The organism is Serratia sp. 2723 (genome assembly GCF_050434425.1).
Lineage (GTDB): Bacteria > Pseudomonadota > Gammaproteobacteria > Enterobacterales > Enterobacteriaceae > Chania.
The window spans coordinates 1-57,059 of sequence record NZ_JBNDIN010000014.1 but is presented as its reverse complement, the minus strand read 5'-3'; the positions used below and the strand labels follow the sequence as shown (position 1 = coordinate 57,059).

Annotated in this window: 53 protein-coding genes, 7 tRNA genes and 6 pseudogenes (1 of these 66 running past the window's edge); 28 read left to right on the top strand and 38 right to left on the bottom strand. The window is 51.4% G+C overall.

Features of this window, described 5'->3' with window-relative positions; genetic code table 11:
* From mlaA to ccmA, 10 genes are all read right to left on the bottom strand, one after another.
* Positions 1–411, bottom strand: the 5' portion of a protein-coding gene (gene mlaA / locus ABIE29_RS19040; protein WP_429620290.1) for a phospholipid-binding lipoprotein MlaA. Its footprint begins 351 nt before the window's first position; the window shows 411 of its 762 coding nt (coding positions 1–411); its start codon is at positions 409–411; the stop codon falls past the left edge of the window.
* Positions 412–445: 34 nt separating this feature from the next.
* Positions 446–1,666, bottom strand: coding sequence for a c-type cytochrome biogenesis protein CcmI (gene ccmI, locus ABIE29_RS19035; RefSeq protein WP_429620288.1), 1,221 nt, complete (start codon positions 1,664–1,666; stop codon positions 446–448).
* Complete coding sequence (locus tag ABIE29_RS19030) at positions 1,666–2,133, bottom strand: cytochrome c-type biogenesis protein (protein ID WP_429620286.1); 468 nt, start codon at positions 2,131–2,133, stop codon at positions 1,666–1,668. Before ABIE29_RS19030 ends, ccmI begins: the two co-directional genes overlap by 1 nt.
* Entirely contained in the window at positions 2,130–2,681 is a 552-nt protein-coding gene (locus ABIE29_RS19025; protein ID WP_429620284.1) for a DsbE family thiol:disulfide interchange protein, read from the bottom strand. The genes ABIE29_RS19030 and ABIE29_RS19025 overlap by 4 nt, the downstream gene beginning before the upstream one ends.
* The gene (locus ABIE29_RS19020) at positions 2,678–4,648 is read right to left on the bottom strand and encodes a heme lyase CcmF/NrfE family subunit (RefSeq protein WP_429620282.1); all 1,971 of its coding nucleotides are present in this window, start codon (positions 4,646–4,648) and stop codon (positions 2,678–2,680) included. The genes ABIE29_RS19025 and ABIE29_RS19020 overlap by 4 nt, the downstream gene beginning before the upstream one ends.
* A complete protein-coding gene (gene ccmE, locus ABIE29_RS19015) occupies positions 4,645–5,139 on the bottom strand; it encodes a cytochrome c maturation protein CcmE (RefSeq protein WP_429620280.1) in 495 nt (164 codons plus the stop codon). Before ccmE ends, ABIE29_RS19020 begins: the two co-directional genes overlap by 4 nt.
* Positions 5,136–5,387, bottom strand: coding sequence for a heme exporter protein CcmD (gene ccmD, locus ABIE29_RS19010; RefSeq protein WP_429620278.1), 252 nt, complete (start codon positions 5,385–5,387; stop codon positions 5,136–5,138). The genes ccmE and ccmD overlap by 4 nt, the downstream gene beginning before the upstream one ends.
* Positions 5,384–6,121, bottom strand: coding sequence for a heme ABC transporter permease (locus ABIE29_RS19005; RefSeq protein ID WP_024485095.1), 738 nt, complete (start codon positions 6,119–6,121; stop codon positions 5,384–5,386). The genes ccmD and ABIE29_RS19005 overlap by 4 nt, the downstream gene beginning before the upstream one ends.
* 116 nt (positions 6,122–6,237) lie before the next feature.
* Complete coding sequence (gene ccmB / locus ABIE29_RS19000; protein WP_021806074.1) at positions 6,238–6,897, bottom strand: heme exporter protein CcmB; 660 nt, start codon at positions 6,895–6,897, stop codon at positions 6,238–6,240.
* Entirely contained in the window at positions 6,897–7,529 is a 633-nt protein-coding gene (gene ccmA, locus ABIE29_RS18995) for a cytochrome c biogenesis heme-transporting ATPase CcmA (RefSeq protein ID WP_429620434.1), read from the bottom strand. The genes ccmB and ccmA overlap by 1 nt, the downstream gene beginning before the upstream one ends.
* 236 nt (positions 7,530–7,765) lie before the next feature.
* Here ccmA and ABIE29_RS18990 point away from each other — a divergent pair, with 236 nt between their 5' ends.
* From ABIE29_RS18990 to ABIE29_RS18965, 6 genes are all read left to right on the top strand, one after another.
* A complete protein-coding gene (locus ABIE29_RS18990; RefSeq protein WP_429620275.1) occupies positions 7,766–8,716 on the top strand; it encodes a formate/nitrite transporter family protein in 951 nt (316 codons plus the stop codon).
* Positions 8,717–8,861: 145 nt separating this feature from the next.
* Positions 8,862–8,936, top strand: a tRNA-Arg gene (locus ABIE29_RS18985).
* A 177-nt stretch (positions 8,937–9,113) separates the two neighbouring features.
* Positions 9,114–10,304, top strand: a complete 1,191-nt coding sequence (locus ABIE29_RS18980; RefSeq protein WP_429620273.1) for a tyrosine-type recombinase/integrase — start codon at positions 9,114–9,116, stop codon at positions 10,302–10,304.
* A gap of 527 nt (positions 10,305–10,831) precedes the next feature.
* Positions 10,832–12,328 (top strand): recombinase family protein, encoded by a 1,497-nt coding sequence (locus ABIE29_RS18975; protein ID WP_429620432.1) that lies wholly within the window; start codon positions 10,832–10,834, stop codon positions 12,326–12,328.
* Between the two features lies 1 nt (position 12,329).
* Entirely contained in the window at positions 12,330–13,196 is an 867-nt protein-coding gene (locus ABIE29_RS18970; RefSeq protein ID WP_429620271.1) for a ParB/RepB/Spo0J family partition protein, read from the top strand.
* 15 nt (positions 13,197–13,211) lie between these two features.
* Positions 13,212–14,105: a plasmid partitioning protein RepB C-terminal domain-containing protein gene (locus tag ABIE29_RS18965; protein WP_185922735.1), complete on the top strand. Its 894-nt coding sequence runs from the start codon at positions 13,212–13,214 to the stop codon at positions 14,103–14,105.
* A gap of 268 nt (positions 14,106–14,373) precedes the next feature.
* Here the strand turns inward: ABIE29_RS18965 and ABIE29_RS18960 are convergent, their stop codons facing one another.
* From ABIE29_RS18960 to ABIE29_RS18900, 13 genes and pseudogenes are all read right to left on the bottom strand, one after another.
* Positions 14,374–15,285 (bottom strand): Kiwa anti-phage protein KwaB-like domain-containing protein, encoded by a 912-nt coding sequence (locus ABIE29_RS18960; RefSeq protein ID WP_185922734.1) that lies wholly within the window; start codon positions 15,283–15,285, stop codon positions 14,374–14,376.
* Positions 15,278–15,880, bottom strand: coding sequence for a hypothetical protein (locus ABIE29_RS18955; RefSeq protein ID WP_185922733.1), 603 nt, complete (start codon positions 15,878–15,880; stop codon positions 15,278–15,280). The genes ABIE29_RS18960 and ABIE29_RS18955 overlap by 8 nt, the downstream gene beginning before the upstream one ends.
* Positions 15,877–16,518 carry a hypothetical protein gene (locus ABIE29_RS18950; RefSeq protein ID WP_429620268.1) on the bottom strand — a complete coding sequence of 214 codons (642 nt, stop codon included), beginning with the start codon at positions 16,516–16,518 and terminating at the stop codon, positions 15,877–15,879. The genes ABIE29_RS18955 and ABIE29_RS18950 overlap by 4 nt, the downstream gene beginning before the upstream one ends.
* Before the next feature lie 17 nt (positions 16,519–16,535).
* A complete protein-coding gene (locus tag ABIE29_RS18945) occupies positions 16,536–17,915 on the bottom strand; it encodes a VasL domain-containing protein (protein WP_429620266.1) in 1,380 nt (459 codons plus the stop codon).
* A complete protein-coding gene (locus tag ABIE29_RS18940; RefSeq protein WP_429620264.1) occupies positions 17,902–19,728 on the bottom strand; it encodes a DEAD/DEAH box helicase in 1,827 nt (608 codons plus the stop codon). The genes ABIE29_RS18945 and ABIE29_RS18940 overlap by 14 nt, the downstream gene beginning before the upstream one ends.
* 60 nt (positions 19,729–19,788) lie before the next feature.
* Positions 19,789–21,033, bottom strand: coding sequence for a GIY-YIG nuclease family protein (locus tag ABIE29_RS18935; RefSeq protein ID WP_429620262.1), 1,245 nt, complete (start codon positions 21,031–21,033; stop codon positions 19,789–19,791).
* A gap of 78 nt (positions 21,034–21,111) precedes the next feature.
* On the bottom strand, positions 21,112–21,510 hold the full coding sequence (locus tag ABIE29_RS18930) for a hypothetical protein (protein ID WP_429620430.1): 399 nt from the start codon (positions 21,508–21,510) through the stop codon (positions 21,112–21,114).
* 299 nt (positions 21,511–21,809) lie between these two features.
* Positions 21,810–22,285 (bottom strand): annotated as a pseudogene (gene tssJ, locus ABIE29_RS18925) (type VI secretion system lipoprotein TssJ); the annotation flags it as partial.
* Positions 22,263–22,895: pseudogene (locus ABIE29_RS18920) on the bottom strand (type VI secretion system baseplate subunit TssG); the annotation flags it as partial. The pseudogenes tssJ and ABIE29_RS18920, both read right to left, overlap by 23 nt.
* 32 nt (positions 22,896–22,927) lie before the next feature.
* Positions 22,928–23,353, bottom strand: a pseudogene (locus tag ABIE29_RS18915) (DUF6708 domain-containing protein); the annotation flags it as partial.
* A gap of 213 nt (positions 23,354–23,566) precedes the next feature.
* Entirely contained in the window at positions 23,567–23,776 is a 210-nt protein-coding gene (locus tag ABIE29_RS18910) for a hypothetical protein (protein WP_429620260.1), read from the bottom strand.
* Between the two features lie 17 nt (positions 23,777–23,793).
* The gene (locus ABIE29_RS18905) at positions 23,794–24,588 is read right to left on the bottom strand and encodes a DUF6708 domain-containing protein (protein ID WP_429620258.1); all 795 of its coding nucleotides are present in this window, start codon (positions 24,586–24,588) and stop codon (positions 23,794–23,796) included.
* Position 24,589: 1 nt separating this feature from the next.
* Positions 24,590–25,180, bottom strand: a complete 591-nt coding sequence (locus ABIE29_RS18900; RefSeq protein ID WP_429620256.1) for a hypothetical protein — start codon at positions 25,178–25,180, stop codon at positions 24,590–24,592.
* Positions 25,181–25,664: 484 nt separating this feature from the next.
* Between ABIE29_RS18900 and ABIE29_RS18895 the strand changes: the two are divergent.
* The 4 genes and pseudogenes from ABIE29_RS18895 to ABIE29_RS18880 form a co-directional block, all read left to right on the top strand.
* Positions 25,665–26,042 (top strand): annotated as a pseudogene (locus tag ABIE29_RS18895) (DUF3304 domain-containing protein); the annotation flags it as partial.
* Positions 26,043–26,110: 68 nt separating this feature from the next.
* Positions 26,111–26,638 carry a DUF3304 domain-containing protein gene (locus tag ABIE29_RS18890; protein ID WP_429620254.1) on the top strand — a complete coding sequence of 176 codons (528 nt, stop codon included), beginning with the start codon at positions 26,111–26,113 and terminating at the stop codon, positions 26,636–26,638.
* 68 nt (positions 26,639–26,706) lie between these two features.
* Entirely contained in the window at positions 26,707–27,237 is a 531-nt protein-coding gene (gene tli1, locus ABIE29_RS18885) for a T6SS immunity phospholipase A1-binding lipoprotein Tli1-KP (RefSeq protein ID WP_429620252.1), read from the top strand.
* A 299-nt stretch (positions 27,238–27,536) separates the two neighbouring features.
* Positions 27,537–27,758, top strand: a complete 222-nt coding sequence (locus ABIE29_RS18880) for a DUF7079 family protein (RefSeq protein ID WP_429620250.1) — start codon at positions 27,537–27,539, stop codon at positions 27,756–27,758.
* Between the two features lie 153 nt (positions 27,759–27,911).
* Here ABIE29_RS18880 and ABIE29_RS18875 read toward each other — a convergent pair whose 3' ends face one another.
* Positions 27,912–28,541 carry a hypothetical protein gene (locus ABIE29_RS18875; protein ID WP_429620248.1) on the bottom strand — a complete coding sequence of 210 codons (630 nt, stop codon included), beginning with the start codon at positions 28,539–28,541 and terminating at the stop codon, positions 27,912–27,914.
* 209 nt (positions 28,542–28,750) lie between these two features.
* Here ABIE29_RS18875 and ABIE29_RS18870 point away from each other — a divergent pair.
* From ABIE29_RS18870 to ABIE29_RS18860, 3 genes and pseudogenes are all read left to right on the top strand, one after another.
* A pseudogene (locus ABIE29_RS18870) lies at positions 28,751–29,134 on the top strand (transposase); the annotation flags it as partial.
* A gap of 278 nt (positions 29,135–29,412) precedes the next feature.
* Entirely contained in the window at positions 29,413–29,952 is a 540-nt protein-coding gene (locus tag ABIE29_RS18865) for a DUF2058 domain-containing protein (RefSeq protein ID WP_202672939.1), read from the top strand.
* Positions 29,953–30,514: 562 nt separating this feature from the next.
* The gene (locus tag ABIE29_RS18860) at positions 30,515–31,435 is read left to right on the top strand and encodes an endonuclease/exonuclease/phosphatase family protein (protein ID WP_429620246.1); all 921 of its coding nucleotides are present in this window, start codon (positions 30,515–30,517) and stop codon (positions 31,433–31,435) included.
* Between the two features lie 76 nt (positions 31,436–31,511).
* Here ABIE29_RS18860 and ABIE29_RS18855 read toward each other — a convergent pair whose 3' ends face one another.
* On the bottom strand, positions 31,512–31,652 hold the full coding sequence (locus ABIE29_RS18855) for a hypothetical protein (RefSeq protein WP_429620244.1): 141 nt from the start codon (positions 31,650–31,652) through the stop codon (positions 31,512–31,514).
* Positions 31,653–31,782: 130 nt separating this feature from the next.
* Positions 31,783–32,691: a winged helix-turn-helix domain-containing protein gene (locus ABIE29_RS18850; RefSeq protein WP_429620242.1), complete on the bottom strand. Its 909-nt coding sequence runs from the start codon at positions 32,689–32,691 to the stop codon at positions 31,783–31,785.
* A 211-nt stretch (positions 32,692–32,902) separates the two neighbouring features.
* On the opposite strand from ABIE29_RS18850, the gene ABIE29_RS18845 reads away from it, so the two are divergent.
* Both ABIE29_RS18845 and ypdK read left to right on the top strand, forming a co-directional pair.
* Entirely contained in the window at positions 32,903–33,349 is a 447-nt protein-coding gene (locus ABIE29_RS18845; protein WP_429620428.1) for a hypothetical protein, read from the top strand.
* A gap of 486 nt (positions 33,350–33,835) precedes the next feature.
* On the top strand, positions 33,836–33,910 hold the full coding sequence (ypdK, locus tag ABIE29_RS18840; protein WP_099782600.1) for a membrane protein YpdK: 75 nt from the start codon (positions 33,836–33,838) through the stop codon (positions 33,908–33,910).
* 68 nt (positions 33,911–33,978) lie between these two features.
* Here ypdK and ABIE29_RS18835 read toward each other — a convergent pair whose 3' ends face one another.
* The 3 genes from ABIE29_RS18835 to ABIE29_RS18825 all read right to left on the bottom strand — a co-directional run bounded on the left by ABIE29_RS18835 (position 33,979) and on the right by ABIE29_RS18825 (position 36,749).
* Positions 33,979–34,503, bottom strand: coding sequence for a cytochrome b (locus ABIE29_RS18835; RefSeq protein WP_429620240.1), 525 nt, complete (start codon positions 34,501–34,503; stop codon positions 33,979–33,981).
* Positions 34,504–34,872: 369 nt separating this feature from the next.
* The gene (alaC, locus tag ABIE29_RS18830; RefSeq protein ID WP_429620238.1) at positions 34,873–36,087 is read right to left on the bottom strand and encodes an alanine transaminase; all 1,215 of its coding nucleotides are present in this window, start codon (positions 36,085–36,087) and stop codon (positions 34,873–34,875) included.
* A gap of 119 nt (positions 36,088–36,206) precedes the next feature.
* Positions 36,207–36,749 (bottom strand): GNAT family N-acetyltransferase, encoded by a 543-nt coding sequence (locus ABIE29_RS18825; RefSeq protein WP_429620236.1) that lies wholly within the window; start codon positions 36,747–36,749, stop codon positions 36,207–36,209.
* Between the two features lie 169 nt (positions 36,750–36,918).
* Here ABIE29_RS18825 and ABIE29_RS18820 point away from each other — a divergent pair, with 169 nt between their 5' ends.
* The 3 genes from ABIE29_RS18820 (at position 36,919) to ABIE29_RS18810 (ending at position 40,694) form a co-directional block, all read left to right on the top strand.
* Positions 36,919–38,163, top strand: coding sequence for a DUF1479 domain-containing protein (locus ABIE29_RS18820; RefSeq protein ID WP_429620234.1), 1,245 nt, complete (start codon positions 36,919–36,921; stop codon positions 38,161–38,163).
* Between the two features lie 108 nt (positions 38,164–38,271).
* Complete coding sequence (locus ABIE29_RS18815) at positions 38,272–39,963, top strand: LytS/YhcK type 5TM receptor domain-containing protein (RefSeq protein WP_429620425.1); 1,692 nt, start codon at positions 38,272–38,274, stop codon at positions 39,961–39,963.
* Positions 39,960–40,694, top strand: a complete 735-nt coding sequence (locus ABIE29_RS18810) for a LytR/AlgR family response regulator transcription factor (RefSeq protein ID WP_429620232.1) — start codon at positions 39,960–39,962, stop codon at positions 40,692–40,694. Before ABIE29_RS18815 ends, ABIE29_RS18810 begins: the two co-directional genes overlap by 4 nt.
* Here ABIE29_RS18810 and ABIE29_RS18805 read toward each other — a convergent pair whose 3' ends face one another.
* Entirely contained in the window at positions 40,695–41,045 is a 351-nt protein-coding gene (locus ABIE29_RS18805; protein WP_429620230.1) for a DUF2502 domain-containing protein, read from the bottom strand.
* Positions 41,046–41,428: 383 nt separating this feature from the next.
* Between ABIE29_RS18805 and ABIE29_RS18800 the strand changes: the two genes are divergently transcribed.
* On the top strand, positions 41,429–42,655 hold the full coding sequence (locus ABIE29_RS18800; RefSeq protein WP_429620228.1) for an L-lactate MFS transporter: 1,227 nt from the start codon (positions 41,429–41,431) through the stop codon (positions 42,653–42,655).
* A gap of 187 nt (positions 42,656–42,842) precedes the next feature.
* On the opposite strand, the pseudogene glk reads toward ABIE29_RS18800, so the two are convergent.
* Positions 42,843–43,793, bottom strand: a pseudogene (gene glk / locus ABIE29_RS18795) (glucokinase); the annotation flags it as partial.
* Positions 43,794–44,126: 333 nt separating this feature from the next.
* On the opposite strand from glk, the gene ABIE29_RS18790 reads away from it, so the two are divergent.
* Positions 44,127–45,374, top strand: coding sequence for an ion channel protein (locus tag ABIE29_RS18790; RefSeq protein ID WP_429620226.1), 1,248 nt, complete (start codon positions 44,127–44,129; stop codon positions 45,372–45,374).
* Here the strand turns inward: ABIE29_RS18790 and ABIE29_RS18785 are convergent.
* The gene (locus ABIE29_RS18785; protein ID WP_429620224.1) at positions 45,371–46,063 is read right to left on the bottom strand and encodes an aspartate/glutamate racemase family protein; all 693 of its coding nucleotides are present in this window, start codon (positions 46,061–46,063) and stop codon (positions 45,371–45,373) included. The genes ABIE29_RS18790 and ABIE29_RS18785 overlap by 4 nt on opposite strands.
* A gap of 69 nt (positions 46,064–46,132) precedes the next feature.
* Complete coding sequence (locus ABIE29_RS18780; protein ID WP_429620222.1) at positions 46,133–46,591, bottom strand: multidrug/biocide efflux PACE transporter; 459 nt, start codon at positions 46,589–46,591, stop codon at positions 46,133–46,135.
* A gap of 99 nt (positions 46,592–46,690) precedes the next feature.
* Between ABIE29_RS18780 and ABIE29_RS18775 the strand changes: the two genes are divergently transcribed.
* Positions 46,691–47,581 carry a LysR family transcriptional regulator gene (locus tag ABIE29_RS18775; protein WP_429620220.1) on the top strand — a complete coding sequence of 297 codons (891 nt, stop codon included), beginning with the start codon at positions 46,691–46,693 and terminating at the stop codon, positions 47,579–47,581.
* Here ABIE29_RS18775 and ABIE29_RS18770 read toward each other — a convergent pair.
* Positions 47,557–49,218, bottom strand: coding sequence for an alpha-keto acid decarboxylase family protein (locus tag ABIE29_RS18770; RefSeq protein ID WP_429620217.1), 1,662 nt, complete (start codon positions 49,216–49,218; stop codon positions 47,557–47,559). The two genes, ABIE29_RS18775 and ABIE29_RS18770, sit on opposite strands and share 25 nt — an antisense overlap.
* A gap of 244 nt (positions 49,219–49,462) precedes the next feature.
* Between ABIE29_RS18770 and mgrA the strand changes: the two genes are divergently transcribed.
* Both mgrA and ABIE29_RS18760 read left to right on the top strand, forming a co-directional pair.
* Positions 49,463–50,452 carry an L-glyceraldehyde 3-phosphate reductase gene (gene mgrA / locus ABIE29_RS18765; protein WP_429620215.1) on the top strand — a complete coding sequence of 330 codons (990 nt, stop codon included), beginning with the start codon at positions 49,463–49,465 and terminating at the stop codon, positions 50,450–50,452.
* 255 nt (positions 50,453–50,707) lie between these two features.
* The gene (locus ABIE29_RS18760) at positions 50,708–51,103 is read left to right on the top strand and encodes a DUF2502 domain-containing protein (RefSeq protein WP_429620213.1); all 396 of its coding nucleotides are present in this window, start codon (positions 50,708–50,710) and stop codon (positions 51,101–51,103) included.
* A gap of 114 nt (positions 51,104–51,217) precedes the next feature.
* Here ABIE29_RS18760 and ABIE29_RS18755 read toward each other — a convergent pair whose 3' ends face one another.
* Positions 51,218–52,456 carry an Nramp family divalent metal transporter gene (locus tag ABIE29_RS18755; RefSeq protein ID WP_429620212.1) on the bottom strand — a complete coding sequence of 413 codons (1,239 nt, stop codon included), beginning with the start codon at positions 52,454–52,456 and terminating at the stop codon, positions 51,218–51,220.
* A 377-nt stretch (positions 52,457–52,833) separates the two neighbouring features.
* Between ABIE29_RS18755 and ABIE29_RS18750 the strand changes: the two genes are divergently transcribed.
* Complete coding sequence (locus tag ABIE29_RS18750; protein WP_429620210.1) at positions 52,834–54,021, top strand: NupC/NupG family nucleoside CNT transporter; 1,188 nt, start codon at positions 52,834–52,836, stop codon at positions 54,019–54,021.
* 180 nt (positions 54,022–54,201) lie between these two features.
* Here ABIE29_RS18750 and ABIE29_RS18745 read toward each other — a convergent pair.
* The 3 genes from ABIE29_RS18745 to gltX all read right to left on the bottom strand — a co-directional run bounded on the left by ABIE29_RS18745 (position 54,202) and on the right by gltX (position 56,051).
* Positions 54,202–54,277, bottom strand: a tRNA-Ala gene (locus ABIE29_RS18745).
* Positions 54,278–54,339: 62 nt separating this feature from the next.
* Positions 54,340–54,415, bottom strand: a tRNA-Ala gene (locus ABIE29_RS18740).
* A gap of 220 nt (positions 54,416–54,635) precedes the next feature.
* Positions 54,636–56,051 carry a glutamate--tRNA ligase gene (gene gltX, locus ABIE29_RS18735; protein WP_024485217.1) on the bottom strand — a complete coding sequence of 472 codons (1,416 nt, stop codon included), beginning with the start codon at positions 56,049–56,051 and terminating at the stop codon, positions 54,636–54,638.
* Between the two features lie 283 nt (positions 56,052–56,334).
* On the opposite strand from gltX, the gene ABIE29_RS18730 reads away from it, so the two are divergent.
* The 4 genes from ABIE29_RS18730 (at position 56,335) to ABIE29_RS18715 (ending at position 56,742) form a co-directional block, all read left to right on the top strand.
* Positions 56,335–56,410 (top strand) — tRNA-Val (locus tag ABIE29_RS18730).
* A gap of 33 nt (positions 56,411–56,443) precedes the next feature.
* Positions 56,444–56,519 (top strand) — tRNA-Val (locus ABIE29_RS18725).
* A 38-nt stretch (positions 56,520–56,557) separates the two neighbouring features.
* Positions 56,558–56,633 (top strand) — tRNA-Val (locus ABIE29_RS18720).
* A 33-nt stretch (positions 56,634–56,666) separates the two neighbouring features.
* Positions 56,667–56,742: transfer RNA gene (locus ABIE29_RS18715), tRNA-Lys, on the top strand.
* Positions 56,743–57,059 lie beyond the last annotated feature (317 nt).

Genomic DNA, 57,059 nt, shown 5'->3' with positions numbered 1-57,059 from the left:
GGTACCACCGAAGCGGCGTGGTTCTTCACGCGCCAGCTTCGGGTTGGCCATACCGGCCACGTCGATCAACCCGCCCATCCCCAACAGGGTGTTGAGGAAGAAACGGTTGAAGTGCTTCATACCCTGATAAGGGTTGCCACGCAGAAATTCGTTCACCATGCTGGCTGGCTCTTCCAGGTTGGAAGTGAAGTTGCTCAAGCCATTACGCGCAGGCATCGGGACGTAATCGCGCCATGCCACCGCGACCGGGCGCAGCACGTAGGGATCCATCACGTTATAGTTGAAGTTAAACATCGCCCGGTTAAACCCTTCAAGAGGGTCGGAACGCCCTTGCGGATCGTCACCAGGCGAGCTGGCACAGCCTACCAATAACACCGTGGCGATTGCCAGCCCAGTCAGGCGAAAATTCATATGTTTCTCCATGAAAACCCTTGGATTCTTTTTATCAGGGAACCTGTTTATCTATCTGAACGCTGACCTGTTCCTTGCCGCTAAAGGCTTGCAGCGTACTATCGCCAAACCAGTCGCCCGCCCGTGGCGTTGCCAGACCATCCTGTGACAGCCTGACATGCACCTTCACCTTCTGCTGAGCCGAAAGCAGACGCTCAGGCATCATGGCGTTGCTGTCATCCAATGTGAATGATAGCGGGAAACGACTAAGTGGCAATTGCTTCACCGCTACCGGCACCGGGTTGGTCCCATCGGTAACCGAAACGATCAGCGTTCCTTGTTGTGGTAATGCTTTTGCCGCCTCTGGCGACAGCGTGACATTGACGGAGAGTTTAACAGTTTCTGCGCCCACCTGAACTTTTGCTTGCTCAATACTGCGCTTTATCACTGCTACACGCTGGTCGTCGGCTGGCAACAGTTTCAACATCACCTGCCAGGCACCGATCGCCTGCTGGTAATCGCCCTGCTCAAAGGAGTTGAACGCCAGCAGGCTTAGTACGCGCACGTTGGTGTGATCTTCTGCCACCATGGTACGCAACATTGCTGTCGCCTGCTTGTTGTCTTCCGGATCGCCAGAACGCGTCAGCACCTCAGCATAGCCCAGGCGCACTTCCATATTACTCGGATCCAGGCTGTAAGCATGAGCAAAAGCCTGGGTAGCGGTGGTGGCATTATTCAACGCCATCCCGACACGGCCAAGCATCATCCAGTCGTTCAGGTTCCTGTCATCGTCCTGCAACGAGGTGCGTAGGCCCAAGCCAAGACGGGCGATCTCTTCCATGCTCAGCGGTTGGGCACGTTCATTGGCCACCCGCGCACGCAGCTCCGGCATCTGGGATTCTACCTGATGCCAGGCCATAACCTGAGCCAAACCGCCGGTTTTCAGATAAAAGCCAACCGACACTACCACCAGCACCATCACGCCAGGCACCAAAGCCCAACGATTGATGGGCCGTGCAGGCTGAGGCTGCTCATCCGGTTGCCCAGGGATATCGTTCAGCAGGTTCTGTTGCAGTTCTTTGACCAGTTCAGGGCGTTCCGCAACCACCCCTTGATCTTCATCTTGTGCCAGCTCGTCAAGGCGATCCTGGTAGAACGCCTTGTTGAGCGTATCGCGGCTGGCCGCCGTACTTTCTTTGCCTTGGCGCATAACGGGCACGACCAGCAACGCGCTCGCACCGACCAACAGCACTATAATTATCAGCCAAAAAGCCATTAGGGTTTCTTCCTGTCAGTCTCTTTCAACAACGCCGCCAGACGCTGCTGCTCCTGCTCGGAGAATTCCTCGTTGACTGCGCCCGCCCGACGTTGACGGGTACGCAGTATCACCACCGCCCCGCCAATCAGCACAAACAGCAGCGGCCCGACCCACAAGATCAAGGTTGCTGGCGTCACCGGGGGTTCATAGGTCACAAAATTGCCGTAGCGCGCCACCATATAGTCGATGACCTGCTGCTTGTCTTGCCCCTGCATCATCAGCTCATATACCTTGGTGCGCATATCCGCCGCGATGATGGCGTTGGAATCGGCGATGCTGTTGTTCTGGCATTTAGGGCAGCGCAGCTGTTCGGTCAACTCGCGGTATTGCTGTTCCTGCTCCACCGAATTGAATTTGTAGGTATCGATGGCCGCAGCAGCACTCCAGCTTAGCAATGCCACCAGCAGTAAGGTTATCAGCCTCATGCGTCGCCCCCATATTGACGATACAGCGGTAACACTTCCTGCTGCCAGACACGCTCGTTCATGTCCCCGGCGTGGCGGTAGCGGATAATGCCTTCACCGTCGATCAGGAAGGTCTCTGGTGCGCCATACACGCCAAGATCCAGCCCCAACATACCGTCGCCGTCGTACAGGCTCAGCGCATAAGGGTTACCCAACTGATTGAGCCACACCACCGCCTTCTGGCGATCGTCTTTATAGTTTAGGCCCACGACACGGATGCCCTTGGCCGCCAGAGTATTGAGATACTCATGCTCTGCCCGACAGGTGGGGCACCAGGTTGCCCACACGTTCAGCAATATCGGTTTGCCAGTACGCAGCACCGCCTGATCGAAGGTTTTACCCGGATGCTCCAGGGATTCCAGCTTGAAGGTCGGCACCGGTTTACCGATCAGCGCAGACTCCAGCATGGTGGGATCCTCCCCGCCGGCATTACGCGTCAGTTGCACCAACAATGCCACCACTAACAGCAGGAACAGGATTAACGGAATAAATAACAGTTTGCGGTTCATGCCTGCTCCCCTTGTTTGGCTGCACGTTTGAGTTTTTTGCTCATGCGATAGCGCGGATCGAGAATACACAATACGCCACCGATCGCCATAAACACCCCACCGAACCAGATCCAGCGGACAAAAGGTTTGTAGTAAAGCCGCACAGCCCAGGAGCCATCGTCCAGCTCTTCACCCAACGCGGCGTACAAATCGCGCGTCAGGCCACCGTCGATGGCGGCTTCCGTCATCATGCTGCGCGCCACGCTGTAATAGCGTTTTTCCGCATGCAAGGTGGCTTCTGCCTTACCGTTGCGGGTGACATCGATAATCCCGACGCCGCCGGTATAGTTTGAACCACGGATATCGTGAACGTCGCGGAAAACAAAGCGATAGTCGTGAATTTCCACGCTATCACCGGCTTTCATGCGGACATCACGCTCAACGCTGTAGTTTTGGCTGAAGGCGATCCCGATCACCGTGACCGCCACGCCCAGATGGCCTAACACCATGCCCCAATGGCTACGGGAAAGGTGCTTGAGCCCCTGCCAGAAGCCGTGACGATGGGTGGCTCGCTCGTGCAACTCCATCAGGGTCAGCAGGATCACCCAGATGGCCATAATCAGCCCGACCACCGTCATGCCGACGATGCTGTCTTGCAGCAGCCAAGGCAACAGGATTGACAGCACCAGCGTGATCACCAGCGCCACGCCCAGGCGACGCCAGAGTTTGGTGGGTTCGTCACGACGCCAGCGCACCAACGGCCCGATGCCCAGCAGCAACGCCAGCGGTGCCATCAGCCAGGTAAACATGGTGTTGAAGAAAGGCTCGCCGATGGAAATACTGCCCAGCCCCAACTGTTTATGCACCAACGGCAACAAGGTCCCCAGCAACACCACCAGCATGGCGGCGATCAGCAAGACGTTGTTGCCCAGCAGGAAGGTTTCCCGCGAGAAGGTTTCATGCTGCACCCGGCTACGCACCTGCCCGCCCTTCACGGCATACAGCAACAGCGAGCCGCCAATCACGATCACCAGATAGGCGAGGATAAACATCCCGCGCGCCGGATCGGAGGCAAAGGAGTGGACGGAAACCAACACGCCGGAACGCACCAGGAAGGTACCCAACAGACACAAGGAGAAGGCCGTGATCGCCAGCAGCACCGTCCAGGCTTTGAAGGTCCCGCGTTTTTCGGTGACCGCCAGCGAGTGCATCAAGGCCGTTCCGGCCAGCCAAGGCATAAAGGAGGCATTTTCTACCGGATCCCAGAACCACCAGCCGCCCCAGCCCAGCTCATAGTAAGCCCACGCCGAGCCTAGCACTATGCCCATGGTCAGGAAGACCCAGGCCGCCGTGGTCCAAGGACGCGACCAACGAGCCCAGGCAGTGTCGAGCCGACCGGCCATCAGTGAAGCAATGGCGAAGGCAAAGGCCACCGAGAAACCCACGTAGCCCATATACAGCAACGGCGGGTGGAAGATCAGCCCGATATCCTGCAACAGCGGGTTAAGATCGCCCCCGTCGATCGGGAAACTCGGCAAGGTGCGGGTAAACGGGTTGGAGGTCATAATGATGAACAGCAAGAACCCGGCAGTGATCATCCCCATCACCGACAACACACGAGCCACGGCATCCTGCGGCATAGCACGGCTGCATAGGGCAACCGCCAGTGACCAGCAGCTCAGCAGCAGCACCCACAGCAGCAGGGAACCTTCGTGCGCTCCCCACGTCGCCGCAATGCGGTAATATACCGGTAGCTTGGTATTGGAGTTGGCTGCCACATAGGAGACCGTAAAGTCATTGGTAATAAACGCGTACACCAGGCAGGCAAATGCCAGGGCGATAGCGGCAAACATGCCATAGGTTAACGGGCGGGCTACCGCCATCATGCGCGTATCCTGGCGCGCCGCTCCCCATTGCGGATAAATGCTCAGCAGCAACGAAATCGCCAACGCCAGGCACAGCAGAAAACCCCCAAGTTCCGGCATCATGACTTGTTGCCCCCGTCCGGCGAATTGCTATAGGTAGCAGCCGGGCTTTTATGATTCTCTTTCATGGCATCCGCGACTTCTGGTGGCGTATATTTTTCATCGTGTTTGGCCAACACCTCGCGCGCATTGACCACATTACCATCCCCCAGCACGCCCTGTGCCACTACCCCCTGCCCCTCACGGAACAGATCCGGCAGAATCCCGTTGTAGGTCACTTCGATGGCCCCGTGGGCGTCATACACCTTGAAGCTTACCTGCAGGCTTTGCTGATCGCGCTTGACCGAGCCAGGCATCACCATGCCACCGATACGCAGGCGCTGGCCTACCTCCGGCTTTTCATGCTTTTCCCCCTTGCCTTGCAGGATCTCGCTCGGGGTATAAAACAGGTCGATATTGGAGCGCAAGGCATACAGCATCAGCGTGGCGGTAAGCGCGACGCCAATCAGTACGACAATGACCAGATAGAGGCGGCTTTTACGACGTGGGTTCAATGTGATTTCTCCCGCAAAATTTCAGACTGCGGTGTGGCCGCGGATTGCTTTGACTGCTGTGACTGACGGATACGCCGTTCACGTGACGCTTGACGTCTGACTTCGGCCAGTAGCTGCTTGCGCTGCCACAGGGTGTGGACCAGCAGCCCCAGCAGGGAAAGCAGGGTTACAGCCACGGCCAACCAAACGTAAAACGCGTAACCGCCCATGGCGAAGAACGCCTGCCAGGAACTGAATGCAGCATTCATGACTGACGCTCCTTGTTAACCAATTCGGCGACCCAAGGGCGCTGACGTTCCTGGAATAGGATCAGGTTGCGCAGGCGCATCAAGGTCAGCGTAATAAAGAACAATAGATAACCGAAGATTGCCCAACGCAGCGGGTAACGCATACTTGGCGCAATGCTCTGCTGCATATTGGTTGAGCCCTGGTGGAGGGTATTCCACCATTCGACCGAGAAGTGAATAATCGGAATGTTGATCACCCCCACCAGCACCAGAATACCGGCGGCTCGCCCGGCCAGGCGGCGATCGTCGAAAGCGTTATACAGCGCGATGATGCCCATATAAAGGAACAGCAATACCAGCTCCGAGGTTAGGCGTGCGTCCCACACCCACCAGGTGCCCCACATCGGTTTACCCCAGGCAGAGCCGGTGACCAACGCAATAAAGGTGAACACCGCGCCGACCGGAGCCATTGCCGCTACCACGGTGTCGGACATTTTCATTTGCCAGACCAGGCCGATAAACGCCGCTATCGCCATCGAACCATAAATGCCCATCGACCAGATGGCCGCCGGAACATGAATGTACATAATACGGAAGCTGTCACCCTGTTGATAATCTTTAGGTGCGAAACCAAAGCCCCACACCCAGCCGACCAGCAGACAGATGGCACCCGCTATCCCCAACCAGGGGACAAAGCGGCCACAGACATGGTACAGCCGTTCCGGCCTGGCAAATTGATGTAACCATTTCCACATTGTCGTCATTGCTCACGGTAAGAAATCATTCGGTAGCCGCTCCCTGATGGCAGAGCGGCGAAAGTGTTGCGCGCGGTAAAACTCTTACTGGCATTCATCCGCGGTTACATTTCCAGCTAGTGTACGCTTACACGCAACGCAGCTGCGGTGGCAAAAGGCGCCAGCGTGATGCTGCCCGCCAGCATCGCGCCCAGGATGGCCAGGTAACCGTCGATCGGCATCCCCATCGAGGCGGCATCTATCGCCGCGGTAGCGAAAATCAGTACTGGAATATACAGCGGCAGCACCAGCAAACTCAGCAGCACGCCGCCTTTGCGTAACCCCACCGTCAACGCCACCCCGATAGCGCCAATCAAACTCAGCGTTGGGGTGCCCAGCAGCAGGGTCAGTGCCATCGCCATCCAGGTATTCACGTCCAGCGACAGCAATAGCGCCACCAGCGGCGACAGGATCAACAACGGCAATCCGGTCACGACCCAGTGAGCACACACTTTGCCTAACACCGTCATTGGTAGCTGCGTTGGCAATAACAATAACTGTTCCAATGAGCCATCCAGGTAATCATCACGGAACAATCGCTCCAGCGAAAGCAACGAGGCTAACAGCGCCGCTACCCAGATAATCCCCGGCGCAATACGCGCCAGCAATTGCGGTTCTGGCCCAACGCCCAACGGAAACAGCGTGATCACGATCAGGAAGAACCACAGCGGGTTGACGATCTCGGAGCCTTTACGAAAGGCAATTTTCAGTTCCCGCCGCAGTATGATGAAGAACATCAGGCGACCTCCGCGCTGGTCTGTGTCAGGCGAATTTTCCTTACCACCTGCTGTGTTCCGGTTAAATCTTGATGCGTAGTGAGCAACACCATACCGCCCTGTTGCGCATGTTGCTCAAATAGCGCGGTCAGTTCCACCACGCCCTGTTTGTCTATGGCCGTCAAAGGCTCATCCAGGATCCACAGCGGACATTTGCTGAGCCAGAGCCGTGCCAACGCCACGCGCCGCTGTTGCCCGGCGGAAAGTTGCGCCACCGGAACATCCTCATAACCGACCAGGCCTACCTGCTCCAGCGCCTGCCAGATGGACTGACGATCGGATGACTGGTTAACGGCCTGGTAAAACTGCAAGTTCTCAAACGGGGTCAGCATGGATTTAATCCCCGGCTGGTGCCCCAGAAACAGCAGGTCAAGATGATATTGCTCACGGCGATGGCGCGTATTTTCACCCTGCCACAACACTTCACCCGCGTCTGGCTGCGCCAGCCCAGCCAAAATGCGCAGCAAGCTGGTTTTGCCAGCCCCATTAGGGCCTTCCACCTGAATAATGTCCCCCGGGCTTACCAAAAAACTCAACCTGTCAAACAGAGTACGTTCATCTCGTACACAACTAAGATTTCTGGCTGCCAGCATGGAGGACTCATATTTTTCTTTGGGATAGCGAATCATAGCATAAGCCACAGTGCGCTCGAAGTCCGCAGCCTGGCTTGAATGTAATCCATTAGGGGTAATATTGCGCATCAGATCAAAATTGCGTAGAAAAAAACAGCAGCGTTAAAATTTCGTTACTTTTTTCTCATTTTGTTGGCGCACTTTCTATCGCCCCATCACCAACTACGCTTAAATATCAACCGAAAGGAGAATGACCATTGAGCGCGAAACCCGAACCCCCAACCAACAACGATGAAAGCAGCGTTAAAGTCGAAAGCGAAGAGCACGATCGGGGCAAATCCACCATTGAGGTCGATGAGGAAAAACTGCCCTCGCGCGCCGCTGCCGTGCATGAACAAATCCGCATGGAGGGGGAGAAAGAACTGGAGCGTGACTGGCTGGCGTTATTGCTGTCAGCCTTGGCGGCAGGCTTGTCGATGGGAGCGTCCCTGGCAGCGAAAGGGATTTTTCACGCACGACTACCGGACGACCCAAGCCGGTTTTTTATCGAGAACATCGGTTATACCTTCGGCTTTATCATTGTCATCATGGCGCGCCAGCAGCTGTTTACGGAAAACACCGTCACTGCGGTATTGCCCATCATGCATAAACCGACGCCAAAGAACTTCGTCATTCTGTTCCGCTTATGGGGGATAGTGCTGTTGGGGAATCTGCTCGGCACCGGCCTGGCCGCGCTGGCGTTTATCCATATGCCTATTTTTGATGAGAATACCCGCGCCGCCTTTACCAACCTGTCTGAGGAGATCATGCATAACACCCCGGGAGAAATGTTTGCCAACGGCATCCTGGCGGGTTGGATCATCGCCACGATGGTGTGGATGTTCCCTTCCGCCGGGGCCGCCAAGATCTGGGTGATCGTGCTGATGACCTACCTGGTGGCGATTTGCGATCTTACCCATATCGTGGTCGGTTCCGTCGAGATCCTGTACCTGGTGTTTAGCGGCGCACTCCCCTGGCAGGACTTTTTCTACCCGTTCGCCATCCCGACGTTGGCGGGCAATATCATCGGCGGCAGTTTTATCTTCGCCTTGATCAGCCATGCGCAGATCCGCAACGATATGAGTGACCAGACCAAGGCCGAACGGCTGGAGGCTCAACGGGAGAATCAATCCGGGGAGGAACACACGGATAAATCAGACCGCGAATAAAACTTCGCCAACCCGTTCGCGGCACAGTAACAGGTGAATAATCGGGAAAATGGGGCATAACGGAAGAAAACCGATTATATTTCAGGCAATCAGACCAATAACCCCTTAAATCCAAGCGCAAAAATAGGTATACTGCGCCCGCCGTGTCCCCTTAGTTAAATGGATATAACGAGCCCCTCCTAAGGGCTAGTTGCAGGTTCGATTCCTGCAGGGGACACCATATACACATCTCCTGAAGTCTACCAAAATCAATAAAACCCCCTTATAATCAGTGATACACCCTCTACTCTGGCTACACGATATCAACCGATATCTACCCATTTCAACGTGAATCAATAAGTATTTGGGGGCCTTAGTGGGGGCTTATTCTGTTCAATGAAAAGCGAGGCCCCCAAAAATGTCCTTAAATGCGCGTCAGGTCGAGACTGCAAAGCCCAGAGACAAAGCCTATAAGCTCGCTGACGGCGGAGGACTCTATCTCATGGTCAATACTAACGGTTCAAAGTACTGGCGCATGAAATATCGATTTGCCGGGAAAGAGAAAAAGCTGTCATTTGGGATCTATCCAGACATATCACTTGCGGAAGCCCGCACTAAACGAGATGAAGCCAGAAAGGTATTAGCGAATGATAAGGATCCCGGTGAAGTCAAAAAAGCTGAGCAGCTAGCCAAAAGACTCTCGGTGACCAATACATTTGAAGCAATAGCTCTCGAATGGTACAGCGCAAAAGTATCTGGCTGGTCGAATAATTATGCTGATTACGTCAAGCGAGCGTTTAAAAATAATGTCTTCCCCTACCTAGGCTCTCGACCAGTGAATGAAATAAAGCCACTGGAGCTTTTATCTGTATTGCAACGAATGGAGAAACGTGGAGCGCCTGAGCTCGCTAGCAAAGTGCGCCAACGTTGTAGTGAGGTTTTTCGCTACGCGATTGTGACAGGTCGTGCCGAATACAACCCAGCGGCTGATCTTGGTAGCGCTTTACAAGTCCATGAGAAACAGCACTATCCCTTTCTTACCGCCGCAGAGTTGCCTGAGTTTTTGCAAAAGCTATCAAGTTACTCTGGAAGTCTTATTACCCTTCTCGCAACCCGATTGCTCATGCTGACAGGATTGAGAACAGTAGAATTACGTCTGGCTGAATGGAGTGAAATAGACTTCGATAATCGTATCTGGGAAATCCCCAAAACTAGAATGAAAATGAAACGTCCTCACGTTGTCCCGTTATCTGCTCAATCCTTAAGCGCTCTTCGTCAATTGGAAGAACTAACAGGAACCTGCCAGCTTATTTTTGCAGGACGAAACGATGTTAACAAAGCGATGAGTGAAGCTAGCGTCAATATGGTTATAAAAAGGGTTGGCTACGATAAGAGAGCGACTGGGCATGGTTTTCGCCACACCATGAGTACCATTCTGCATGAGCAGGGGTTTAATACAGCCTGGATCGAGATGCAGCTCGCTCACGTGGATAAGAACTCAATTCGCGGAACCTACAACCATGCACAGTATTTGGATAGCAGGCGGAAAATGATGCAATGGTACGCTGATTATATTGGTGAACTGGAAGGTACAAATACAACAGCATAAAAGCTCAGCCCGGAATGGGCTGAGCTTCAACACTTTATTTTTTTGTTGATGACACCAGTTGTTTGTATACCAGAGCCATTTTATTAAAATCAAAAACACATTTCAGGAGAATGATGTCACACAGCAATATTGTTTTTTATATTCCCAAATATGAAGAAACCATACCGCTCGTCCCTAAAAGCATCCTCGCCATATTCTGAAGATTACGTATCAGTTCAGTTCTACACTCCCATTCTTACCTGAATCATAAAATCAATAATCAAATACCAATCCAATTCATAAGCCACCTTATATTTACAATAAAAAATAGCGAAAACAGCAGCAATATAGACAACGTTTTCAATATTCAGTTTTAAAAAAAGAAAAGCTATAGGATCTTTAATTGACAAAACGCATCAAACGCCCCATTTTGATAAAAAAAATTTGAAATTAGTAAAAATCAAAATGATTATTACCGGGATGTTTTATTTTTCTGGAGTGATGAATTGTCGATAAAAACAAACAATACTATATACGCAGCCGAATATATGCGAATGTCAACTGACCACCAAAAATACTCACTAGATAATCAGTCTGGATACATAAGGGAGTATGCAAAAAAACACAATATTACGATAATCAGGTCATACAGTGATGCAGGCAAAAGTGGTTTGAATCTTTCTGGCAGACCCGGCTTGAAGGCGTTAATTGATGACGTTTTAGAACATCGTATCGCTATATCATCAATTCTTGTTTACGATGTCAGTCGCTTTGGGCGATTCCAGGACACTGACGAAGCAGGCCATTATTCCCATCTGCTTAAATTAAGCGGAGTCAAAATCATTTATTGTGCTGAGCATTTCTCTGAAGCTCAGCCTGAAATGTTCACGCTGGGCCTAGCGTTATCACGGCATGGTGCAGCCAGTTTCAGTCGAAACCAGTCTGAAAAAGTTTTCCTGGGCCAGGCAAACCTCATTAAAAAAGGTTACCACCAGGGAGGGCTGGCGGGTTATGGGCTCAGGCGCCTGTTAATCGATGAAAACCATACCCCTAAGGGGGAGCTGGAACACGAACAACGCAAAAGTATTCAGACCGATCGGGTCATTCTGACACCCGGTCCCAGGGAAGAGATCAACATCATTAATCGCATCTTCGATATGTTCAATGATGAAGGTAAACCAGAATTAGTCATCGCCTCTGAGTTGAATCGCCGGCAGGTTCTTGCCGAAAATGGAAGCTGCTGGAGCAGAGCAAAAGTACATCAGATCCTAACCAGTGAAAAATATATAGGGAACAGCGTTTATAACAAAACATCTTTCAAGCTAAAACAACAGTACGTTGTCAATCCAGAAGATGAATGGATACGTTACGATGGAGCCTACACACCTATTGTTGCGGTTGAAAAATTTAATCGGGCTAACGAAATTATCAGAGCGCGTGCTGCACGGCTATCAGAGGATGAACTGCTCGATAAATTACGAACACTGTTGAGAAGAAAAGGGAGATTATCAGGTATTATCATTGATGAAGAAGAACTTCTTCCATCCAGCAGTATTTATCGCTCCCGTTTTGGTAGTCTCTTACGTGTGTACCAATTAATCGGCTACACCCCAGATACTGATTACTCATGGTTAAAAACCAGGCAGCTGGTTAACGAGTTCAACGACAGGTCAACCAAAAAAATAATCGATAACATCAGTCATGAAGGGGGGTGGATAAGCGATACGCCAGCACCAGGTATACTTCACATCAATGATGAATTTACTCTTGCTATACAGTCCGCACGCTGTCAGCGCATCAGCCCCAAAAGGTTACGGTGGAAAATAAAATTCAGCACAATTTTCTCTCCTGATATCAGCATCGCCGTGAGAATGGATAGCTCAAATCAATCTGCTGTTGATTATTATATATTTCCCGCGATAGACATTCTCTCCGAGAAAATTTCATTAGAGGAAAGCAATCCTTATCAACTTGATCTGTATCGCTTTGATAACTTAACCCCCTTTTACCGACTAATAAGAAGAATTAAATTAAAGGCCTCATAACATGTCTGATGAAAAAATTGTACTTATAGAAACAAACAAAATACTGGTCGTTAACCCTCGTCAGCGGGATGAATTCACTCATAAAGAGATTAAAGAGAACATTCGCCAAATTGGTCTAAAACGCCCTGTCACCGTTCGTAGAATCGTTCACGATGAATATGAATTTGCTTTAATCTGTGGTCAGGGGAGACTTGAAGCCTACATTCATTATCAGGAAGCATACATCCCCGCGATAGTAAAAAACGTCAATGAAGAAACAGGCCACCTGATGAGCCTCACTGAAAATATTGCCAGAAGGAAGCCCCGGGCAACCGAGCTCCTGGACAGTGTAAGGCAGTTAAAGAAGCAGGGGTTGACTGATAAAGAAATCGGTGAGCGACTGGGGTACGTAATTAGCTGGGTGCAGGGTGTAAGTAGCCTGCTGGAGAAAGGTGAGAAAAAACTATTGTCTGCCTTTGAGGCCGGTAATATTCCTTTATACCTTGCAGTAGAGATATCCCGGGCGACCGATGAGTCGATTCAGGATTCCCTGACAGAAGCATTGTTGAACGGCACAATCAAAGGTAAACAGATTAACATCATTAAGAGAATTATTGAAAATCGCAAAAATGGAAATAAAGGTTCAACGAATAAAACATTCTCCACCAATCGGATTCAAAAGAAATATTCTTCAGAAGAACTCGCTAAAATGTATCAAAAAAACTCAGATGAACACAAAGAAATCCAGGCTAAAGCGCGATATTCTCGCGAAACACTAATGCTGGTAAAAGAAATACTCAGACAACTTACTCAGGATAATAGTTTTTGTGAATTGTTAAGTAAGAACAACATTACTGATATGCCTGAAATATTATCCCCCGTACGATAAAAAGAGCAAAATGAAATGATTAAACAATGCTTTAACAACCATTTTCATCAGTATCCTATCGCGAGTTTGTCACCATCGAGATCGATTCCGGTTAATGTCAGATCCAGTAATAAGTATAAACAAATACTGACATCAATAGCCGAAATAGGTTTAATTGAACCTATTATGATTTTTATTACGGATAATGGAGAACATAAAATCCTCGACGGTCATTTACGTATCGAAGCGTTAAAAGACCTGGCAATCATACATGCACATTGCCTCATATCCCCGGTTGAAGACACATACTCTTATAACAAACGGGTAAATCACTTGACCATACTTCAGGAGCAAAGGATGCTCCAAAAAGCTGTTGAATCTGGTGTATCTGTCGAAAAATTGTGTGCCGTTCTTGGATTATCCGAGGGAATAATTAACACCAGACTCCGTATTTCCGAAGGGATATCGAAGGAAGCGCTCGCGTTACTGGCTGATAAAAACGTATCGCAGAACGTCTTCGATATACTTAGAAAAATAAAACCCCACAAACAGATGGATTTTGTGGCAACAATGGTAGCATTGAATAATGTTACTAAAAAATTCGCTCTATCTATGCTACATGCCTTACCTACTGAACATTTGGTCAGAAAGCCGGATAATGCTACTGAAGATAAAAATATGGTCAAAACGCTTGCGCGACTTGAAAAAGAAATGGCTGCACTTCAGGTTGAAACGCAAGATATCCAGAATGAATTTGCAGAAAACAATCTCAACCTGATGGTTGTGAGATCATACATTGCAAAACTTCTCAGTAAAAATGAGATTATTCACTGGCTATATGATAACAAAAGTGAGTATCTGGACGTCCTGAAGAAAGTTCTGGGGGTTAAACATCTGAGCGAGGTTCCGCCCGGACAACATTCTGCCTGACAGAAAACCAGTGACATATCCATCCATAGTCCATCCTACAGGCACATACCTATTCTGGATATAAGAAGGTAGACACACGCAATACCTTGAGAACTGCCACGAGATGATGCAGTGGTATGCGGGTCATATCAGCAGCATGACTGATTAAATGTCTTATCCACTATATGGGCCTCATCATGCTTCGTGATCAGTGGCCCCTTTTTTTCCTTAATCCCGGAGGGATACCTCATTTTCTCCAGTAATCTTGTATTTACCTCCGGAATTATATTTATGGAACCATTGATGCATTAGGTACATCATAAATATGAGCTGCAAAGTGGGATTGTAGCCGGTGATCAAGTAGGGCCTGGAATATATCCGCGCAGCACTCATCACTGGCAATGATTTTACCTTGCGCATCAAACTGCAGATTCAGTCGAAATCTTAAAGCATTGGCTCGCAGACTGTCCATAAATGCTGGTAATTTATAGTATCCTTTTTCTTTAATTGCCGAAGCCCTTCTTAGCTGCATCGCATTATTCCCGACATACCGCTTTAATGGCTCCGCATCGGTAAGCAACTGACTGAATTCCGGCTCATCCACCAATACGTTAAAATTGGCAATATGCGCAGTTTTGTAACTCAAAACTGATTCGAACACTTTTTTATTTTTAATATAGACACTATTTTCAAGAATGAAAAAATCAAAATCTTTTGCGATATTAAAACGAGGAGAGTTGTCAATTTTCAATTTGTTATTTTTAAACACCACAGACTTTAGCCCAGCCTGCTTTTTAGTTGCCCAGGACGCATCGGTTTTTTTAACACAATGCAATACTGTATCACCCGCAACTAACTTCACAGAGTAAAAGTCACAGTTAGACAGTTCTTTTATTTCCTTAACCTTCTTTGCTGGTATCTGGTTTGCGGATACAGATGTAACATCTACGGCTGAAGTTTCACCTGAGCCAATTAGCATCAGACTATTTTCGTTGTTCTGTGCTAACAATGAATATTCCATAGTTTCTGTATAGCTAGCTCTTTCTATTCGAATAAACCCCAATAATTCAGCTTTGAGCTCAGGATCAACAGGGATCCACTTTCCTTTAAAAGATGCCAGCCCATTAAGTACTTTCTTTTTGAATACCCAGATAGATAACTCGGCCGTTTGAAGATCAAAATCCTGTAAACTCTCAAGCATTATCACTCTCTCCACAAATGACTATAACAGATTGTATTGTTTCGTACTCATAATCCGAATTCGGATTAACATCTGCGTTGGCTAATACAACTCCAGAAAATATATCATTACTCCCTGGAAAACGATAAGATATCTCATACATCTTCCAGTTAAAAACTATAAGCATAGGGTTTAATATTATTTGACCTGACTTATATGAGAGCCAAAAAAGCCATAACAAAAACACAACAAACCCCAGAAATTTATTTGTTTCCATATAACTTATACTCATAAATGAAACGATATAAGGAAGCACATAATTCATTAAATCTGATGGAGTATATTTTGATTCAATTATTTTTATTTTTTGCCCATCAGGTTTAGCCAGATGCAAAGCAAACCATGAGAAAACAAAACAGGCTAAGCAAACCAGAAACAAACTCACTGAAAGGAATGGTTTTTGAAGGGGGAGATGACATGTTCCTGAAGTCAAGAAATTAAAACAGATATTTTCTTTAAGTTTTTTATCGTCCAGATCCTGCATTAGCAGAATCATACTTAACGGCAAATATGATCCTAAAAAAATTGCAAGAGCAAAGAATAGTCTTGGTGTCACTCTAATCCCCTATTTATTCTTATGTTCTTAATCAATCGACTTCGCGCTTTTTCTACCGCTCTTTTGGTCCTGTCCGGAAATAACATAGCCTGCTGCTCAGCCACGCTCAGATGCATATTCTTTTCTAGTAATGCCCATTCCTCATCGCTCCAGGGACGAAAACCAACCTCGCTACTATAGGATTTTTTCAGACCCAGCCTTCCCGCCATTATTTTAACTGACATTGCATTCCTTCCTGGCAGACGCTCAGTTACCGAGATCCCCATCCGGGGATAGTCCGCTTTAAGAATACAGAGTTCCTCCTCCCGCCAGAAACGACCACTTTGCCCCCCCAACGTCTCCGCCATCGAAAAGATCGCATTGATGCTTCTGCCTGGAAGTAACTGTGTAAGGGCTTTGGCTTCAGTACCCCGGGCGTAGTGTTCACGAATAATATCCATTTCAGCCTCACTCCACGGCGCACTTTTCATTTTGCGGCACCCGAGGTTATCAGCCATCAACCCGACTGCACCTGGAGTCCGCCCCAGCCGATCAGCAATTTCAGCAACTGACATGGAAGAATAATTATTTTCCAGAAAGGTTAAATCCCTGATGGTCCATCTGGCACGATTATTACGATAACGAACTGAATCACCCATAATTTTTAGCACCATTTCTACTCTGATGCATTCTGTTGTATTTCAGCATAACGGGCTATCAATTGCTTCAGATGCATCTCTAGTTGAGCCCTGACAGCAGCAGGTAAAGGTTCTCTCTCAGGATTTTGTGACAAGGCCCGTATTTGCTCTTCAGCCGGTATCGATTTGTTAAATGACTGTATGGTGGAAAATACCACAGATTTCAGCTCACTGACCGTCATGTATTTTCCCTTTTGTTCATCCAGCCCGTTCAGCCGGTCACTCAGTTTTTGTAGTGTTGTCATCCCCTGATGCCAGCCATTCAGTTGTTCCGTTGGCATTGCGGCAGCACTAAGCTGTTGTTGCCACTGCTGCATCAGGGGTTTAGCCTGTTCCGGCCACAGAGTCTGAGCCTGTTCTACAAGTTGTCGACTGTAAGCAAGATTCCAGTCAGGCGGCAACTTATCCAGCAGGGCAAGCTGCTGCTGTGTTTGTGCAATTACTGTATGTGATGACAGAGATTGCTGACGCAATATATCCAGCTCTTCAGGCGCGAGAGGTGCAGGGAACGGAGCCAGTGAAGCAGCAAGCTGAGTCTGTAGAGGGTCTGGCCGGTGAAGATATTGCAAGCTCCACACTGCTATGACGCTTATTACCAGCATGGTACACATTCCGGCGGCAAAAGATTTCCACTTTTTGTCCGGAGCGGGCATTGCCGCCAGCACCTCCACGTTCGGTTGATGTTCCGGTTGCGCAACGTAAACCCACTTCACTGCACTATCTAGCGTATCGTCAGAAGGACTACCAGTAAGCTCTCTCGCGGATACTGTCGCATAATTCAGCACGGAGGCAGGCAACACGATATCTGGTTGAATGTTCGCCCCGGTGCTGGTTATGCCTTCGCTGTTTTCCAGCCTGACAGCACTGTTGTGCATCAGGGTACGCAGGGTGTCAAGCTGGCTCAGATGTTTAAGCTCCAGACGCTGCAGCACCTCTCCCAGACCAGTAAGCAGCTGCTCTGCCCGGTACAACTGGCTGAGGTCACTGTAATTCAGCGGGAGCGAACGCATCCGTTGCTGTATCCGCTGACTCAGACCGCTGAGGATTTCCATTCGCGCATGTATTGGTTGCGGCCACAGTGTGCCCCACTGATGGCTTATTAGGGCTTCCAGAATGGCCAAACCTTCACTCAGACCGAACAATCCTGCTAATTGCATACGGGTCAGCGTATACCACGCCGCCGTCTGCAGCTCCATACCATTCTGCTCAAACAGTGAAAGACAGAGTTTTTCGGCATAACGCCAGTTCACATCCGGGCGCGCCGGATGCGTTAGTTTACTGAGTTCTTCGCGCAGGGCGGCATAATCCGGCAATGTGCGCGGGTCGCCACCGGTCTTTAACGTTTTATGATGGGTCATCCTGTAGCTCCTGAAGGTCCATGCCGGCAAATTTCGTCAGGTGGCGACTGATACTGTTTTCTTTGTAACAGGTCACCAGCAATGAACGTGTCGCACGGGTAAAGGCCACATACAGAGGCGGGATGGCTTCCGCCTCATCCTCTGCCGCCTTGTGCACAAACGAGGCATTGATGACCGCAACGAAAGGAAATTCAAGCCCTTTGCTGCTCTGATAGGTCAGCAGATGCACGACATTATCCCTATGTGAGTAGCTCTTTTTATCCGCATGGGTAAAGCTAACGCCCGCAGGTATCTCCTGCTGTGCCAGCAGTTCCGTGAGCTGGGTTGCCGAGAACTGGGTTGGGCACAGCACCGCCATATTCCCCCATCGGCCGGTAAGGGCGTAGTTTTCCTTTAGCCAGCCAATGACATGACGGGCTTCATCGAGTGCAGAACGGCATTGCATAATATCAGGAATATTTCCGTCTTCACCGCACGCTTCCGGCAGCACCAGGGGAACCTCATGATTGTGATGCTTATCGAAATAATCGCGCGAAAAGGCATACGCAAAATTGAGAATTCGTCGGGGATTACGATAGTTTATTTTTAGGACTGAAGTGCGTCCCTGCGCCTGAATACCCACGCTCGCCAGCGAGAAGTTTAGCGCTCTTTCCCGGCGATAGAGCGACTGGGCATCATCATACATTAGCAGCAACGAACGGCTGGCGTTATCAAACAGATGGGCTATCAGCGACAGCCACCGACGGTCAAAATCATGCCCTTCATCAATCAGCACGGCGTCATATCCGGTATCTATGATCAGCCCCTTCTCTACTGCGCTTTCAAGCGCCGCAAAACGCATATCAAATAACGCCCCTTCACCGCTGACGGGCAGGCGGAACTTACGCACAGTGACCCCGCACCAATCATGGAAGTGCCAGACGTGTACTTTTTGCGATAGTCCTCTCTCTGCAATGCATTCGCGGATATAGTTTGCCAGGGTAATGTTGAAGCAGAGAACTAAAACGGGACGCGCCGTCGTTTCTGCAAGGTACAGACAGCGGTATAGCAAAATCAACGTCTTACCTGACCCAGCCACACCATGGATAACGCGGTGACCTTCCCCCAGATTGCGGGCCAGCACCTCCTGCTGAATATCCATGACCCGCTGAACGTGGCTGTTCTTTTTTTTAGCCGGTATCGCAATTTCTGGAAAAAGATGCCGCCGCAAGATATCCCTCATGACTGGCGTGATCGAAGGTCTGAAGCGGGTGGTAAACAGCGCAGCGATTTTTTGCCGAAATGCAGAAGGCATAACCGACTCTGTCATTTCATCCTGACAAATCGACAGCGCCTGCGGAAAGATAGACTCAACGGTGCCATCGGCAGACAGGGCTGTTAGTTGCTGACGTGTGATATTGGTAAACACCACGCCATAGGCCCATGCAACGTTAAGTTTACCCTTATACAAACCTATTTTCTGCTGCAGGCCAGGGTCCTGGGACAACATGTCGGCGGTCGCACAGGCATACTCCCTGACCTGCACCAGCGGATTTCGCTCCTGTTTTTGCCCCTGTTCTGTCTCCAGAATGACCGTCTGCGGATCGGCATGGCGAAGGGTACTCAGCCGCCAGTCCTTAACTTCCAGAAAGATAAGCCCAAGAGAGGGATCGATAATAACAAAGTCCGGGTGTCGGTATTGTCGTCCGACCGGAATGTCATACCAGACCAGACAATCATCACCAAGGTGTGACTCCAGGCGCTGGGCAACGCGTCTTTCCCCGTGTGTCATTCGTTCCCCACACAGCGAAAGAGAGGTCATTAGCTTTGCCATAATTCTATTCCAGACGGTTATACGTGAGAGCAATGACCGATGTGGCTGGCTCTAAATGATTCATGCTGCGTCGCTTTCAGCATATTCGAGGCTCTGCAGGTACTGTAGTGCCACCGGGTCAGCAATATATTCAACCTGCCCGTGGTGACGCTCCACCTCATCGATAATCCTGCTGAGTTCGACCCGGAAGAACTCCTTACGCAGGTTAATCCTGTTAATCCGATAACTTTCCAGATGGTCATGCAGTATCTTTTCAAGTGCGGGGGCATCGTCGCAGGAAATCATGGCGTGGACGTCAAAATCAAACGGCACAGCCGCCCCACTGAGTTCTTTCACCCGCTCCATAGGCTCCAGTCGTCGGGTCATACCAATTTTGAAGACATCTTCACCAAAGGAGCCGATGTTCGAAATCACATACACATGCCCCTGCTTTGTGAGCTGGGCCATGGATTTGGCGCGTTCATACTGCTGATGCACATCCTGGATTTTCTGCTCCAGCTCCAGACGCTGTCGTTCCAGCTCTTCCCTGTGGGCACCTTCGGCAGCCAGAAGGGCTTCTTCCAGTAGACGCTGCTGTTCAGCAAGGCGTTGCTCTTCCTCTTCTGCTTCGCGCTGCTGCTGGTCCAGTTCATCCTGACGCTGTTTTTCTTCCCGCATCTGACGCTTGAGCTCTGCCTGATATTCTTTTTCTTCCTGCGCGTTTTCCAGCAGGGCGACCTTATCCAGAAACTGCTGTTTTACGCCTTCCCAGTCAGCATTATCTTCCAGTTCCAGAAAGGTGATTTTCTCGCTTATAGCAGCATAAGCGTCTCTCTCTTTTCTGAGCTGGTCGTACTTACTTTGCCAGTTATTTACCGTTGTACCAGAAAGCAGGGTTTTGACTTTGAATTTATACGCAGAGTCCACAATACGCTGCAGTGCCCGGGAGGCTTTATTTCTGGCATTGTGAAAGTCATCCCACTGACCGGAAAGTCGTTTATTTTCCTGATACAGGCCGCGAGCCACTTCAGTACTTACAGTTTCTTCAAAGGCTTTCTCTTTCTGTGCCAGGTCCGACATGGCCTGTTCGAGTTCTGCTGTTTTCTTCCGGAAACCCCGGTAAATGAAAACCCGGATTATCAACGCAACGGCTATCAGTAAACCAAAGAACAGACCGATGATTCCGGCCGGATTCGACACAGATTCAATAAATTGCTCATTAAGGTTAATTAATGCTCTTACTGCAACATAAACTCCCCAGGCAATGATACCAATAATGACCAGAATAATACCCGCAGCATTGTCATCTTTTTTTCTTCGTGCCATGTTTTATTTCTTTCCTTTCTTATTTTTATCCTGACGATTTAACCTGAATAACGGGAAGAGAATCTGTGCCATATCCGACTAATACTGACTCCCTGAGCAAATCGGTAAATGGGTATATCCGGGCTTACTGGCCATATAGAGGGGAGCGCATGTGGGCTGCCGGGGTTGTGTACTGACCGGTTCGTCGTTTTTTGTAACGCGTTGCGGTTCCTGCTTTTTCGCAGTTGTCACTTTTTTCGTCTTAGCTTTGCGAGTGGAAGTAGACGGTCTTACCGGATTGCTGGTTTCTGAGGAACCATACCCGGAACAGAATCGTTTCGACTGACTCAGACTCCCGTCATTACAGACAAAGCGTCCATCCGATGTGCAGTGCGCTATACCACCTTTTGAACCCGAGCAGGGCTGCCTTCCACGAGCAGCATCAGCCTGTGCCGTAAAAAGAATTCCTGAGACCAGAAGGAAGATTAATTCTCTCATTTCCATATCCATGATTTATTTCGTTACTTTGGCGCTAAGTAATCCGAAAGCTATTAACCGTTTCGTCAGGAAAACTTGCAATGATTCAAAGCAAAAAAATAATGATTCATTTTCAGCCCCCGCTATGGCAGAAGCGCCAGAATCAAACTAAAAAATGTACTTTCATCAAAACACTGCCCAGGGCGAGATAATGTACCTGGAGGAGTAAAGGTCCAGTTGTTTGCGGTACCTGACCGCATGAACAAACGCCCCAGTGAAGTCACATTCCCTCCATCATGAAAGGTCACCTCCACGCATCCTTTATCCGGATCCAGATCGTCACGCTGAATCACCTGCTTCCAGGTGTTATTCACCATATCCGGGTGGCGGAACAGCCCCACCACGGCCACGAACTGAGCGTCTTCTTCCATTGGCATATTGAGGTTTGCATCACCGCCGGGTTTCACCACCACGTCACGACTGGACAGCAGGTCGGCTTTCAGCACGGTGTCACCGTCTTTGAGCAACTGCTGAAGACCGTTTTGTCAAAAGTCTTGCGGTCTTTGAGCTGGTAGACACGGACCACAACGGATTCGGATAACGAGTTGCTTTCACGCGCATCGGTGTTCAGCGCTTCACGGGCAGTAAAATCCAGATGCAGCACCTTTATCTTCTTGTGAAAAATGGCGGTATAGGCTGATTTAGTGCCAACGGAGATGCCCTGCATGACGCCACAACCGGTCAGGCTTAATGCCAGCAGGCAGCATGCAGATTTAATCAAACTTGTACGTAACACGTCGGTTTCCTTGTTGTGGTGTGGCGGGCTCCAGCCCCGTGTAATAACCCAGCTCTGTAGTAAAGGTCTGCGGAATATCCTCTGCCAGCTCTCCTTCTTCCGCACCCAACACGCCGTTCATCCCGAGCCAGAACGGACCCTCACCCAGCGGCGGAACGGCCAGCAGGCGGGTACTGGTGGTCAGGGTGATTTTTGCCTTAAAGCGCCAGCCCAGATAAACGCGCAGCATCACCAGAAAATCCTGGTACAGCAGGCCGTCCGGCTTCCAGCCCTGCGATTCCTTCTCATCATCAGTGGCCAGCGTAATCAGCAGTTGGCTGTTGGCGTCCATTGCCTCATCGCCGAGCGGGGTGTTGCCGTCCAGCAGAAAATCCTCATCACCGTAAAAGCCCAGCGGCTGGCTGATTTCCACCGGGCGCAGGCAGTACGGGCTGACCTGTACCCGGGTATGCGGTGCCAGCAGGCTGACCAGTGCCTGCATACCCTGCTGAGTTTTTCCGGGCTGCTGCAGCACACCGAGCAGCGCCAGAAATCGCGAGACGGGTGTGGCTATATTTTTAGCCGTCCCGGGAATGCCGAGCCCCACCAGGCCCAGCAGCGACTGAGATATGCTGAGCGAACTCATCAGATGCCTGCCAGAGGTTATTTTACAGAGTCAGTTAATACTTTTTGGCGTGAAACAGATGGATGTTCGCCACCGGGAGCGGTGGTAGATTCCCGTTCCCACTCTTCAGGCCATTTATCTGCTTTACGTTGACGCCAGCTGTCAGGGCGACCTTTATTGACTGCCTCATCAGGCACCGGCTCGCCTTTCATGTACAGGCACAAATAGCTCCAGATTTGCTGTAATTCGGCAGGATTGCCGTCAGCTAGCTGGAAACGATGAGTGACGTTATAGGTTCCGGGTTCACACACTGAGCCCCAGAGCTGATGCCCCGAACGATAGCGGTCACTGCAATAACGGATTTCACCATGAACATCAGCCCAGTTATAGTGGGTGATAATGACCGGCCATTTAAACCAGGGGATACGGTCTTTTTTGTAGTTATATACGTAGATTTTACGGCGACCGCATTCATGCTCATGATATGAGTCAGTTCAACAGTCTGAGGTACTGGTTTGGCCAGGCCTGCAAGCTTTGTCGGGGAACCGTTACGCGCCAGCACTTCACGGCCCCCACTCCCAATGGCTGCTAACTCAACCAGCCAATCTGAACCGGGCTGGCTATAATCGGGAAGAGTCGCCAGAACGGACACCATCTCGATTCCCGATATCGTGGAATTAGCTAAATGCCCCATTCAGCGACATCACCAAACTTGCGGTTGTTTGCCTGAATACGTCGCTGTTAAGGAAATGCCCCATCTCATCGCTATTGAGCAGCGTTTTAAAATTGGCGTAAGTCATCGTCCCGTCATAGACCGATGGCCGTGGACGAGTCTGGTCTTCGTGCTCCGCCGGCTTTGCCAGCCTCCGTTTAATCTTTCCCATCATCTTATCCCTGCGTTGCGTTAATCGTCTTCCGGTGCCGTACTGGATTCGCGCTCCACATCCGCCGGCCACTGAACAGTTTTAAACGGTGTCCAGTCCCGTGGCTTGTCGGTATACATCGGTGCGGTTGGTACCGATTTTTTCTCCATGTAATGCCGACAGAAGCTCCATAATCCTCCCGCTTCGTCTGTCCCGCCTACCGTCCAGGTCAGAATAAAGCGGTCCACTACATCCAGAGTGCCCGGTTTGCAGACTGAACAATAAATACGGTGCCCCCAGTCGGCATGCGCCCGCCTCATCACCCATTCACCGTGAATATCTTTCCAGTCGAACACCTTAATTACCGGGTGCCAACGTCTCCACGGCAGGAAGCTTTTTTTGAATTCGTAGACATAAACTTTTTGCCGTTTGCGGTTAAAACGGACAGGGGCTCCACGAGGTTCGAAAAGAATCATTTTTAGAAGGTATGTAAAAAGTGACAATGAAAAGAAAGTACAAGAGCCAAAGACAAGCCATCCTGATATAGATGAAATAATGCCTGGCAGGGTGAGAAAAAAGACGCTTATCATTAGCGGTAGGATAGATAAAAATATCATTGGCCACATCCCCCCCCAGCCAAAATTAACATACCGCGGGATCTCCACCCACACATCATTCAGCTCATTCACCCGGATAAGCTTTGGCGGAAAACCGCAGTCCTCCGCACACTCGGGTAAATCCCCACTCCACTCTCGCACTGGAGGGTTTAGCCGTGGACGAATCTGGTCTTCATGCTCTACCGGCTTTGCCAGCCTCCGTTTAATCTTTCCCATCATCTCATCCCTGCGTTGCGTTAATTGTCATGCTCAGTTTGTTTTCGGGGTCCTTAATGTCCGGCCAGTAGGATGCGGTCAATGTCACCTCCGGCGTCCTGCTGGCAGGTACCCAGACACTAACCATCAGACTCAGACTCCAGGGGCCTTTCTCCTGACCATCTTCGCCAATTACACCATCCCGCTGCCATATGTATTTGTCATACCCTTCCGGCCCACTGCGCTGATCATGGTCCGCTGTCTCTGGCGCATTATCGGATTTAGCGAATAGTGTCTTCCCACCCCCGGTAAGCTGTACCGACCAGCCTCCGCTGCCGTCCACCCAGCCCGGCATACTGACCCGGAAGTCCACTCGTCGGTAGTCCACGCCCTTCACCGTCGGGTTGCCGGTAAGGATATCATGATTCGCTGTCCGACAGGCTTCACTCAGTGATTCAACTTTCCCGCCTTCCGGCATTTCATGCGCATTGAACAAGCGTAAAAAACCTTCCGGCGTAACCTGATACCCCAACCAGTCCTTCTTATCCAACAACACATACACATAGAAGATGACCACTACGGCACAGGAAAGCTTCATCCGCGTTGTAGGTAACATCTTTGACGAAAGCGTAGAGGCCCTGCTGGAGTCACATATTTTAAGAAAGTGGCTAAAACAGGTCCGCTACCGACTGCTCTCTCTGGCCAAGTTGCTCTGGCATCGCTTCTTTTAACGTATGCCCGACAACCTGCCATGCATTCGATCTGTTTCGCCGATCGAATACAGATATTACATAGCTTTTGACTATCAATTTTATATCAATGATCGATTTAGGCGATAGATTTAAACGATCGGTCTCGGCTTATTGATCTTTATTAACGATTATCCCTCCTCATTGCATCCCGATACGATCCCCCTCTGGGGAGGTTGTTCAATCCCAAAACTTTCAAATTTATTATTAAAGGAATATTTTTCTATGTTGAAACCTTATCCGTTTCTCAGGCAAGACACCTACGCCTGGTGTTTGTCCATCGGCCTTCCAGTACTCTGGGTACCTTTCGCCATTTTATTTCCTAAAGAGATTGCTCTTGGCTTGTATAACCAGTCGGGCATCGACATTATTGGCCCGTTTCAGGGCGGCGGTGGAGGCTGCTGCTACAGCGTGCCCGCCCGCTGGACGCCGGGTATGACGGTACGTATTGACTGGGAAAGTGGAGAAGCATCGACAGATGGTTTCCCTGGATATGAAAAATGGGACAAGTATTTGGAATGGGAAAAAAAAATCAAAGCCAGTCATCGGCAGCACAGCAAAACCGTCCCGGTTCCTGACTATAACGGCCAGGATGTCTGCGGCATCACGGTGCACTTTTTGCCCTGTGATGACGTGAAGGTGACGACCAGTTGCTGGTCACCGAGAAATGCCAACTACCCGATAAAAGAGCCCATCAGGATGAAGGAGCCCAAAGTATGTCCGAGATAAAGGAAACCGATTTAGCCTGGGTGCCGCCGCCGTTCCTCCTTTAGTCCCGCCTCTGTAAGGAAAGTCAGATGAAACATGCATTATTAAGCCCGCTGCTGGCGGGCCTGCTGCTGTTAACCGGTTGCTCACAGCCTGTTGCCCAGGCCGGAGGCGGTGGCGGAACCATTGACGCCATCAACCACACCAAATGGGCAATTAACCACTTCAGCGTGGATAACCAGTCGGGCATCGACATTATTGGTCCGTTTCAGGGGGGCGGTGGCGGCTGCTGCTACAGCGTGCCCGCCCGCTGGACGCCGGGTATGACGGTGCGAGTTGACTGGGAAACCGGGGTGGGTTCATCAGTTGGTTTCCCAGGATATGAAGATGAGAAGAAGTTTTTAGAGTGGGCAAGGAATATTAAAGCTCAGAACCGTCAGCACAGCAAAACCGTCCCGGTTCCCGACTATAACGGCCAGGATGTCTGCGGCATCACGGTGCACTTTTTGCCCTGCGATGATGTGAAGGTGACGACCAGTTGCTACACCTACGGCAGTCCGTCCTACCCGATAAAAGAGCCCATCAGGATGAAGGAGCCAAAAGTATGTCCGAGATAATGGAAACCGATTTAGCCTGGGTGCCGCCACCGTTTCCCCTTTAGTCCCGCCTCTGTAAGGAAAGTCAGATGAAATATTCATTCTTAAGTTCGCTGCTGGCGGGCCTGCTGCTGTTAACCGGTTGCTCACAGCCTGCTGCTCAGGCCGGAGGTGGTGGCGGTGGAACCATTAAAGCCATCAACCACACCAAATGGGCAATTAACCACTTCAGCGTGGATAACCAGTCGGGCATCGACATTATTGGCCCGTTCCAGGGAGGCGGTGGAGGCTGCTGCTACAGCGTGCCCGCCCGGTGGACGCCGGGTATGACGGTACGTATTGACTGGGAAACCGGGCAGGGTTCATCAGTTGGTTTCCCCGGATTTGCTGATGAGAATAAGTATCTTGCCTGGAAAAAAGGCATAGATGCCCAAAAACGGCAGCACAGCAAAACCGTCCCGGTTCCCGACTATAACGGCCAGGATGTCTGCGGCATCACGGTGCATTTTTTGCCCTGTGATAACGTGAAGGTGACGACCAGCTGCTGGTCGCCGAGAAATGCCAACTACCCGATAAAAGAGCCCATCAGGATGAAGGAGCCAAAAGTATGTCCGAAATAACGGAAACTGAGTTTGGATTGTTGAACCCGTACACTGGATTAGTATTAAAGATTTCCCGTATATCAGGAAAGTCCAGCTACTGTCGGGAGACAATGGCAACTCTTCCGGTAAGCAGAAGGTAAGAACTCTTTACACTGATTTTCTGACATCGACTGAATAAAACCCGTAAAAGAGGTTTAACCGTGAAAGAGACGCTGACGAATCGCGAATTATACCTGGCTTTATCAGATATTTTTGTTGATCACGATGTGGATTATGAATACATAGCTTCCATAAGCTACTAGTTTCCTCCTGGCAGAGTGAAGAACTGTTTTTTTGAATGGGCAGCCCCTGTCTGCCACACTAATCAGCTTACTCCTGTACATTATGTCTGGTGTAGGTTTGATAAGGATGAGCTATGGGCGAATTTATGTGAATATCGGCGTAAAAAACTCACTGACCGACTCAGGCATAAAATCACCGTTATCTGTTTAAAGATGATCTATAAAGAAGAATGGAACATACTGGAGTATGAATGCTGAAGAGATTACCAGACAGTAATCATCCTCCCTGATGAATACGATAGATGAACAATGGCATATCAACCCCCTATTTCTGTGCGGGCACATTAATTTGCAAATACCATTGTCTTAAAATTTTTTCAGGCGCGTGTAATCTACACCGATTCAGTTAACCTACCATTTCGGCCCCTTGCAATAACTCATGACTTTTTCTTTCGGATAGGTTAACTTATATTTCTTTTGAACAAGATAGTAATCAGAAAGTAATTTTTTCAATTTTGTATTTTCTAATTCCGTGCGCCCCCTTTTTTTACAAAACGTCTCGTGCTCTGTATGGGTGCATAATCCAGTCACACAGAGTGTTCCTGTAATGACATGGCCTTGATCATTATTTTCAAGAGCCTGTAGCAACGGTGCAGGCTGCATCTTCCCGTTCTCAGACCATGTCCACAGGGGGACAACATATGAATGAAGATATATTTTAGCTATATCCTCTAGCCGCTGATACTTTTCTTCTGGAAGTTCTTTGTTTACGCACAAATACTCAGCGAGATCATAGGTATCATTGATGACTTTTGATGAATAGAGACGCGATTCTTTCAGGATGGTCTTTTGTTTATTTCGGGATATTTGATTATTATTTCCGTCAACAATAACGAGCGCGCTAAAATCGGTGTCTTTCCCGAATTCCATCCCGAACGGGCAGAACGTATGTTCGCTAAATGAGTAACATCCAGACAGCATTATGATAGTAATGATCAAACCCGTGAATTTCGCAGGCCTTTTATATTTATAAAAATGCATTATATTTCCTTATTTACAGAGTAGTCATCCATCATACTACTTTAATTCTCCGTACTTTTTATCATGGTTAAGATACAGATGCAATATTCTCACATCTGTATTTGTAGAAACATAGTAATTTATTAAGGTCACACCTATAACGGGGCTTTGTTGAATAAATCGAACTTTTACTGAGTTGAAGGATCAGATCACGCATCCTCAAGCAACACAGGCAGACCCACCGAAAAATCAGGTCAGCGGCAGCGGACGGGGCTGATGACACCCGGTTATGTCACGATGAACTGCGCCGTAAGAAAATCAGCGCTCTCATCCCTCCCCGAAAGGGAGCAGGTTACTGGCCGGGTGAGTACGCAGACCGTAACCGAGCGGTTGCTAATCAGCGGCTGAGCGGGAGCAATGCGCGGTGGAAATGGACAACGGAGTATAACCGTCGCTCGATAGCGGAAACGGCGATGTACAGGGTAAAACCGTTGTTCGGTGGTTCACTGACGCTGCGTGATGACGATAGTCAGGTTGCGGAGGCTATGGCCATGGTGCGTGCGCTGAACAAAATGACGAAGGCTGGTATGCCTGAAAGTGTGCGTATCGCCTGACTGGCACCAACCTGCTACGGGGAGGCTTATTCCAAATAGGATTTATTCAACAAAGCCGCGGGAAAGCAAGGAGAAGGTGCTCACGGTAGGCAAGTAACCAATGGGTTAACTCAGGCCGAACATGTTCGGCCACTGCAAATTCAGCAACCATACTGGCGCTGGGGATCAGGATATACAGTGTTATCAATATGATGCGTGACCTATTCCCACTACCTAGCACAACCTCTCAGGTTAAGGGTATAATCCAAAGCATTATTTAATCGGTTTCGGAAACGAACATGGCAAAGCTAACATTACAAGAGCAGCTGCTTAAAGCTGGATTGGTCAACAGTAAAAAACTGGCGAAAGTGGAAAGAACGGCCAAAAAATCGCGGGTTCAGGCTCGTGAGGCAAGAGAGGCCGTGGAAGAAAACAAAAAGGCACAGATTGAACGTGATAAACAGTTGAATGAGCAGCAAAAGCAGGCGGCCTTAGCTAAAGAATATAAAGCCCAGGTAAAGCAGCTCATTGAAATGAACCGGATCGTTATTTCAAATGGCGATATTGGTTATAACTTCACAGATAACAATTTAATTAAAAAAATATATGTGGATAAGACGACTCAATCTCAATTGATTAGTGGCCGCCTTGCCATTGCTCGTCTGATTACCGATAAGAACCCTGATGGCGAATACGCGATTATACCCGCGATCGTGGCCGATAAAATTGCGCAGCGTGATGCAAGTAGTATTGTATTAAATGCCGAGCTGAGTAAAGAAGCTAAAGATGAAGAAGATCCGTATGCCGATTTTGTCGTGCCTGACGATCTGATGTGGTAACTGGAATTTCAAATAGTTACCCAGCCACGGCTTGAGGATTTCAGGTGGTTGCTCTCCGCCATAAACGGTGAGGCTTGCCACTTCTCAGGCCGTTATTGAATGCGGCCAAATCCTGCTGCCGGCTGCTGGCGTTTAGCGCGGGAATACCACAATTCAAATCCGCTTTACCCTGCTGCTTTGCCAGAAGTTCATCGCTGCACACCCACACCTGCTAGCTACCAAAATGGCCCGGTTTGACTTCTTGCGCATTGAGCGCCAGCCCGCTTGATAGCGCTGAAAAAACGCTGTTCTTCTGATGGCAGAATTTCACGTCAAACTAAATAGCGGCACCTGACGGTTCAGTTTATCATTGGCATAGCGCTAAATAATTGCATGCTATCAAACACAAAACCGTTTAAATAATAGCCAGGAAAATAAAATGATAAGTGGTGATGAATATCACAGAATGATAATTACATTGCCTATCCAGCATTAAAAGCTAAAAACAGACTGAGTTATAAATTATAGTCTATTCAAATAGATAGTAAACTTGGAATAAAAAAACTCATTATAAGGACTTTTAATGAATAAGCTTAATTTAATGACTCTCTCAATCTGCGCGGGTTTAAGCCTGTTGAGTTACTCTTCGCTATCCGCTGCACAAGATAGACTTGACAATCAAAAAGAGCTAAAAATTATCAGCTACAATGCTTATTGGGGAATGAAGTCCGATAAGTCAGAAGGGAAACAGAAATTTATTGAATGGGCGAAACAGCAGAATGCCGATATTATCACCTGGCAGGAAATGAACCATTTTACCCGGGACTCATTAGAAAAATTTGCTGCAGGCTATGGGCATAAATATGCGGTGTTGCTCAAAGAGTCGAACGATCCAACTAATGACGAATTCTTCCCAACCGCCATCACCTCCAAATATCCAATCGTCAACGTCCATAAGCAGGTGGATAACCTGTGGCACGGCGCGCTATTTGCCGATGTGGGTAACTATCACTTTGTCGTCACCCATATGAACCCGTTCTGGACCTCGAAGCGCATCGATGAGATGGAGCTGATCCTCGATTCCATCAGGTACAGCAACGATCCGAACGGTAAGTGGATTATTGCTGGCGATCTCAACTCCTTCTCCCCGCTGGATAAGAGTGGCTATAACGAAAGTGTGATGGCCAAGGATCTGGCTGAAAAAGAGAAAGCCAGGCCGATCCTGCACAATCTGGTCAATGGCAAAATGGACTACACCGTTCAGCAAAATATTCTGGATCGCGGTTATATTGACGTGCTGAAGCATAAATACCCGTCGACCTTTGTCGCCACTGCACCGACCAAAATCTTCTACGATCAGGCAAAAACCCCACTGCGCTATGATTATATTTATGTCTCCCCAGCGATGAAAAACGATCTGGTTGACGTAAAAGTGCTTAAGGATGATTTCACCGATCAGTATTCCGATCATTATCCGGTCGAGATGATTATAAAAAATAATTAAGCCAACCTATTAAAAAACCCGGAACTGGGCTGCGCCTGATTTGGCAGGGCTGTCCAGTTCAGGGGCCTTAGTTCTTTCAGGCCGTCTTGGCCTGCTTTTTATCGATGGAACGGTAATGATTGAGACGTTCGAAGAAGCTATCGCTCTGTTCACGTGACATATTACCCGCTACGCCGTTTGCATCAACTTCACTGCCCTGAAACTCTGAGAATGCCACCGTAGAATGCAGGTTTGCCCATCGACCACGTTTGTTCCATGTTCAAATCATACAAAATTCAAACAACCTGGCGATTTATTGCTCTCATCACCAACAAAATCTGGCTGCCGTTGCGATGATCCGACCAGCCTCACTGCAACAACGGCAAACTGTCGTTCTCTAGCCCTGAGCAAAACTCTATTTTATGCTCACGTACGATGGTACAGCGCACAAAAAACAGGCGGCTAACGCCAGAAATAAAAGAGCGAACCTGGTTGCTGCGTACCACCAGCAGATATTCATCTGCCCGGCATTCGGCTTTTCGTTGCTGCACATAGGACAACATGTCCTGATTCAGACCGGGGCTAGGGACACCTGACTGCGTGGATGTCGACATAAACACCTTGCAACTCCCCGCCTTGCCAAGAAACACCTCCTGTCTGGCAAGCGAATTGGTGGCGTACATCGTAGCTGCGATCCCCAGTACAAAGACCAAACCAGCAAGCGTAGCGATCAGCCCCCAACCAAGACGTTTTTTGTTGGCAGGAGTGGCAACCTCTGCGCTTGTCGGCAGATCTGGCTCATCGCCCACCTCGGCTGCTACGACAACATCATCGTCAGTCTCGGCCACGGCTTCCGCTTCCAGCTCGCTCTCTACTGGCAAATAAGCCTCATCACCCGCCGTCTGTACAGGGACCAGCGGGGTAAAATGCTCATCGTCTTCCTGGCTGATTTCAACCTGGATCTCGCGGCGCAACATAAACCCTATCTTCGGCACGGTGACAATCACCTCATCATCGATCCCCATCACCTTAAGCACCCGACGCAGCTTGCTCACGCATTGATTAAGGTTGTTATTGCTGGAGATCATGCCGTAGTCGTCCCACACCTTTTTGAAAATCACCTCCCGCTCCACGGGTTTGCCATAGTTGGCGATCAGTAATAGCAAAAGACGTTTGGCAGGATTGGAAATAGGAGTCGGCTCGTCGGAAAAGTCGCTTGGCCCCAACGTTCCGCTATCATCATCAAACAGCACACGATCGTTAAATCTGTATTTCATGTTAATCCGGATTTTCATTGGGCTTGTAGAATAATTCTGGCATCAATTCCCAATAAAACCTCAGTCACCGTCCAAAAAAGATATGTCGCAACAAAATTCCGCTTGGCAACCTACATAACGATTACCCCGCGCTTTAAGGATGCCAATCACTGGCATTGTTGTCGTCAACCGGTCACAATGCGGCTCACTTCCCCCTGAAGCAGGAAACATGATGCCTTGCCACTATCCCGCCCATTACGCCTTCGACAGCGAAAGCGATGCCTGGCAAATTACCCTACGCGATTTCCCCGAGCAGCAGGCCGCCTGCTACAAACGTGAGGACATCGAACTGGAGGCGCAGGAAAGCCTGCTGACGGCTATCGCCATTGAAATGGAAGAAGGTCGTCCGGTACCCGTAGCCTCCGCGTTGCAGGCCAATGACATCGCTCTGCATTTGCCGGTGCTGGTGAAATTAAAGCTGGAACTGCATAACCATATGTTGCACAGCAACACCTCAAAAGCACTGCTGGCCCGCCAGATGGGTCTTAATGGCGCTCAGATCGATCGATTGCTGGATGTGGCCTATGCCTCGAAGGTCGAAGCCCTTGAGCAAGCCCTGTTCCTGTTGGGCTATGAAGTGCATACCTCGGTAGTGGCGATCCGCCCGTCGTCAGAATAAATAGTTTGCCCAGAGAGTAAATTTTTACCGTTTTGCGCCGATAGGTTATTAACCAACTACCGATTGCAAAAGTGAAGGCTAAAAATGGAACTCAATCGCCGTCATGTCTGGGCCGCTATCCTGCTTTCTTGTCTGGTCTTCTGGGCTATCCTGATTGCCAGCGTCAGCGCTGTGGCCTGATGCCTTGCTCCTCCTAACAGGGGAAACCGCCTTGAAAACACACCCTGGCAGGGTAAAAAATCGGCAATAAATGTGATCAAAAACACAGTATTGAAATGGGTAGGATTTTGGGAGTACATTAGCGCCGATCCTGTTGTGATCCCTGATTAACCTCAAGGAACTTGAATCGCAACGACGGGTAAATCGTAGCTCAGGACGTTGTTCTTTCTGATTGAAGAACCCGCCACCCGCCGCTGATTTACCACAAAATACTCAGACAACAATCGGGATCGTTGGCTTGCGAGGGCTCCACTAAGGAGTTATTACGTGAAATACTTTTTGATGGGCGTTTCATTCATGCTGGTTGCATGGGTAGGCACCTTCATGCTGATGGTTGCCTAACCGCAGCCTCACCAGGTACATAGATAAAGGGGCGTAGAAACGCCCCTTTGTTGTTTCTGCACCACGAACTATTTGCCGGGCATCATCCGGCGCAAGGTGTCGTCACCCCGCAGATAGTGATGATAAAGCGCGGCCAAGGCATGAGCGCCGATGATGAAATACCCCGTGTTTGCCAAGGTTTCGTGCACCATTTTCAGCGTGCGGCGTATGCCCGCATCGGGTGTGACCCACTGCGGCACCTGCCAGCCCAGCAGCATCCACTGTTTGCCACCATAGGCCAACGTCAAGAAGCCCAAGATCGGCAACGATAAAAACAGCAGATACAGCACCGAATGGAGAATTTTCGCCCCTAGTGCCTGCAATCCCGGCAAGGCCGGAGTGATCGGCGGCGTAGGATGCCGGTGGCGTAGCCCAAGGCGAATAAACATCAGCACAAACACCGACAGGCCAAAGTTAAAGTGCAGATCCTTCACCAGCGCCACGCTGTCATCCGGCACCGAGTCCTTCAGCAGCATGGCACTGTAAGTCAGGATCACCATCACCAGCGTCAGCCAGTGCAGCAGAATTTGTGATTTTGCAAAGCGTACGCTCATAGAGACTCCCACTAAATACGGTATTAGCTGAGCATAGCGGATAACAACTGAAGACAACCTTAAGCCGAAGAAAAATCAGGATTGTGAGCACTTAACACGCCCCCTCACCCTAGCCCTCTCCCACAGGGAGAGGGAACCGAGCGAGTTTGCCATAGGTACAGAAACCTACTTGACCACCGCACTGAATCAGCCCCTCCTCGAGGAAACAGACCGCTCATAGCTCTGGCATCTTGGATAAGGGGACGAGCGAGTTGGCTAAGATTACCTCCTTACTTCCAAAAAGCAGGGACTAACAGCTCCCTCTCCCCGTGGGAGAGGGTTGGGGTGAGGGGCAACAACGATTGCCGAGTCTCAGGCAAAAACGCGATGTTATTTGGTCGCTGGCTTGAGTAACCCATCGGCACGGAACATCGCCTTAATACCGCGCACCGCCTGGCGGATACGATCCTGGTTTTCAATCAAGGCAAAACGCACATGGGTATCGCCGTAATCGCCAAAGCCGATCCCCGGCGATACGCACACTTTAGCCTCCGCCAACAGACGCTTGGCAAACTCCAGCGACCCCAGGTGCGCATAAGGCTCGGGAATTTTCGCCCACACATACATCGAGGCTTTCGGATTCTCTACCATCCAACCTGCTTCGTGCAGCCCTTTCACCAGCACGTTACGGCGCTGGCGATACTGCTCGGCAATGTCCAACACACATTGCTGATCGCCTTCCAATGCGGCAATTGCGGCCACCTGAAGCGGGGTAAAGGTGCCGTAGTCGTGGTAGCTTTTAATTCGCGCCAATGCGCTAACCAGCTCAGGGTTACCCACCATAAAGCCAATACGCCAGCCGGCCATATTGTAGCTTTTTGACAGGGTGAAAAATTCTACCGCAATGTCTTTGGCCCCCGGCACCTGCATGATCGAAGGCGCTTTCCAGCCGTCATAGACGATATCGGCATAGGCAAGATCGTGGATCACCAGCACATCGTACTGCTTCGCCAGCGCCACTACCCGCTCAAAGAAATCCAACTCCACACACTGCGCCGTCGGGTTGGACGGGAAACCCAGGATCATCATTTTCGGCCGAGGGATGGTTTCACGAATGGCGCGCTCCAGCTCACCAAAGAAATCCACGCCGTCCACCAGCGGCACGGAACGCACCTGCGCACCGGCGATCACCGCGCCATAAATATGGATCGGGTAACTTGGGTTGGGAACCAGCACCGTATCCCCATGATCGAGCGTTGCCAACATCAGGTGCGCCAGGCCCTCTTTCGAGCCAATGGTCACAATGGCTTCGCTCTCGGGATCGATATCAACCTGATAGCGTTCCTGATACCAGTGCGAAATAGCACGCCGTAGGCGCGGAATACCGCGTGAGGTTGAGTAGCCATGCGTATCGTCACGCTGGGCTACGGTACAGAGTTTCTCTACGATATGCGGCGGCGTAGGGCCGTCCGGGTTACCCATGCTGAAATCGATAATATCTTCCCCGCGACGGCGCGCGGCCATCTTCAGTTCAGAGGTGATATTAAATACATAAGGGGGCAGGCGTTCGATGCGCGTGAAACGGCGCGGGTTGTGATCAGACATAGTTACCTCGAAGAGACGTTAGCGCCCGGACCATCCGAGCGACGCTGGCCACAGAGTGGCCGAACATCGAACATAACTCAGCCTTGTCAGGCTGTCGAGCCCCTCACATAACAATTTTTTTACCGGTTGGCAGCCGCAAATTCCGTCGCCAGCAGCCCCAACCGCCAGTCATTACACCACCGCCCCGCCAGGCGGAAATTGTCACGCAGAGTCCCTTCCAGCTGGAAACCGCAGCTCTGCAACAGACCCCGTGAGGCTACATTCCCCTCTGTCACCGTGGCATACATTTTGTGAAACCCGCAGGCATTGAAGGCAAAGTCCAGGATCACGGGCAGGGACTCTTTGCCATAACCTTTTCCTTGCCCTTCCGGCAAACTGCCAAAGCCCACTTCGGCCTGCTGGCAAGGGGACCACTCTGGGCGAAACCCGGTCATTCCCACCGCTTGACCGCTGCTTTTTTCTCTCATCACCAGACACAACCAGCGATCGCAATACTTATCCCATGCGGGCAAGCGTGCTTCGAAACGTTCGCGGATCTCATGTTCCGGCAATGGATCGGCAATGTAACGGATCACCTGGGGATCCTGGAACAGACGCAGGAATAACGGCCAGTCATCCGCCGTTAGCGATGTCAGCAGCAGGCGAGGTGTTTCCAATTTCATCAGGGAAATCTCCGAAAAACGAAAAAGAGGAAGTTACGAATGAAATATATCCCTTTATTTTCCTCTATTAAATCCAGATAATCATTAACGAGGTTACAACAAAAAAGCAACTTTATAACGCTACCCTACCCACACCATCCTCGCCCACCGGCGGGCCAAGGAGAACACCATGGCTTCATTACTCATCAATGATATTCCTGCCGCAATAAAAAGCGTCAAGCAGCAGTTACGCCAGGCTCTACCCAACTATCGCGAAGTCTTCCTGGAGCTGGAAGACAATATTCGCCAACAGGTGGAGCAAATCCGCCAGGAACTGGCCAACGGCCAGGACCCGGTGCCGCTGGTGGATGCCGAAGATATTCTGCAACAACGCGTTACTGAACAACAAATCGCCCTGATTAAACAGCGCGGCGTGTGCGCTATTCGGGGCGTATTCCCACGCCGCAAAGCCGAGGCATGGAACCAGGAGATCGGCGATTATCTCGAACGTAATAACTTCGTCGAGCGACTAAAAAATGCCGCCGAAGATAACTACTTCGGCAAACTGGCCGCCAGTAAGCCACAGATCTACGGCATTTACTGGTCGAAACCTCAGGTCGAAGCCCGTCAGGACCAGCGCATGCATGCGGTACAGGTGTTCCTCAACAGCCTGTGGGCAACCGAAAGCAACGGCAAACAGCACTTTGACCCAACGCGTGTTGCTACCTATGCCGACCGTACCCGTCGCCGCCCACCAAACTCCTCTTCGTTGGGCCTTTCCCCGCATGTGGATAGCGGCACCATCGAACGCTGGCTGGATGAGAATTTCCGCTATGTCTATCGCCACGTGTTCTCCGGCCACTGGCAGCAATACGACCCCTTTGCCGCCGATGGCCGCACCGAAGTGCGCGAAATCGCCTCACCGGCGGTTTGTTCCATGTTCCGCACCTTCCAGGGCTGGACAGCACTGACGCCGCAACGTACTCATGCCGGTACGCTGAACGTGGTACCAATCGCCAACGCCATGGCTTATGTCCTGCTGCGTGCCCTGCAAGACGATGTGGCGGATGACGATCTGTGCGGAGCCGCCCCGGGCCGGGCGCTATCTATCTCGGAACAATGGCATCCCCTTTTATTAAGTGGGTTATCCCCTATTCCCGATCTGGAGCCGGGAGATACGGTATTCTGGCACTGTGACGTGATCCATTCGGTAGAAAACGAGCATAACGGCGAGTTTGACAGCAACGTGATGTACATTGCCGCCGCGCCGGGTTGCGAGAAGAACGATGCCTATCTGCAGCGGCAGTTGCCAAGCTTCCTGTCAGGCAAAAGCCCGGTGGATTTTGCTGCGGATGATTTCGAGGTGGATTTCATTGGCCGCGCCACCGTTGAGCTGCTGTCGCCGCTTGGCAAGGAGCAGTTGGGGATCAAATAATCCTGATGACCGCGGTGTGCTCCGGCCACCGCGGCTATTGCCGTGCTGTGATATACTGTGTTCTCCCGTTTGTCGCAGTGAGCCTCCGTTGTGCACCCTGTTTTTGAAATGTTGTTAGCGGTCTTCGATCGTGCCGCCCTGATGTTGATCTGCCTGTTTTTCCTCACCCGCACCCGGCTGTTTCGCCAGCTGTTGCAAAAGGAAGACCATACTGCGCTGGAACTGGCCGCAGTCACGGCCATCTTCTCTCTGTTCGCCCTGTTCAGTACCTATTCTGGCATCAACGTCGAAGGCTCTCTGGTTAACGTACGTGTGATCGCCATCATGGCCGGGGGGATCCTGTTTGGCCCCTGGGTCGGCATCATTACCGGCATTATCGCCGGATTGCACCGCTATCTGATCGATATCGACGGTATCACCTCGGTTCCCTGTCTGATCACCAGTATTATTGCCGGGATCGGTGCCGGTTATATCAACCTGAAGGTGAAGAAAGGCCAGCGCTGGCGTGCAGGGATCCTGGGGGGGATGTTGTGCGAAACACTCACCATGCTGCTGATCGTTGCCTGGGCCAAACCCACCGAACTCGGGCTGGATATCGTGTCTAAAATTGCCCTGCCGATGATCCTCGGCACGGTGTGTATCGGCCTGATCGTGCTGCTGGTGCAAAGCGTCGAAGACGAAAAAGAAGTGATTGCGGCGCGGCAGGCCAAGCTGGCGCTGGATATCGCCCGCAAAACGCTGCCCTATTTCCGTAATATCAATAGCGAATCGCTGACCACCATTTGCGAAATTATCCGCCACGATATCAACGCTGATGCGGTCGCCATCACCGATACCCAACATGTGCTGGCCTACGTTGGCGTGGGAGCAGAGCATTACCCACTCGGGCGCGCAGGGCTGAGCAGCGTTACGCTGGAAAGCATCCGGCAGGGCAAAATCATCATCAAAAACAACCTCGAGAATCAGACCGCACCGCAGATCCATTCCCAACTGGTGATCCCTCTATGGGAAAAGGGCGAAGTGACCGGGGCGCTGAAGATTTACTACTGCCATGCCCATCAGATCACCAATACGCTGAAGGTGATGGCGGTTGGCCTGTCGCAGATTATCTCCACCCAGATGGAAGTCTCGCGCATCGAACACCTGCGCCAAATGGCGGATAAGGCCGAAATGCGCGCGCTACAAAGCAAAATCAACCCGCATTTCCTGTTTAATGCGCTGAACGCCATCTCGTCGTCGATCCGGCTGAATCAGGATACCGCCCGCCAGTTGATCATCAACCTGTCGCGTTACCTGCGCTATAACCTGGAGCTGAATGACGAACTGATCGATATCCGTAAGGAACTGCATCAGATCCAGGACTATATCGCCATCGAGCAGGCGCGCTTCGGCAGTAAGCTGACGGTGATTTATGACATCGACGACGATATTGCCGTGCGCATCCCCAGCCTGCTGATCCAGCCGTTGGTGGAAAATGCCATCGTGCACGGCATTCAGCCCTGTAAAGGGAAAGGCGTGGTGGTGATCGCGGTGAAAGATCGGGGCGATCGCGTGAGGATTTCAGTGAAAGATACTGGCAACGGCATCGATCCGCTAGTGATCGAACGCGTAGCGCGCAATGAAATGCCTGGCCACAATATCGGCCTGCTTAACGTACACCACCGGGTTTCCCTGCTGTACGGCGAAGGATTACGCATCCGTCGGCTGGAGCCGGGAACGGAAATCGCCTTCTACGTCACCAAAAACGGCAATAAACTGCATAGCGAAAACAGCCCACAACCTGCCGGGGAACAGTTATGAAAGCCATCCTTGTGGAAGATGAGTTTCTCGCCCAGCAAGAGCTGACTTATCTGATTAATAAACACAGTAATATCACCCTTGAAGCCACCTTCGAAGACGGCTTGGACGTGCTGAAATACCTGCAAACCCATCAGGTAGACGCCATTTTCCTCGATATCAATATTCCGTCGTTAGACGGCGTATTGTTGGCGCAGAACATCAGCAAGTTTGCGCATCGTCCGTCGATCGTGTTTATCACCGCCTATAAAGAGCATGCGGTGGAGGCGTTTGAGATCGAGGCGTTCGACTACATCCTCAAGCCATATCATGAAGCACGTATCATCACCATGCTGCAAAAGCTGGAGGCATTGCATAACCGACCGGCGCAGACGCCGGAGCCTAGTACACCGGCAAATCGCACCAGCCACAGCATTAACCTGATCAAAGACGAGCGCATCATCGTCACGGATATCAACGACATCTACTACGCCGCCGCCGATGAGAAGGTCACACGGGTATATACCCGGCGCGAAGAGTTTGTGATGCCGATGAATATCACCGAGTTTTACCAGCGGCTACCGGAAGAGTTTTTCTTCCGCTGCCACCGTTCGTATTGCGTCAATCTGGCCAAGATCCGGGAAATCGTTCCGTGGTTCAACAACACCTATATTCTGCGGCTGAGCGATCTGGATTTTGAAGTCCCGGTCAGCCGCAGCAAGGTCAAGGCGTTTCGCCAGTTGATGCGTCTGTAATTACCAACGCGGGCCTCGGGGGCCGTGACCTCGCTGATAATAACCCGGAGGAGGCGGCATCCGATGATATCGCGGCCCATCACGCCATTCACGCGGCGGTGGCCCGTAGTAGATCACCCGTGGCGGCGGGCCATAGTGTTCACGTGGGCCATAATATTCGCGCGGGCGGTGTTGGTACCACCAACGCGGCTCACGCCAGCGATAACCATCCCAATAATGGCCACGGTCATCACGATCGCCAATATGCACCGACATTCCAGGCACGTTGATGCCGACAGAAATATCCGCATGGCTCACCGCAGGCAGTGACAGCGGCAGCAACGCAGCCAATAACAACAGCACTTTTTTCATTGGGTAACTCCCAGAGAACAGAACCTGTCCATTTCCCCATCACAGTAGTTCCGCTGCGGTACGTTCTCTATAGGACGAAAGCCCAATTACGCCTTTCAGACATATCCTTCACAATTACCACACAGTTTGCCTCGACGGTTTGGTCATCATTCTGACATATCTTTGATGTAGATCACGCCCGGCAGGCCGTATTAAAGCGGCTTTTTGGCCCTTATTCGGCAACTCATGCAGCAATAATGGCATTTCATTCCTCGGCAACGGCAGTTCATTCCCGATCCGCCATTGGCAACGATCGCCCCCTTTATAATAGGCCCATACCGCAGGGCTCTGGTTGCCTTGCTAATTTTGCCAATAGCAACGCCAATACAGGAAGGAGACCGGCCATGAACAGCAAACCGGCAAATCGCAGCTTAATCGTTCTAGGCACCATCATCTGCCAGATGGGCCTCGGCACTATCTATACCTGGAGCCTGTTCAACCAGCCGCTGGTAGACAAGTTCCACTGGGGCCTTGGCGATGTCGCTACCACCTTCTCAATCACCAGCTTCTTCCTGGCCTTCGCCACGCTGTTCGCAGGTAAACTGCAAGAGCGTTTCGGTATTCGCAATCTGACGCTGGTTTCCGGCGTGCTGGTCGGCCTGGGGCTGATTGCCAGCGCCCATGTGCAATCGCTGGATATGATTTATCTGTTAGCAGGCGTGGTGGTCGGTTTTGCGGTGGGTATCGCTTACATCTCTACGCTGTCCAACCTGATCAAATGGTTCCCGGACAACAAAGGGCTGATTTCCGGCATCTCCGTCGGGGCGTTCGGTAGCGGCAGCCTGTTGTTCAAATACGTTAACGCCGCCCTGATTAGCGGTGCCGGTGTCTCTGCCGCCTTCTTCTACTGGGGCGTGATCGTGATGGCGCTGATTGTGCTGGGTTCCATGCTGCTCAAAGAACCGGTGCAGATTAACCAACAGGCTAACCACGGCACACTGGGCAACGATTACACCGTGCGCCAGATGCTTGCCAGCAAAGAGTCCTATATGCTGTTCGTGATTTTCTTCGCGGCCTGTATGAGTGGCCTGTATCTGATTGGTATCGTTAAAGACATGGGCGTACAGCTGGCTGGGATGGATTTGGCCACCGCCGCCAACACCGTTTCCGCCGTGGCGATCTTCAATACCGCTGGCCGCATCATTCTGGGTACCCTGTCGGATAAAGTGGGCCGTATGCGCGTCATCAGCTTCACCATGCTGGTCACTATTCTGGCGATTGCCGCACTGAGCTTCGTAACGCTGAGCCATACGCTGTTCTTTATCTGCGTCGGCGCGGTCGCTTTCTGTTTCGGCGGCAACATTACCGTCTTCCCGGCGATTGTCGGCGATTTCTTCGGCCTGAAAAACCACAGCAAGAACTACGGCATCATTTATCAGGGCTTTGGTCTGGGCGCGCTGGCAGGGTCGTTTATTGCCAACCACTTCGGCGGTTTCCACGCAACTTTCATGGTGATGGGTGTGCTGTCGGTGATTTCACTGCTGATCACCCTGTTTATCAAAGCGCCGCAAGCGGTTGAGCAGGAAGAAGAGTCTCACGCAGAGCCGGTGTTGGCAAAAGCCAACGGCTAATGGCACCTCACCCTAATCCTCTCCCAAAGGGAGAGGGTACCGAACGAGTTGGGCTGAAAATATCGTGATTCTTCATCAGTACTGGCTGAAGAGACGATCGCAGTTGTTGAGATTATCTCTTTACTTCTAAACGAGCAGGGGCTAACAGCTCCCTCTCCCTGTGGGAGAGGGTTGGGGTGAGGGGTATCCCCAGCGTCTGCCGCAGATGAGCACCGGCCCCCAGCAGCCCCGGTTGGGAATGGGTGATCATAAAGACTGGAATTTCACGTACATAGTCTTTAAAGCGGCCCTTGTCTTCAAAGGCGGTGCGGAATCCGGAAGCCTTGAAGAACTCCATAAAGCGCGGCACGATGCCCCCGGCAATATACACCCCGCCAAACGTCCCCAGATTCAACGCCAGGTTGCCGCCAAACCGCCCCATGATCACGCAGAACAGGGACAAGGCACGGCGGCAATCGGTACAGCTATCCACCAGCGCACGCTCGGTGATGTCTTTGGGCTCCAGCTTCTCCGGCAGACGCTTGTCTGCCTTGACGATGGCACGGTACAGATTCACCAGCCCAGGGCCAGACAGCACGCGCTCCGCAGAGACATGCCCCACTTCACCACGCAGCACCTCCAGGATGATGTCCTCTTCTTCGCTGTTCGGCGCAAAGTCTACGTGGCCCCCTTCACCCGGCAGGCTCACCCAGCGGCGGTTAACATGCACCAGATGCGCTACCCCCAGGCCAGTACCCGCACCGTAAACGGCAATCGGTTTATCTTTTTGCGCTTTGCCACCGCCAAACTGCAACACGTCATCTTCGGACAGCATCGGAATAGCCATCGAAACCGCGGTAAAATCGTTAATCACTTCAAGGTGTTTTAAGCCCAGGCTCTCTTTCATCGCTTTGATGGAGAAGGCCCAGGTGTGATTGGTCATGGCGACCCAATCCTCCGTTACCGGGCAGGCGATGGCGATGCAGGCATCCTGAACCTCCAGCTGCAGCTCGGCCAGGTATTGGCGGATCACCGCTTCCAGGCTGGCAAACTCCAGACCAGAGTAGGTTTTCGCCTGGGCGATCTCGCCCGTCTCGACAGTACACAGCGCCAGGCGGGCATTGGTGCCGCCAACATCACCTACGAGGGCATAGGTCATCGGTGTTTCTCCCTAAAATGAATAATACGAAATTGGCTACACTGTAAAATCACGCCGCCCAAACAACAATCGGCATTCTGCGGCCCGCTGCTCAATAGCGATCCAGATCACATAAAACGTTTCAGCCAGACCACATTTCACCGATTTATACCGGCGGTTACAGATTGGCGCAAAAAACGTGAGATAAAAGCGATCGCATGCGGCTGCCAATAGCGAAATCGCTCCGTTGGCGCTATATACTATGCAAACCATTTCCTCTGGGGCCTGGCGAATCTGCTGGCTTTACTCTCTGTTTTCCCTGCCAATCAGGGACATAACAACAAGGGACCCTGCATGTTGCATCCGCGCGCCAATGCTATGTTGGCTTTCGCTCTGCCCGCGATCGTTATCGGTTCAGCCTCCAGCCTGATCCTCATCTTGCTGATGGAAAGTGCCAGCGTGCTGCAGAATTTGCTGTGGACTCGCCTCCCGGAGCTGCTCAATATCAATAGCCATGCCCCCTGGTGGACCATCGGTATTCTCACGCTGACTGGTATAGCCGTTGGGTTGATCGTACGCTTCGTACCGGGCCATGCCGGGCCAGATCCAGCGACCGAATCGCTGATTGGCATGCCTTTGCCGCTGGCCGCCGTGCCGGGATTGGCGTTAGCCTTGATGATCGGCCTGGCAGGTGGCGTCAGTTTGGGGCCGGAAAACCCAATCACCGCCATCAATATAGCCCTGGTGGTCGCACTCGGGGCAAGGCTATTACCTAAAGTACCCAGGATGGATTGGATCATCCTCGCCGCCGCTGGCACGATTGGCGCAATGTTTGGTACCCCGGTCGCCGCCGCCCTGATTTTCTCACAAACGCTGGGGGGAAATAACGAAGTCCCCCTGTGGGATCGGCTGTTTGCCCCGCTGATGGCCGCTGCTGCCGGGGCCGTCACTACCCAGATGTTCTTTACCCCGAACTTTGCCCTACAGCTTGATGCTTACGATGTGACCCGGCTACGCGATATCTTCAGCGGTTCGGTGGTCGCGCTGATCGCCATTGCCCTCGGGATGGTGGCGATCTGGTGCTTCCCACGGGTTCATCGCCTGTTCCATACGCTGAAAAACCCAGTGCTGATGCTTGGGCTAGGTGGCCTGCTGTTGGGTATCCTTGGAGTCATTGGCGGAGATGTCACCCTGTTCAAAGGGTTGGACGAGATGAAACTGTTGGTGGTCGACGGCAGTTTCACCACCAGCCAACTGCTGGTGATCACCCTGACTAAACTGGCCGCATTAGTGGTAGCTGCCGCCAGTGGTTTTCGCGGCGGGCGTATTTTCCCGGCGGTATTTATCGGTGTCGCACTGGGGTTGATGTTGCATCAACATGTCCCGGCGGTTCCGGCGGCGATCACCGTTTCCTGTGCCATTATGGGGCTGGTGCTGGTGGTGACTCGTGACGGCTGGCTGAGCCTGTTTATGGCCGTAGCGGTGGTGCCAGAGCTGCACCTGTTGCCGGTGCTGTGTATTGTGATGTTGCCCGCCTGGCTGGTGCTGGCGGGCAAGCCTTTAATGCTGGTAGTAAAATACCAACCTCCGCATGAAGACTAGGCCAGAGCATACTCGGCAGCGGCGTGCGCATGAATGGCCGTGGTGTCGAACACCGGCACTGCGGCATCTTGTGCGCTAACCAACAGGCCGATTTCGGTGCAGCCAAAGATGATCCCCTCGGCGCCCTGCTGTTCCAACCTGGCAATAATCCGCCGATATTCATCGCGTGAGGTAGCAACTATCTTGCCCAGGCACAGCTCTTCATAAATGATACGGTGTACGATATCGCGATCGGCGGCATCCGGCGTAACCACTTCGATAGCAAATTTATCCTGCAAACGCCCACGGTAAAAATCCTGTTCCATGGTAAAACGCGTGCCAAGTAGGCCGATACGGCGAATATTTTGCTGGCGTACCTGCAGTGCCGTGGCATCGGCAATATGGATCAGCGGTAGGCCGCTGGCCTGTTCCACCGCATCCGCCACCTTATGCATAGTGTTGGTACAAATCACGATGGCCTCGGCACCGGCAGCACGTAGCGAGGCGGCGGCCCCAGCCAGCAAACGGCCAGCGCCTTCCCAATCCCCCTGGTGTTGCAATCGTTCCACCTCATGAAAATCCACGCTGTAGAGTACGATTTTGGCGGAATGCAAACCACCAAGCCGCTGCTTTACCTGTTCGTTGATCATTCGGTAATAGGGAATGGTGGATTCCCAACTCATCCCACCCAATAATCCCAACACTTTCATTCGGTTCTCCTTGGCTTTAACGATCTGTCAACCAGACATTACCCGAGAACGACCTGACTGACGAAACAATTATTTGCTGCGCGAACTGCTAACCTGAGCCTGACGCGGCTCGAACCAACGCTGGCGCAGAGTATCGTAGAGCCAGTTATACGCCATGGTATAGGGCAGGAAGAACAGGAAGAAACCAAGCTCCAACACAAAGGCCTGCCACAACGAAATATTGAGCATAAAGGCCGCTATCGGCAGGCCAATCAGCACAAACCCGGCCTCAAAGCCAAAGGCGTGGCCAATACGCACTTTCAACGTTCTGATCACACGGCTCACCGGCCACAGCCGATCAAAGATCGCGTTATAGACGATGTTCCACAGCATGGCGACGGTAGATAACATGATCGCCAGCGCCCCTACCTGCGCAATCGAGCGGTTAAGCAGCCATGACCCCAAAGGGGCACAGATCATCACGGCGATAGCTTCGAACCCCACGGCGTGAACGATACGTTCAACCAACGACTTGTTTTGCAACTGCATACTTCACCTGTTTTGTGACCGTTATTGAAAAAGTCAGGTGATTATCATCGGTTTTTTGCGTAGATTAAAAATAGATCTCATCGATAAAGTAGATACATCATGCGCTATTCCCCAGAAGCCCTCCTGGCCTTTGTTGAGGCCGCCGCGTTAGGCTCGTTTTCTGCCGCCGCACGCAGACTACGCAAAAGCCAATCCACCATCAGTACCGCCATTGCCAATCTGGAGGCAGATCTCGGGCTGACGCTGTTCGATCGCCAGGCCCGCCAACCGGTATTGACGGAGGCTGGCCGCAAGGTGCTGGGGCACGTGCAGGAAATTCTCGCGGCCAGCGAACGACTCGATGCGCTGAGCATCCGCTTGGGGGACAATATCGAACCACGGCTGACCATCGTTTTTTCCGATACCTATCAGCCCAACCATCATGACAACCTGCTGAAACATTTCGAGCGGCGTTATCAGGATATCGAGCTGGAATGTATGATCGCCGAAGGGGAGGATGTGCTGGATCTGCTACAGACCGGCCGCGCTCACCTGGGGATGCTGGCGGTACAACCCACCTACCCCCCCGAGATCGCCGTCGCCAGGCTGCCAGAGCAGACCGAAATGGGGCTGTTTGTCGCTCATGACCATCCACTGGCCCACCTCCCGGCCCTGACACAGGCACACCTTGCCAGCAGCCGCCAACTTTACCTCAACACCTATACCAGCAACAGCACGCCAAAACCGCGCGGACGAGCCTGGTCGGCACCCAGCTATCTGATGCTGTTGGAGATGGCGGAACAAGGAGCCGGTTGGGCGATGCTGCCGCACTGGCTGGTCAAACAGTACGGGCAGCAACGTCTGACAGAGCTGAAAATGCGTGGCTGGCCGCAAACCATCTCGGTCGACGCCGTATGGTCCAAGCTTACCCCGCCGGGGCCGGCGGGGCTGTGGTTATTGGATCGTCTGCTGGAAAACGCCGCCGATCAAGCCGCCGCATTACGCGATTGAATGGCCCGCGATACGCTATCAAGCAGTTCGGGAATATCCATTTTTGGCAGTACCACCTCAATAAATACCAGTTGCTCACTGCCACCGACCTCACCAAGCGCCGCACGCAACTGCTCTGGCTCGGTGACGCGCAGGCATTTCACCTGATGATCGAGCGATAAAGCCTGCGGTAAGCGCGTCCAATTCCATTGCGCGATATCGTTATAGCGCTGTTCCGGCCCGTGGATGGCTCGCTCTATGGTGTAACCGTCATTATTCAGCAGCAGGATCACCGGCTTTTGCCCATCGCGCAGCATGCTGCCCAACTCCTGCACGGTAAGCTGAGCGGCACCATCGCCAATCAGCAATACCACCCGACGCTGAGGCTCGGCAGTCTGCACGCCAAACGCCGCCGGTAAGGTATAGCCGATCGAACCCCATAACGACTGTACGATAAACCGGCAACCCTGCGGCAGCGTCAACGACGCCGCGCCAAAACAGGCGGTGCCCTGCTCCGCAATCAGGATATCCCCCGGCTGCAAGAAGTCTTGGAGCTGCTGCCAGAAACCATGTTGATCCAGACCGCTGGCACTAGGATCCGGCAGCGCTGGTCGTTTGATCGAGGGCAACGTCCACTTGCTGGCTAACGATAACGTCAGTTGGTGTAGAGCCTTCACCGCGTCCCGCATCGGGACCTGGCTGAACACCTGCTGGCCAACCCGCGCCTCGAACGGCTGAATATCTATGCATTTATCCACGGGTAGGTTATGACTAAAACCGGCGGTGATAGCATCGGTGAAACGTACCCCGACGTTAATCACCACATCGGCCCCCTCAATCTGCAGCTTGACCTGCGGATCGCTGGCGGCTGCGGCATAGGTTCCGGTGAAACAGGCATGGGTTTCATCCAACACGCTTTTGCCTAACAGCAAGGTGGAATGGGGAATATTGACCTCATTCATCCATTGTTCCAGCACCGGTTCGGCACCAAAGCGTTCGGCCAGGAAATCTGCCAGTAGGGAAACCCGCTGTGCGGTCTGCAGTTTTTCCCGCGCGGCGGCGATAAATGCCTGTAGGGAGACCTCGGAGAGATTGGGCTGGCGCAATACCAAAGGTGCCGGGCGCGAGGCCAACGGAGCTTCGGCGACGTCACTTGGCAACAGCAGGTATACCGGGCGGCGCTCGTACAACGCGGTCGTCAAAAGGCGATCGATTTCTGCTTCGGCATTGCTGGCCGTCAAACTGGCTTGAGCGATGGTGACCTCTTTCGCCATGCGGGCAAAATGACCGAAATCCCCATCCCCCAACGAATGGTGCAGCAAATCCCCGGCACGCTGGGCTCGCAAAGCCGGAGCACCAACAATGTGGATCACCGACAGGTATTCGGCATAGCTACCGGCAATGCCGTTTATCGCGCTTAATTCACCCACGCCAAAGGTGGTCAACAGTGCCGCGGCCGGTTTGCAGCGGGCATAACCATCGGCGGCATAGGCGGCGTTCAGCTCGTTGGCGCAACCTACCCAGGTTATCTGCTGATGATCGATGACATGATCGAGAAACTGCAGGTTGTAATCACCCGGAACGCCGAAAAAGTGACGAATGCCAATCTGGGCTAACCGATCGAGAAGGTAATCTGCCACCGTATAGATCTTGTTCATGATCATCACCTAGGCAATGGGAGAATTGTTGGTATTAAGTATTAAAGATGCTGCCGAATTTTCGAACTTTATCGGCAAGAGGCACTGGAAACTTCACTTTACATCTGCGCACTAATGGCATGCAGTTGAGATCATCCATAAGCAATTTGAATAAATGGCGGACAATTAGCGTGATCTGGCACTCTGACAACCCAGGTGGAAGCGCATACACTGAATATCATTTCCCGCTGTCGATGAGGATTTTATGGTTTATCAAGCCGATCCTGCCCGCTACCAGAATATGGAATATCGCCGCTGTGGCCGCAGCGGACTGCAACTGCCAGCCGTTTCACTCGGTATGTGGCACAACTTTGGCGATAGCTCGCTGTATGACAATGCGCGCAGTCTGGTACATCGTGCCTTCGATCTTGGCATTACCCACTTCGATCTGGCCAATAACTACGGGCCACCGCCGGGTTCTGCCGAGGAGAATTTCGGCCGCATGCTGCATCAGGATCTCCAGCCTTATCGCGATGAGCTGATTATCTCCTCCAAGGCGGGCTACACCATGTGGCCTGGTCCCTACGGTGACTGGGGATCGAAGAAATACCTGGTCGCCAGCCTGAACCAGAGCCTGCAACGCATGCGGCTCGACTATGTGGATATCTTCTACCATCACCGCCCTGACCCGGATACGCCGCTGGAAGAAACCATGGCGGCGCTGGATTTGATCGTCCGCCAAGGTAAAGCGCTGTATGTCGGGTTATCGAATTACCCGGCCGACCGGGCGCGGCAGGCATTTGCCATCCTGCAGCAGCTTGGAACCCCTTGCGTGATCCACCAGCCGAAGTACTCGATGTTTGAACGCTGGGTCGAACCCGAGTTGCTGGATACGCTGGAAGAGCATGGTGTGGGGTCTATCGCCTTTTCACCGCTGGCCGGGGGCATGTTGACCGATCGCTATCTGCAAGGCATTCCGCCTGATTCCCGCGCAGCCAGCGGCAGCCGCTCACTCACTCCCGAGCAGATTACCGAAGCGAAACTGCAAAAGGTTCGCCTGCTGAATACGCTGGCAGAACAGCGTGGCCAAAAGCTTTCGCAGATGGCGCTAGCCTGGGTACTGCGTAACGGTCGCGTCACTTCCGTTTTGATCGGTGCCAGCAAAACCAGCCAGATTGAAGATGCGGTCGGTATGTTGGCTAACCGTAAGTTCAGCGCAGAAGAGATCGCCAAGATTGAGCAGATCCTGATGTAATCGCTTACAAGCCGCCGGTGGGTTATCGGCGGTTTTTTCACCCTCCACCTAAGATAACTCCCAATCCCCTGTACTCCCTATGGCTTTCAGAATTTCCCCAAAGGCAGGGTCGCTCCACGGCGCTAACATCCTTGGATAAATACCTCATGGATTTTACGCATAGCGTTTAAGAGCGAGGGATAACAACCGTTTGCATGGCCAAAACCTATACCGATGAACGTGCTTCATTATCGGTACCCGGCCAAGGGAGCCTAAATGTTCAAACCTCTGTTTACCGCAGCCATTCTGGCGGCGCTTTTCATGCCCATCGCCCCCATAGCCCATGCCAATAGCGTCAATATTGACTTGCTGCCGGGGGTCTCATTGCAGATTGGTGACCAGGACAAACGCGGCAATTACTGGGACGGTTACGACTGGCGCGATCGCGACTGGTGGCATGGCCATCAGGGACGTGATCTAGGGGAGCGCAGCCGCCGTGGCTACTATTGGGATGGTTATCGCTGGCGTGACCGCGATTACTGGCACAAAAACTACTACTACCATGATGGTCGCTACCGCAAGGCCGATAAATACTATTATAAACAGTATAAAAAGCACCATTATAAGAACAAGCATCATCACAAAAATCACCATCACGATCATGATGATTGACCCCTCACCTCACCCCTCTCCCACAGGGAGAGGGGGCTGATCGGCATCGTAATCAGCTGCAGAAGTCAGTCTGTAGCACGTTTATCCCCTCTCTATGAGTGAGGGTTAGGGATCCTAAAACAGGCTGCTGATCAGCAGATAACCGTTTAGCCCAACCACCACCAACACAATCAGTTTACCGAGATTCTGGATCAGACGACCATTGACCATATCTCCCATCAGTTCACGGTTGCCGGTAAACGCCAACAACGGCATCAACGCCAGGGCAATACCAAAGCTCAGCAGCACCTGGCTCAAAACCAGAATACGCGTCGCATCCATCCCCATCATGATGACAATAAACGATGGCATCATAGTGACCACCCGGCGTAACCAGATAGGGATATAGAAGCGGACAAAGCCCTGCATCACCACCTGCCCTGCCAAGGTGCCTACCACGGTAGAAGAGAGACCTGCTGCAACCAGGCTCAAACCAAAGATGGTGGCTGCCGCATTGCCGAGCAGCGGCTGCAACGTCAGGTAGGCTTGGTCGAGATCGGTAATGCCACTGTGGCCATTGAAATGAAATGCGGCAGCGGCGGTGGCCATCATCGCCAGGTTAACAAAACCGGCAATGGTCATGGCAATCGCCACGTCCAGCTTGGTGGCCGAATAACGTTCTGCTTTAGAGTCTTTACCAGCGGTCTGCGTCAGCGAGGAGTGCAAATAAATCACATGCGGCATGATGGTTGCCCCTAACACCCCCGCAGCAAGAAACACCGCATCACCATTCGGCAAATCCGGGATAGCCATCCCTCTAAGTAACCCGCTCAGCTGCGGCTGAGAAAACACCAGCTCCACGATATAGGCCATCGCCACAAACAGCAGCAGGCCGCCAATCACCAGTTCCAGTGGCTTTTGCCCGCGTTTTTGCAGCATCAGGATCAGGAAGGTGGCAATGCCGGTGAGGACTGCCCCCTGCAACAGCGTTACCCCCAGCAGCAGTTTGAAACCGATCGCGGCACCAATGAACTCGGCCAAGTCGGTGGCCATCGCGATAATCTCCGCCTGCACCCAATAGGCCCACACTGCCGGGCGCGGGAAGCGATCGCGGATATGTTCGGCAAGGTTTTTACCGGTAGCAATACCGAGTTTGGCAGACAGTAGTTGGATCAGCATCGCCATGACGTTGGCCCATACCACTACCCACAACAGCGTGTAGCCAAAAGAAGCGCCGGCTTGAATATTAGTGGCAAAATTGCCGGGGTCGATATAGCCGATGGCGGCGATAAAAGCAGGCCCCATCAGAGAAAGTTTGATCTTTCTGGACGGGCGGCTGGAGGAAGTATTGTTAACCGCGCGACTGTTCAGCATAGCGAAAACCCTTACTAATTTAGCTCGCCTTCATCTTTACTTAAATGATAATGATTATCAAGCGCATTTGCAGCGATAATGGTTATCCCTGCGATAGCCAAAAACGAGGTTTTATCGAACAGATCGCATGAAATCCTGGCGTTTACATCTACTCTGGATCACAAGGTTCAGAGCGGATCACGCTTGATAGTAAAACTAGCACAAAAATGCCACGAACACGCATATTTATTAACATCTTGATCTTTGGTGCTTTGCCATCATAGATTAGGACTATCTCCACTATGATTTTCCATATTTGTTATGAATGTCTCGTTTTTAAACTTGGCGTTACATAAAATGACAACCGAAATTCAGCCTGCCTCAAATTTGGAGCAAACATGTCCCATATTGCGCACTTTGCGTTAGCGTTAGTGGTGGTTGCGATCCTGGCCCTGTTAGTGTGCCGCGATCGTAAAAACATCCGCATCCGCTATGTTATTCAGTTGTTGGTTATTGAAGTGTTACTGGCCTATTTCTTCCTGAACTCGGAAGCAGGTTTAGGCTTTGTAAAAGGCTTTGCAGCAATGTTCGACAAGTTGCTCGGGTTTGCGGGGCAAGGGACTGATTTTGTGTTCGGCGGGATGGGTGATAAAGGTCTGGCCTTCTTCTTCCTGAAGGTGCTGTGCCCAATCGTGTTCATCTCTGCCCTGATCGGTATTCTGCAATACATCAAAGTGCTGCCGTTTATCATCCGCATCATCGGGACCGTGCTGTCTAAAGTGAACGGGATGGGCAAACTGGAATCCTTCAACGCCGTGAGTTCGTTGATTCTGGGCCAGTCTGAGAACTTTATTGCCTACAAAGATGTGCTGGGCAAGATGTCAGAAAAACGCATGTACACCATGGCCGCTACCGCGATGTCGACAGTTTCCATGTCCATCGTTGGCGCGTACATGACCATGCTGGATGCCAAGTATGTAGTAGCGGCGCTGGTACTGAACATGTTCAGCACCTTTATCGTCCTCTCACTGGTCAACCCTTATGACACCAGTAAAGAAGAAGAGCTGCACCTCGGCAATCTGCACGAAGGCCAAAGCTTCTTTGAAATGCTGGGTGAATACATTCTGGCAGGCTTCAAGGTGGCGATTATCGTTGCCGCCATGCTGATTGGCTTTATCGCGCTGATTGCCGCGCTTAACGGCCTGTTCAGCGCCATCTTCGGCCTGAGCTTCCAGGAAATCCTGGGCTACTTCTTCTATCCATTTGCCTGGATCCTTGGCGTGCCTAAGCATGAAGCGTTGCAGGTTGGCAGCATCATGGCGACCAAGCTGGTTTCCAACGAATTCGTCGCGATGATGGAACTGCAGAAAATCGGTGCTGAGCTGTCTCCACGCAGTATGGGTATCCTGTCCGTGTTCCTGGTTTCCTTCGCCAACTTCTCTTCTATCGGTATCGTAGCCGGTGCGATTAAAGGGTTGAATGAGCATCAGGGCAACGTGGTTTCACGCTTCGGCCTGAAGCTGGTTTACGGCTCTACCCTGGTTAGCCTGCTGTCAGCAGCCATCACAGGCCTGATTCTGGGTTAACAGTTTTAGAAGCTACAAGTTCTAGTCTCAAGACGCCCGATGAAGTTTATCGGGCGTTTTTTATTTAATGGCCCAATGACAATACTGCTCGAACTGAAGGGGAGGAATAGACACAACATGCGGCGGTGTTCTTACAGCACAAAAGCAAAAAGCCGACCCTAGGGTCGGCTTTTCAAATGGTGGTGGAGCTAGACGGGATCGAACCGTCGACCTCTTGCATGCCATGCAAGCGCTCTCCCAGCTGAGCTATAGCCCCACAAAAGTGGTACGCGTTAACCGTGCGTTACGGTATTCCCCAACCTTACTGAGATAAAAGGTTGGTGGAGCTAGACGGGATCGAACCGTCGACCTCTTGCATGCCATGCAAGCGCTCTCCCAGCTGAGCTATAGCCCCAATCCACAATCACGAAATCCTGTGAACGGGGCGCATGATATGAAACCCCAGAAACCCTGTCAACGGCTAAATTGAATTCCTCGATCAAGCGCTGAAAAAGCCGCCAAATCAGCGCGTTTAATGCCAAAAAACCGCCGCTTTGGGCACAAAATAAACCGGTAACAAAAAAGCCCCACGAATCGCTTCGCAGGGCTTTATCGGCTTATTTGGAAACTAGCTGTCAGGCTTGCGCTTCACGCTCGGCAATATAAGCCAACGCCTGGTCGATACGCTTGAGGGAGCGAGCCTGGCCGATAGCATGTACGGTAACGTCCATGCCCGGTGACTGGCCAGCGCCAGTGACCGCGACGCGCAATGGCATCCCTACTTTGCCCATACCCACACCCAGTTCGTCCGCGGTGCCCTGAATGGCGTCGTGCACGTTCTCTGGCGTCCAGTTGGTAATAGCGGCCAATTTGGCGCGTACGGCCTCCAGCGGCTGGCGTGCGACCGGACGCAGGTGTTTCTTCGCCGCATCGGCGTCAAACTCGCTGAAGTCCTGGTAGAAGTAATGACAAGACTCCGCCATCTCCTTGAGCGTTTTACAACGCTCGCCCAGCAGTTTGACCAGATCTTTCAATTCCGGGCCGTTACGGGTTTCAATCCCCTGCTGTTCAACATGCCATGCCAGATAGACCGCCACTTCTTCCGCCGGCATATGGTTAATGTAGTGATGGTTCAACCACTGCAGCTTTTCGGTGTTGAAGGCGCTGGCGGATTTGTTGATCGCATCCAGAGTGAAGAACTCTTTCATCTCGTCAATAGAGAAGATTTCCTGATCGCCATGGGACCAACCCAGACGCACCAGGTAGTTCAACAACGCCTGCGGCAGATAGCCGTCATCACGGTATTGCATTACGCCAACGGCGCCGTGGCGTTTAGACAGTTTTTTACCGTCATCACCCAGGATCATCGACACGTGAGCATATTCCGGCACCGGTGCCCCCAGCGCTTTCAGGATGTTGATCTGGCGCGGCGTGTTGTTGATATGGTCTTCACCACGGATCACATGGGTGATTTCCATATCCCAGTCATCGATCACTACGCAGAAGTTATAGGTTGGTGCACCGTCGGTACGGCGAATGATCAGATCGTCCAGCTCCTGGTTGCTGAACTCGATCGGGCCACGGATTTTATCGTCGAAGATGACCGAGCCTTCCTGCGGATTGCGGAAACGCACTACGTGTGGCTCGTCGGCAGTGTGGCTGCACTGGCTATCGCGGCAATGGCCGTCATAGCGTGGCTTCTCGCCGTTTTCCATTTGCTTCTCGCGCAGCGCTTCCAGGCGTTCTTTTGAGCAATAGCACTTATAGGCCGTTCCCTGTTGCAGCATCTCATCAATCACCGCGTTGTAGCGATCGAAACGCTTGGTCTGGAAGTACGGGCCTTCATCCCAATCCAGGTTTAACCAGTTCATGCCATCCATAATTGCGTCGATAGCTTCCTGGGTTGAACGTTCAAGATCGGTATCTTCGATACGCAATACAAACTCACCGCCGAAATGGCGGCTGAACAACCAGGAATAGAGCGCAGTACGAGCGCCGCCGACGTGCAGATAGCCGGTCGGGCTTGGGGCGAAACGGGTTTTGATTTTCATTGGGTTCACTGCCTTATTACGCAACGCGTGTCAGCGGAGTGCCGACGATTGCTCGGAATGTAAAATAGTGGGCGACATTCTACCACTCCATGCTAATTCCTCAACGCCGACACGCTATCGGCCGCTACGCTTTGCGGCCCGCTACGCACGTTACTGTGCAAAGAATCGTCCTGGTCGGCGATAAATATCGCATCCTGTCTAAATTTGCGGCGAACGATTGAAATCATTTTAAAAACCGTTGACTCACTTTCAACTATCCCTATAATGCGACTCCAACAAGACGGGGTGATTAGCTCAGTTGGTAGAGCATCTCCTTTACACGGAGGGGGTCGGCGGTTCGAGCCCGTCATCACCCACCATCTTGTTAACGCAGTAAGCAGTGAGAACAATGAGGGTGATTAGCTCAGTTGGTAGAGCATCTCCTTTACACGGAGGGGGTCGGCGGTTCGAGCCCGTCATCACCCACCATCATTCTCTCATTTGGCAGTATCTGGAAGTCCTGAAGTGGGTGATTAGCTCAGTTGGTAGAGCATCTCCTTTACACGGAGGGGGTCGGCGGTTCGAGCCCGTCATCACCCACCATTTCAGCTTCAAAAAGCAGTAAACCACATTCGTGGGTCGTTAGCTCAGTTGGTAGAGCAGTTGACTTTTAATCAATTGGTCGCAGGTTCGAATCCTGCACGACCCACCATCATTTAGAAAAAGGCGCCTTTAGGCGCCTTTTTCGCATATGCGCGCCACACTATCGTACCGTCACCCTCACCACATACGCAAAGAAGGGTCGTGTGGGTAAGGACCTGCGTTCAGGTTCGAGTCTCGCTTGCGAGACAACGGCGGCGGCCGGTCATCCTGCCAGACCCACCACCATTCAGAAAAAGGCGCCTTTAGGCTAATGCCGGTCACTTAAGGTGATCGGCATTGTTTTTAAAGGGATATTTTGCCCTTTTCTCCCTGATTTCTCTTTCATACTCCCGTTCTCGTCTCGGCGGCAGTTTTAGCATCGCTGCA

Coding starts and splice junctions, on each gene's coding strand:
- ABIE29_RS18815 (WP_429620425.1), top strand. CDS start 38,272: ATGTTGTTAGCGGTCTTCGATCGTGCCGCCCTGATGTTGATCTGCCTG.
- ABIE29_RS18965 (WP_185922735.1), top strand. CDS start 13,212: ATGATTAAACAATGCTTTAACAACCATTTTCATCAGTATCCTATCGCG.
- ABIE29_RS18825 (WP_429620236.1), bottom strand. CDS start 36,749: ATGAAATTGGAAACACCTCGCCTGCTGCTGACATCGCTAACGGCGGAT.
- ABIE29_RS18875 (WP_429620248.1), bottom strand. CDS start 28,541: ATGCATTTTTATAAATATAAAAGGCCTGCGAAATTCACGGGTTTGATC.
- ABIE29_RS19030 (WP_429620286.1), bottom strand. CDS start 2,133: ATGAGGCTGATAACCTTACTGCTGGTGGCATTGCTAAGCTGGAGTGCT.
- ABIE29_RS18950 (WP_429620268.1), bottom strand. CDS start 16,518: ATGGGTGATTCAGTTCGTTATCGTAATAATCGTGCCAGATGGACCATC.
- ABIE29_RS18770 (WP_429620217.1), bottom strand. CDS start 49,218: ATGAACAAGATCTATACGGTGGCAGATTACCTTCTCGATCGGTTAGCC.
- ABIE29_RS18790 (WP_429620226.1), top strand. CDS start 44,127: ATGTTGCATCCGCGCGCCAATGCTATGTTGGCTTTCGCTCTGCCCGCG.
- ABIE29_RS19020 (WP_429620282.1), bottom strand. CDS start 4,648: ATGATGCCGGAACTTGGGGGTTTTCTGCTGTGCCTGGCGTTGGCGATT.
- gltX (WP_024485217.1), bottom strand. CDS start 56,051: ATGAAAATCAAAACCCGTTTCGCCCCAAGCCCGACCGGCTATCTGCAC.
- ABIE29_RS18930 (WP_429620430.1), bottom strand. CDS start 21,510: ATGAGAGAATTAATCTTCCTTCTGGTCTCAGGAATTCTTTTTACGGCA.
- ABIE29_RS18850 (WP_429620242.1), bottom strand. CDS start 32,691: ATGAAATACAGATTTAACGATCGTGTGCTGTTTGATGATGATAGCGGA.
- ccmD (WP_429620278.1), bottom strand. CDS start 5,387: ATGAATGCTGCATTCAGTTCCTGGCAGGCGTTCTTCGCCATGGGCGGT.
- ABIE29_RS18835 (WP_429620240.1), bottom strand. CDS start 34,503: ATGAGCGTACGCTTTGCAAAATCACAAATTCTGCTGCACTGGCTGACG.
- tli1 (WP_429620252.1), top strand. CDS start 26,707: ATGAAATATTCATTCTTAAGTTCGCTGCTGGCGGGCCTGCTGCTGTTA.
- ABIE29_RS18820 (WP_429620234.1), top strand. CDS start 36,919: ATGGCTTCATTACTCATCAATGATATTCCTGCCGCAATAAAAAGCGTC.
- ABIE29_RS18865 (WP_202672939.1), top strand. CDS start 29,413: ATGGCAAAGCTAACATTACAAGAGCAGCTGCTTAAAGCTGGATTGGTC.
- mgrA (WP_429620215.1), top strand. CDS start 49,463: ATGGTTTATCAAGCCGATCCTGCCCGCTACCAGAATATGGAATATCGC.
- ABIE29_RS19005 (WP_024485095.1), bottom strand. CDS start 6,121: ATGTGGAAATGGTTACATCAATTTGCCAGGCCGGAACGGCTGTACCAT.
- ABIE29_RS18775 (WP_429620220.1), top strand. CDS start 46,691: ATGCGCTATTCCCCAGAAGCCCTCCTGGCCTTTGTTGAGGCCGCCGCG.
- ABIE29_RS18750 (WP_429620210.1), top strand. CDS start 52,834: ATGTCCCATATTGCGCACTTTGCGTTAGCGTTAGTGGTGGTTGCGATC.
- alaC (WP_429620238.1), bottom strand. CDS start 36,087: ATGTCTGATCACAACCCGCGCCGTTTCACGCGCATCGAACGCCTGCCC.
- ABIE29_RS18970 (WP_429620271.1), top strand. CDS start 12,330: ATGTCTGATGAAAAAATTGTACTTATAGAAACAAACAAAATACTGGTC.
- ABIE29_RS18900 (WP_429620256.1), bottom strand. CDS start 25,180: ATGTTACCTACAACGCGGATGAAGCTTTCCTGTGCCGTAGTGGTCATC.
- ABIE29_RS18780 (WP_429620222.1), bottom strand. CDS start 46,591: ATGCAGTTGCAAAACAAGTCGTTGGTTGAACGTATCGTTCACGCCGTG.
- ABIE29_RS18960 (WP_185922734.1), bottom strand. CDS start 15,285: ATGCTTGAGAGTTTACAGGATTTTGATCTTCAAACGGCCGAGTTATCT.
- ccmI (WP_429620288.1), bottom strand. CDS start 1,666: ATGGCTTTTTGGCTGATAATTATAGTGCTGTTGGTCGGTGCGAGCGCG.
- ABIE29_RS18945 (WP_429620266.1), bottom strand. CDS start 17,915: ATGACCCATCATAAAACGTTAAAGACCGGTGGCGACCCGCGCACATTG.
- ccmA (WP_429620434.1), bottom strand. CDS start 7,529: ATGCTGGCAGCCAGAAATCTTAGTTGTGTACGAGATGAACGTACTCTG.
- ABIE29_RS18860 (WP_429620246.1), top strand. CDS start 30,515: ATGAATAAGCTTAATTTAATGACTCTCTCAATCTGCGCGGGTTTAAGC.
- ABIE29_RS18845 (WP_429620428.1), top strand. CDS start 32,903: ATGCCTTGCCACTATCCCGCCCATTACGCCTTCGACAGCGAAAGCGAT.
- ABIE29_RS18785 (WP_429620224.1), bottom strand. CDS start 46,063: ATGAAAGTGTTGGGATTATTGGGTGGGATGAGTTGGGAATCCACCATT.
- ABIE29_RS18805 (WP_429620230.1), bottom strand. CDS start 41,045: ATGAAAAAAGTGCTGTTGTTATTGGCTGCGTTGCTGCCGCTGTCACTG.
- ABIE29_RS18935 (WP_429620262.1), bottom strand. CDS start 21,033: ATGGCACGAAGAAAAAAAGATGACAATGCTGCGGGTATTATTCTGGTC.
- ccmB (WP_021806074.1), bottom strand. CDS start 6,897: ATGTTCTTCATCATACTGCGGCGGGAACTGAAAATTGCCTTTCGTAAA.
- ABIE29_RS18905 (WP_429620258.1), bottom strand. CDS start 24,588: ATGATGGGAAAGATTAAACGGAGGCTGGCAAAGCCGGTAGAGCATGAA.
- ABIE29_RS18890 (WP_429620254.1), top strand. CDS start 26,111: ATGAAACATGCATTATTAAGCCCGCTGCTGGCGGGCCTGCTGCTGTTA.
- ABIE29_RS18940 (WP_429620264.1), bottom strand. CDS start 19,728: ATGGCAAAGCTAATGACCTCTCTTTCGCTGTGTGGGGAACGAATGACA.
- ABIE29_RS18800 (WP_429620228.1), top strand. CDS start 41,429: ATGAACAGCAAACCGGCAAATCGCAGCTTAATCGTTCTAGGCACCATC.
- ABIE29_RS18760 (WP_429620213.1), top strand. CDS start 50,708: ATGTTCAAACCTCTGTTTACCGCAGCCATTCTGGCGGCGCTTTTCATG.
- ABIE29_RS18755 (WP_429620212.1), bottom strand. CDS start 52,456: ATGCTGAACAGTCGCGCGGTTAACAATACTTCCTCCAGCCGCCCGTCC.
- ABIE29_RS18980 (WP_429620273.1), top strand. CDS start 9,114: ATGTCCTTAAATGCGCGTCAGGTCGAGACTGCAAAGCCCAGAGACAAA.
- ABIE29_RS18910 (WP_429620260.1), bottom strand. CDS start 23,776: ATGATGGGAAAGATTAAACGGAGGCTGGCAAAGCCGGCGGAGCACGAA.
- ABIE29_RS19025 (WP_429620284.1), bottom strand. CDS start 2,681: ATGAACCGCAAACTGTTATTTATTCCGTTAATCCTGTTCCTGCTGTTA.
- ABIE29_RS18975 (WP_429620432.1), top strand. CDS start 10,832: ATGCGAATGTCAACTGACCACCAAAAATACTCACTAGATAATCAGTCT.
- ABIE29_RS18810 (WP_429620232.1), top strand. CDS start 39,960: ATGAAAGCCATCCTTGTGGAAGATGAGTTTCTCGCCCAGCAAGAGCTG.